Raw genomic sequence first — 57,671 nt, 5'->3', positions numbered from 1 at the left:
TCGCGTACGTCATCCCGACCCTCCTTCGACTCACGAAGGGCGACGACTTCCAACGCGGACCGTGGCACCTGGGCCGCTGGTCCCGGCCGATCGGGATCGTGTCGGTGATCTGGGTGGCCGTGATCACGATCCTCTTCATGCTCCCGCAGGTCTCCCCGGTCACCTGGGAGTCCTTCAACTACGCGCCGGTGGCGGTCTTGGTGGTGCTCGGCTTCGCGGCGGCGTGGTGGACGGCGTCGGCCCGGCACTGGTTCCTCAACCCGGAACACGCGCGCACGAAGGCACGGGAGGCGGCGCGGGCGGGGGCGCCCGAACCGGTAGATCCGTAACACTCCGGACCCGCCCGGCGGCCTTCCCCGCACCCTTCCCTTCATCCGGCACGGCCGTGTCCCCGATACCCGATCGGAGACATGGCCACGTCCCGCTATGCTCGGGGAGGCAACATCGCGAGGACCCTTAGCTCAATTGGCAGAGCAGTGGACTTTTAATCCATTGGTTGTGGGTTCGAGTCCCACAGGGTCTACGGGTTGTAGGCGGGGGGTAGCCCCTCTGACCTGCTGTGAAGCGCCCGGGTCGGCTTCGGCTGGCTCGGGCGCTGCTGGTTTTTTTGGCGCCGCCCTGGTTACGGCCTCGCGGACAGCCTCGGCGGCCTGGGCCGAGTTCGGATACGGCAGCACAGCCACCGGTACACCTTGTTGACGCTTTGCAGGTGGCCGGGGCGACCGCGACCGCGATCGCGTCCGCGAGGCGGGTCGGGCGCGGTTGGTCCGGTGTTCGCCAGGTCGAGCGGTCGGCGGCCACCCCGGCCGCGCAGACGACCATCTGGAGGAACGGCATGTCAGTCGGTACGTCCATCAGGCTCCCTCCATAGAGGGTGTACGTCCAGGCTCGGAGGGGCGCGCGAGGCTTCCCCGGATCACTCTGTCGCTGGCGAGTAGAGCTGCCGCCAGTTCTTCTTGCAGCTGGTCCGAGATAGTCCCTGCCCCAAGGGCGCAGGTACTGACCAGTGCTCGGCAGTCCTGCGATTGCCGGTCTGTGGCAATCGCGGCGAATAGAGGGTGCGCCAGGTTCTCGCGGGCCGCGTAACCGTCTTTGGCACTCGTCGTCCTGTGGTGGAGGTCGTCGACGATGCTGTGAGCGACGGGTGCCTCCGCGGAACCGATCACGTCGAGGACGGTAAGTCCGAGCCGAGTGTCGAAGACGGTCATCCCGGGTTCACTCTGCCGCTCAGAGTAGGTCGTCACCAGGTCCGCCAGGTGGACCTCGACCGCTTGTCCGACGTCTCGGTGGCACAAGACAGACAGGCAGGTTGTGACGGCTTGCTCCCATGGATCGCCGGGCATTGTGGCGGCGAGGAGAGCAGCGGCTCGTTCCGTGTCACCCCCAACGAGGGCGGCCAGTACGGCGACTTGGCGCCCGTCGAGCATCCGCTTGCCCACGCCACGGTGAGCTTCGACGTGTCTCAGGGCCTCGGCCCAACGTCCCTCTGCGGTGAGGGTCCGTGTGCCGTCGGCGAGGAGCACACGCCACAGCCATGCCCGGACTTCCTGGCGGTTCTCGTCAGTCGCAGTGAGGTCCGCCGGTACCGCGACGCCCCCGAATCGAGCCGCTGCGCCCGCCTCGACGGCTGCGTACAGGTCGAGCAGTCGTTGACGTCCGTCGTTGCCGTGGCCGGCGCGGATCTGGAGGCGGGCGAGGTTGACGACCGGTTCCAGCCCTCGAATCGCACTCATGCCGGGCAGCGGGCAGGCGTCGAGGTAGGCGGCGGCGTGCTGGTGGCACATCTCGCGGGCGAGGTCGGGGAGGCCGAGGTCGGAGGCGATGAGCGCGGCCTGGTTGTAGACGGCCGAGGCGAGGCCTTGGTCGGTCTTCTTCACCGCGGTGTCGGCCAGGTCGACGAGGGCGCGTACGCGCTGAGGCAGAGGCAGGCAAGCGGGCCGGAATCGGGCGACGAGTGGGAAGCGCTGGGCTATGGGTCCGTGCGGGTCCAAGGACTCTCTCCCCGGGGCGTGAGTGAGATCTGGTGAGGAGACGGTGGCCGCCAGTCGTACGCCGGCGGCCACCTTCCGCTACGTGCCGGGCATCACTGCCAGTCGACGACGATGCGGTTCAGCGGGGTGTCGAGAACGAAGAGGCCGGGGCGCTGCTCGATGGCGGGGGTGTCGAGGGGGTGGATCTCGAACGTGGCCTCACGGCGGCGGTATTCGTGGTCCCACGTGCGGATGGCGTCGGCGACCTTCGAGGCCAGCTCGTCGCTGCCGGGACCGTGGCCGATGACCCCGAATTCCCAGAGCTTGCCGCCCTCGGGGGTCTTCTCCTTCGACGGGCGTCGTGCCAGGTAGGTGACGGCGCCCTTGTCGACGACGGCGGTGGAGGAGGGGTAGGGGTCTTCCGTGAGCAGGGCGCCCTTGGCGCTCTGGGGGAACACCATCCGGATCAGGCCGGAGGGGAGGGAACAGGTGACGAAGAGTTCCATCCACTCCGGTGACTCCATGGCCTGGACTGTCATGCCGGTCCATTCCTCGGTGCGCGGCTGGTCGAGGACACCGGCAAGGGCGTCGGCGTTGATGTTCAGCCCGGCTGGAGCCTGGAGTCGTACAGCCCCGTCCGTGCTGAGGGGGATGGTTCGGCGGTCATCGTCGGCGATGCCCCGCCTGAGTGGCATGAAGGTGTTCATCTTGCTGCCGAGAGAGACCCATCGGCCGTCGCGCTGCTCGTAGGCGATGGAGCGGGAGACCGTGCCCTTGAGGCGCTGGGGGACGAGGAGCCGTCCGCCGGGGGCGAGTTGCTGCAGCCAGGCGTGCGGTACGCCGTGGGCGCCGACGGTGGCGATGATCCGGTCGTACGGTGCTCCCTCGGCGTAGCCGAGTGCTCCGTCGCGGGTTACGGCCTCGGCATTGGTGATCCCGGTCGCGGTGAGGTGTGCGCGGGCGCCGTCCACGAGGTCGTCGTCGACGTCGAGGGTGGTCACATGTCCGCTCTCGCCGACCAGGTGGGCGAGCAGTCCGGCGTTGTAGCCGGTGCCGGCGCCGAGTTCGAGGACGCGCTCGCCGGGTCTGACGTCGAGCTGGTCGAGCATGAGGGCGACGACGCCCGGCTGGGAGGCGCAGGAGATCGACGTGCCGTCGATGGCGTACTTGATGTGCACCGGTGCGTTGGCGTAGGCGTCTTCGAGTGACGCGTCGGGCACGAACACGTGGCGGGGTACGGTCCGCAACGCGGTCTCGACGGCGGGCGTGCGCGCGTAGCCTTCCGCGCGGAGCTGGTCGACCAGGGCGTTGCGGAGGCGTTCGGCGTCCGCCGCGGGGGTGGTGATCGTGTCGGTGTTCACCGCGCTGACGCTATCGACGCCGGCGTTTGCCGCGCCGGGCGACGCGGTGTTGTCACTCGTTCCCATGACTACCTCTCGCGCGATGTTGGACAGTGCGCTCTGGTCGGTCCGAGGGAGACCGGCGCGGTTGGCGTGGAAGATCACGTGGTGGGCGACGACGGCTCGCAGGCCGCGGGTGAGTCCGGCTTTCGCGGCGAGGGAGGCGAGTGCGGCCCCCGCCCTCTCGAAGGCGGAGACCCAGTCGTCGTGCCCGGCGAGCGGGCCGCCGGGGCAGCACAGTCCGTGAGCTTCGGCGGTCATCAACTTCCGCATCGCGGGGACCAGTTCGGCGTCCCGCCCGAGGGGCGGAGGCGTAGCAGCCGGTCGGAGAGCGGAGACCTTCGCCCACACGTCACCCTGCTCGAACCAGTCCAGACCGGCCGCCCGCATCATCGCGCTCGCCAGCAGCACGGTGGTTTCCCGGCGCCCCAGGTGCTTCGGGCCGGGCTGGTAGGTGAGCAGATGGCGGCTGTCCTGGTGGAACAGGTCGTGGGCGATGTCCATGGCCTCGGGTCCGCCGAAGGCGTGGGTCTCGGGCTCGTAGACACACGGCAGCCACGACACGACCGTACCGTCGCCGACGAGGTCACTCAGCAGCGCTTCGACGATGGGTGAGGGCTCATCGGCGACGTAACGCAGCGGCCAGTGCTGCTTGTTCATGAACCACCAGCCGGTGAGATGGCCGTCCGTTTCAGCCGCAAGCAGTACGGGGGTGAGGCGCTCGGCGATGGCCTGCTGGGCGCTCTCGCGGTCGGCGAAGGTGATGGTGTGTTGCTGCCAGCGGTCGGGGTGGTCCGGGGGCATGAGGAGGTCCTTCGGTCGATGCGGGTCAGGCGATGAGCAGGCAGGCGTCCCAGGCGGATCGGGGTGGTGCGGCGGTGCCGGGCGCGAGGACGGCCAGGGCGATACCGGCGGCTCCGTCGAGGAAACCGGGTCCTCGCTCCTCGTCCTGTATGAGCGTCGCGGCGGCGTACGCGGGGTCGGTCCCCGGCGGATGAACTACGGTCAGGAGCGCGGGAATTGCGGCGCGGAGCCGTCCGACGGTCGAGGGGTGGGCGTCGTCGGCCGTGCGGGCGGCGATGTGGGCGAGGCCGGCGAAACCGTGACACAGACCGTTGTCCGTCGTGGCCCTCAGCTGGTCGGGATTGGTGAGGGCGGCCACGAGCGCGTTCTCCGCGTCGACCTGGCGGCTGGCGTCGCCGAGGGCGAGCGCGGCAAGTTGCTGGGCGCGGGCGAGACCGGCGGTGCCGTAGCACCATGACGGCCGTAGGGGTGCGGATGGGCCAAGTCGGCCTGTGGTCAGCTCACTTCGGGTGATCCAGTATGGCCACGCCGGTCCTCGGCCGGTGTCCTCTCGCCAGTGGTCCAGCCAGATCAGGATCCGTCTCAGTGCCTCGGTGTGGCCGTTGACGAGGGTGCCGTGCCGGGCGGCGAGTGCCAGCAGCGCGAGCACACCGCCGATGCCGTGTGCCATGCCGTTGTTGGCGTGCCCGCCGGGGAAACGGTCGTCCGGGCGGCCTGAGGGTCCCGTGCCCGTCCACCAGCCCGGCACCAACTCGCCCTCGCGCGTGATCGGTTGGGTGAGGCGTACGCAGTAGTCGAGTACGGCGCGGAGCGTAGTGGCGACGGGATTGCGGCGCAGGAGGTAGGCGCCGTAGCCGGTCAGGCCACGGATGGTGTCGAACTCTGCGATCGCCGGGAGGAGTTCGGAGTCGATGCGGCGGTGTGCGGCGTCGAGGCGAAGGTTCACGGCGGTGGTCATCTGGTGGTCGAGGGTGTCGAGGGCACGCTGGTAGGCGCCGGGTAGGTGATCGGCGGCGCAGGCCAGGGCGTGGGCGAAGGCGGGTGCCCCGTAGAAGGGGTGGCTGTCGGGGCCGCTGGTGAACGGTTCGCGGGAGGCGGCGGCGAGCCAGTCGTGGGCGCGCTGCCACGGTCCCAGTCCGGTTGAGGCCCGCTCGATGTGGAGGAGGGCGATGCCGGGAAGGCCGTAGGCAAGGTGCTGCCGATGGGCGGCCACCGGCCTAAGGCGTGCCGTGTGGGGGTCGGCGAGCTGGTGGGCGACGGCTGTTGCCAGGTCGAGCACGGTGTGGGTGGTCACGCTGTCCTCCCGGTGGCGCGTGCTGTCCAGGCCAGGGCGGCGGCGCGGGCGAGATAGAGGCAGACCGCTTCCTCGGGGAAGTTCACCGCGATGTGCCGTACGAAGTGGACGTGCAACAGGGAGGTCAGGACGTCGTCGACGTCGATGCCTTTGGTGTCCGGGCCGGGCAGGTGTGGCCGGTAGGCGGCGAGCGCTGCATCGCGGTCGGCCCACGCCGACACGATGGCTGCTCCTCCGGGGGTTGCACGCAAGGTCGCCCAGTCGTCGCGAGGGTCGGCGAGACGCACGGCATCGGTGAACTGCGGGCGCGGTACAGGCGCGGGGGCTCTGGGCGGGATGCGGTAGATCAACCAGCGCATCCCGACTTGAGTGCTGCCGAGGAACGCGGAAGCGATGGCAATGAAGTGTGCGGCCACCAGCGTGCGCTCGTGTGGACGTCGTGGCTGGGAGAGCTGGGCCAGGACTGCGCGCGAGTCCGCCCGGAACACATCTTCAGCCGCGTCCCATGCGGCACCGGAGCCCCAACGGCCCATCTCACGGTAGGAGGTTGGGTAACGCAGGTCGGCCAGCAGACCGGCGCCGCGCAGCTCGTCGGCCCATACGCTCACCGTCCGGGCCGTCTCGGCGAACGCCTCCAGAGCGGGGAGCGCGATACGCAGGCGTAAGTGCTGTTCGGGATCCCGAAAGCGGATGAACCACCACGGCGGGCCACCGAGTCGTTCGAGGAGGTCGGGCAAGTGGCGTGAGAGCAGGGTGTCTTGGCGGCGGGGATCTCCATACAGGGCGGCTAGGACCACCGATGAGGCGGCTGGTGTCTGGATCTGGGCCGGTGAGAGGGCGCGGGCTTGGGTGGGAGTGGGCAAGGGCGGCCATGTCGGCGGCCGGGTCGCCTTGACAGGCACCACGACCTCATGGGTACGGCCATCGCACCAGCCAAATGCATCGGATTCCGGGGCCTCGACGAGCACGGCCAGGTCCGTACGGTCGAGATGCTGACGGAGCAGCGTCCGGTGGCCGGCCTGGTCGAGATCGAGGAACAGCCGCCGGTCGTCCTCAACGAGGAAGACCCGCCGAGAGAGACGTCGTTGGGCCTGCCAGTCGGTGAGCGCGGCGTCCCACTCGGCCCGAGGGCGTGTACGGCTGGGCAGTTCGGGCGCTTCCAGCCGCCAGCGGGCCGGGGCCAGCACCGTGCGCCCGTACCGCAGACGCGGCAGGAACGGCATCGCCGCTGCGGCTCCCCAGTCGAACATGGTGACCTGCGCGCACTGGGCGCGGGACAACTCGGTGAGGAATCGCGCCAGGGGCGGAGTGTGCGTGCGCAGGTTCAGCGCGTGCATCCCGACGGCCTCGATGCGCTGGCCGTGTTCGGGGGCGGCCAGGTACATATGGCGGCCGTCGCAGCCCACCGCCAGGTCCTCGGGGCTGAGGACATCGTCGCCAGGAGCACGGTGTTCTTGGAGGCTGATCACGGTGGGCAGGATCTGCGGGGCGCGGGTGACGTGGGCGCTCTCGGGGAGCAGTGGTGGGAAAGAGAGCTGTGCGGGCACGGTATTGCCCTCCGCGGCCGGGAGATCGGCAAGCTCTGCGGCCAGCGCCTGACGATCGCCGGGGGCCAGCACGCCGAGGAACCGGCCCGTAGAGACGCCGACGCCGCGGGACACGCTCGCGACCTCCAGCCGGAACCGCCCGCGCTGCAACTCCCGCAGGCAGGGCGCATGCACCCGCACGCCGATCTCCAAGTGCGGCGGCAGTCGGGGCTCTTCGGGTCCCACGTCCAGGGCCGCGATCAGCTCGTCGGTGAGGAGTACCTCGTCGCGACCGTCGAGCGCGGCGGTCTGCGCGAGCCGTAGGAGAGTGTCATCCCGGGCGGAGACGCGAGGTCGGCGCGCACCCGCCGGAGTGCCTGGGTAGCCGTCGGGATATCCGGTGCCGCTGTCCGCCACGGCCTCTGAGAGAGGCACCATCGTGCCGATGCCGTAACGCTCGTAGAACCGCTGGTGGTATTCGCTCCACGCTGCGGTCCCGTACGGGCGAGTACCCACCCGGGCCAGAACGAGGGCGGCGCGCTCGATCTCTCGGGCTACGGCATCCGGCAGAACGATCTGTGCGTCCAGCCGCAGGTCGAACGCAACAGGGTGCTGACACAGCCCAGGTACGAGTTCCCGCATCCGCGCGGCGGCGCTGTCCCGGCCGCTCCGGGTGGCGCACTCCTCCAGACCCTCGCGAACAGCGCGCAGCTCGCGCACTGTCTCCGCGACTGGGCCGAGGGTTTCGGCGTCGATCGCGTCGAGCTGGTCGAGTAGATACCTGAGTACGTCGGGTTCGGTGCTCGGCGCGTGCAGACTCGTGATCAGCACGCGTCGCTGGATCAACTCCCCTAGTAGAGCATGTGACTTCATGTGCCCGGCCTCCGGGAACTCCGTCCTGAGCTTGTCTAAGAGGGTGCCGAAGCGGATCGGCGCCCGCGTCGCGGCAAGGACCGTGCGCACAGGGTCGGTCAGGGCCACGGACACCTCGACCGCGCGGGGCCGGTCGCCCTGGACATCGGGCTGGAACGGCACGATGAGCCGGTCTCCTCGGCACGTCACGGTGTTGTTGACGACGACGGGCAGCTGTTCGAGCAGGTCCGGGCATGACTCCAACTGCTCGATCACGGCTGCCAGCCACTCCGCCCCGGCGCGGCCGATGGCCACGTGCTCCCTGCCCCAAGCTGCACTTGCCTGCGGACCGAACTGCGCGGTAGCCACGCCGGCGAACAAGCCGAAAGGCGTTGCCCGGTGCTCGGAGCGCAGCAGATAGCGGGCCACGGACAGCGCCGTACGCCGCACGTCGCGCGCAGACGCCTTCTCGGCGGTGCACACGCCCCGTACCTGCGCGGCCAGGACTGGGCTGGCGTGTTGCAGGGCTTCGACGACGACGTCGTCCCACCAGACGGCGCGCAGCCACGCGGTACAGGTTGCTGATCCGTTGGACGAACGATCGTCGAAGTCAGGCAACGGCGGGAACGGCAGTGTCGACCGGGCAACAGCTCGTACGAGAGCGGTCGTTCCGGTTCGGAACGCTGAGGTCGGAGCAGCCACCACTACCTCCTTGGGTGAGGGACGGACGAGCGGTGCCGTCACGCCGTAGAGCGCGACGGCACCGGACCGGAGAGGCCCGAAGCCTCGGGTCAGGCGACGTTGGTCGTGCAGGCGCCGCAGGTGGAACCGCAGTTGTCGTCGGTCAGGTTGACCAGGCCCGCCAGGTCTGCGATCTCAACGAGGGAAACGTCGAGGTCGAACCCGTCCGTTACTGCCGGGGTCTGATGGCTCACCAGGGTGATGCTCGGTACTACGGTGCTGCGCTTCATGCCAACTCCCTTGCATGGTTGTGGTGTTGTGGTGGCGCCCGTCTCCGGCTGTACGGCACAGCACCGCACCGCCCGAAGCGGGAATCTGGTCAGACGGCCGTCGGCCGCCGCTCCATGAAGTAAGCGAGCGCCTGCGCCTTGAGGTGGTTGAGGCACGGCCACGGGAGCCTTCTCCTTTCTCAGGTGTTCGGGACGGTCGAGTTGGCCGTGCGGCAGTTCGGTGCGCAGACCCAGAGACGGAACAGCAGGCCCAGATGGTGTACGTCGCCCAGGATCCGGCCGCTCGCTCCCAGGTACCGGGCACAGTGGGCGCACTCCATCGCCATCTGCTGGTGGGGGCGGAGTTGGGCGACGTCCGGAAGGGGCAGGGGCATCGCGACCGGCGCGCTCACTCGTCGCCCTCGATGAGGAGTTCGGCCCAGACCTCTTTGCCCCACGGGCGCTTGCCCGAGCCGTGCAGGTCGTAGCCCCAGCGGTCGGCGACGGTGTCGATGAGGAGCAGGCCACGCCCTGACTCGTCGTCGTCATCGGGCGGACCAAGAACCGGCAGGCGCGAAGGTGCCCGGTCCACTACCCCGACCCGTATCCGTTCCGCGCTTGGCCGCCCGACCATCACGCGGATCGAGTGGCACGACGTATGCCTGACGGCGTTCGCGATCAGTTCCGAGATGATCAGCGCGGCGCGGTCGGCGAGGTTGTCGAGGTGCCATACGCCCAGGGCGTCACGCACGAGCTTGCGGCCGATCTCGGCCGTGGACGGCTCGCACGGGAAGGTCTGGCTGTAGGCGGGGTGGCTAGTGGAGGCGGCCTGAACTGGCGTACTGAGACTCGTCATTGAGGTTGAGCCTTCGTGTTGTCTCGGCGCCCGGACGCCCCTCGGGGAACTTCAGGGTCGAACCGGGCCGTCAACAGCCGCCCGTCACAAGTGGGGAGGTGATGGGCGACCAGCACCCAGACAACTCCCTTTCACAGCAAGCTGGTTAGGGCGATCAGGCGCTCATCCGAGGGGCCGACCTAGGGCGATTTGACGATCCATTTACCTGGCGGGTCTGGGGATGTGAGAGCTACCGTGCGGACATGGACACCACGCGCAACACCGTCCTGGAGGCGTGGATGGCCGAACACGGCTACAGCTCCAACAGCCTTGCAGACACGGTGAACAGGGCCTTAGAGCGACTGACCGGGAGACCCGGCGGCCTCGACGGATCATCAGTCCGGGCCTGGAAAGCGGGCCGGGTCAAGTGGCCAAAGTCGGCTACCCGCAAGGCACTTGAGGACGTCAGCGGCCTGCCTGTCATCGCCTTAGGGTTCGTGCCATGGGGCCGGGCTCGGCCCACCCCAGCCCCACCGCAGCAGGAGGACCCCGACATGAAGCGCCGTACCCTCGTCGGCGGCATCGCGGCGGCTGCCGTCGCAGCAGCCGCACCCGGCACCGCCTCCCCCCGCCGCATCGGCATGAGCGACGTCGACCGCCTCCAGAAGCGCTTCGCCGAACTCGTCGCCAGCGACCACCGCCACGGCGGCCAACTCGGTATCGAGCACCGGGCCGCCGCACTCGCCGACGAAGCGCTGAACCTCCAGAACGCCGGCAGTGCTACCCAGCGCGTACGCAGCAACCTCTACGCCTCCGCAGCCGCCTTCCGCTCCTCGGCGATGTGGGCCGCCATCGACGGCCGCCGCTACGACGAGGCCAAGGCGCACATGCGCGAGGCCCAGACCCTCGCCGAGATGTCCGGAGACCAGGCGATCAAGTTCCGCATCTGGAGCCACGCGGGAACCATGTACCGGCACATGGGCCGCCCCGCCGACGCATTCGCCGCCAACGACGTCGCCCGCAACCTCTACCTCACCCGCCGCGACCCCCTGTTTGCCTCCCTTGGCCTGGCCCGCCAGGGCGCCATCCACGGCGCGGCACAGGACCCCACCGGCACCCGCCGTGCCTTCGACCAAGCGCAGGACGCCATGCTGCGCGCCGACCCCGCCGACTACCGCCCGGTGTGGATGCTCGCCTTCTACGACCAAGCTGAACTGGACCACTTGGCCCTGTCTGCCTACCTTGCGCTCGGCGACTACCCGACCGCCGAGTTCCACGCCCACCGCTGCCTGTCGGCCCTCCGACCCCACATGGCCCGGTCCCGCGCCATCACCACGACCCGACTCGCACACGCCCAACTCGCCCAGGGCGCCCCAGAAGCCGCGACCGCCACCGCGATGAAGGTCCCTGCCGATGCCGCCACCCAGCACGCCAGAGTGACGCGCATGCTGCAGGAGTTCGGTGCAGCGCTGCGCGCCACCGCGCCGGGCAGTACCACCGTGCAGACGTGGACCGAGCATGCCGCGACCTGGAGGATGGCTGCATGAGCACGGCGCCCGCCATCGAACTGCGCACGTTCACCACCCTCGACGCCGTCCGCGGCGACCTCCTCGACGTGTACGCCGAGGTACGCGCCCCGCTCCTGTACCTGCCGAACTACGCGGTCACCGCATTCGGAGAGCGCCTGGACCGACACGGCACCGAGCCGGGGTTCACGGCCGTCCTCGCGTACGCGGACGGACATCCGGTCGGCTACGCCTACGGCAACACCATCGAACACGGCGACCGGTACTGGCAGCGCACCAGTCCCGCGCCTGCGGAGAAATACACCGAGCGTCCAGCCGTGGCCCTGAAGGAGATCGGCGTCCGGCCGGCCTGGCGGAAGACCGGCACCGCCCGACTTATCCATGACGCCTTCCTCACCACACGTGAGGAGCCGTTCGTCACGCTCATGGTCAACTCGGCGGCTGGGGACGGAAAAGTCCACGCGCTGTACGCGTCGTGGGGGTACGAGGACATCGGACAGAGCCAACCGTCTCCGGCCTCGCCGCTCCTCACGGTGATGATCCGCGCGAGCCGCTGATCGGCACGTGCCAGCGTCTTTTGTCGTGTGCTGTGACGTGGAAACTCGGCGGCACAAAGGTCCGGTTCGTGGTCTTGGCGCATCCGCGCCGCCGTACAGACCTGTTGCACGAGACAGCTCCCGACGCTGTACGGGATCTTGACGAGGCGCGCACCCTCGGCAACTGGAGCCTTCATGACGGATTGGCCTTCTCCCATGAGGAGGTCAGCGATGTCGCATCCGTCATCGAGAAAGCGGTCTTTCTCGTTTACGTACAGCCCGAACAACGTGTAGTCGTTCGACGCTCCTTCGAAGCCACCGCTGAGCCGCTGCACTGAGGCTGACCGCGACTCGTAACCTTTGCTGCGAGCGACGATAGGGACACCAGCCGTGGCTCAGCGGACAACCGACGACCAGCCCAAAACCCTACCGCCCGCCCTCGGATCCATGACCCTGCTGGTCGCCGCCGTCATCGTCCACGACAAGGCCACCAACCGCGTCGTCCGAGAACGCCAAGTTCGCCGAGGTGAGCCGCGCAAGCACGCCCAGGTCTGCTGGGTCGACACCGACGCCATCCCCGAAGAGTTCGTGGACACAACTGCCAACGCCCTCCGTCAATATCTTGGTGACGGCCCACAGGTGTCACTTGACGGTTGGAAGCAGTCGTAATCCCTCCGGGGATGGAGCTACTGCTGGTGGGCGTAATGACAAGGACCTCCAGCCAATGTGCAACTTGGCTGCGAGCACGGCCCGTTGCTCTTCCAGCGCGCTCATGCCGGACCATGCAGCGCACCCGTATGGCACCAGTCCGACCCGATCATGTCCCAGTCGGCCGGGGCTGTTGCGCGGGAGCGCGCGGAGATCAGGCTCTAGGCGGGATCGCGTGGTTGGCGTGCGTCTTGACCGTCGGTGGGCTCAGAGTGAGGCGCTCGGCGATCTCGGTGTTGGACATGCCGGTGTCGATCAGGGCGACGATTTCGCGTTCGTGTTCGGTCAGGTCCTCCAGGAGTCGGGGATCCGTGGCCGGTCCAGGCAACTCCGTCGGCAGCCCGCGTGAGTCATGCATGAGCGGACGACGTCAAGTTTCCATAATGATTGTCATTAGAGATAACCGGCTCTCTAGTAGTGACAATCATTTCCATCTACGGTCCGAGGTGAGGAACCCGTGAGGAACCCGCTCCCCCAGCCCGTCAAGGAGACCGAGTCGTGCGCACCACCGGCATCCCGATATCCCCCTCCGTATCCCGCTCCGTATCCCGCGCTGTACCCCGCTCCACCCGCCTGATCGCCGTCGGCCTGGCCACCGGAGCCGTCCTGGCCGTCACCAGCGGCTGCTCCACCGCCTCCACCGGCTCCTCCGATACCGCCGGTGCCGCCAACGCCGGGTCTACGACGGCCGGTAAGACCATCAAAGTCGTCGCGGCGGAGAACTTCTGGGGCAGCATCGCCTCCCAACTCGGCGGCAGCCACGCGCAGGTCAAGAGCATCATCGACAATCCGAACGCCGACCCGCACGACTACGAGCCGACCGCCGCGGACGGCCGACTCGTGGCCGGGGCCCAGTACACGATCGTCAACGGCATCGGCTACGACGCCTGGGCGGACAAGCTGCTGTCCGCCAACCCCGAGAGCGGCCGTACCGATCTGAAGGTCGGTGACCTGGTCGGCATCAAGCCGGGCGGCAACCCGCACCGCTGGTACTCGCCGGACAACGTCCACCAGGTGATCGAGAAGATCACCGCCGACTACAAGAAGCTCGACCCGGCCGACGCCGCCTACTTCGACGCGCGGAAGACGGCCTTCGAGACCAAGACCTTTGCCCCCTATGACAAGTTGATCGCCGACATCAAGGCCAAGTACGCCAACACTCCCATCGGCGCCTCGGAGTCCATCGTGACCCCGCTCGCCGAGGGGCTCGGTCTGAAGATGCTGACGCCCGAGTCGTTCCTGGACGCCATCAGTGAGGGCACCGACCCGACGGCCAAGGACAAGCAGACGATCGACCGGCAGATCAGCGAGAAGCTGATCAAGGTGTACGTCTACAACAGCCAGAACGCCACCCCCGATGTGCAGGCCCAGGTCAAGGCCGCCAAGGCGAAGGGCATCCCGGTCGCGACCGTGACCGAGACCCTCACCCCGGCCGGGGCGTCCTTCCAGGCGTGGCAGGTACGGCAGTTGGAGGGCATCGAGAAGGCCCTGGGGCAGGCGACGGGGCGGTGAGTACGGTGAATCCGGCCGCCTCCCGGCCGGGCGGCGACACAGCCCACCGGCACCGCGTTCCCGGGCAACCGGCCGTCGCCGAACTGCCCTCCTCCGTCGTGTCGTTGCGCGGCGCCGCCGTTCGCGTCGGCGGCCGGACCCTGTGGTCCGGGGTCGAACTGGAGGTCGGCGCCGGGGAGTTCGTGGCCGTCCTCGGTCCCAACGGAGTCGGCAAGTCGACCCTGGTCAAGATGCTGCTCGGCATCCTGCCTCCGGCCGCGGGTGAGGTCCGCGTCCTGGGCGAGGCGCCCGGCCGGGCGGGGCACCGGGTCGGCTATCTGCCGCAGCGGCGCAGTTTCGACGCGAGCCTGCGCATCCGCGGGACCGACATCGTGCGGCTGGGCCTCGACGGCGACCGCTGGGGCGTACCGCTGCCGTTGCCCGGCCGGTTCAGTGCCCGGCGGCGGGCGGCCCGGGACCGTGTCGCCGAGGTCGTCGAACTGGTCGGGGCGAGCGCGTACGCGCACCGGCCGATCGGCGAGTGCTCCGGCGGCGAGCAGCAACGGCTGCTGATCGCCCAGGCACTCGTCCGCGATCCCGAACTGCTGCTGCTGGACGAGCCGTTGGACAGTCTCGACCTGTCCCATCAGGGCGCGGTCGCCGCGTTGATCGGGCGGATCTGCCGGGAGGCGGGCGTCGGTGTCGTCATGGTCGCGCACGACGTCAACCCGATCCTGCCGTGGCTGGACCGGGTGGTGTACATCGCCGAGGGCGGTGCGGTCGCCGGACGGCCGCAGGACGTGATCACCACGGGGACGCTGTCGCGGCTGTACGGCGTGCCGGTGGAGGTGCTGCGTACCAGCGACGGGCGGCTGGTGGTCGTCGGCCAGCCCGAGGCGCCTGCCCGCCACACCGACCGGCACAGTGAGGCGGGCCGCCGTGAACTGGGCTGACACGGGCGCCGGTTGGTCGTGGAATCCGCTGACCGACCTTCAGCAGATCTGGGCGTTCCCGTTCATGGTCAACGCCTTCCGGGCCGGTACGGTCGTGGCCGTACTGGCCGCCGTGATGGGCTGGTTCATGGTGCTGCGCCGGCAGAGCTTCGCCGGACACACGCTGGCCGTGGTCAGTTTTCCCGGCGCGGCCTGCGCGACCCTGCTGGGCATCGGCGCGGGCTTCGGCTACTTCGCGTTCTGCGTCGGGGGCGCGCTGGTGATCGCCGCCATCCCGCGCGCCGGAGCGGGCGGAGGAGAGGGCGGGGGAGGACAGGAGTCGGCGCTCACCGGTACCGTCCAGGCGTTTCTGCTGGCCTGCGGATTCCTCTTCGTCGCCCTCTACAAAGGGTTCCTCGGCGGGGTCAACTCCCTTCTGTTCGGCAGCTTTCTGGGCATCACGACCGTCCAGGTGACCGTGCTGGCGGTCGTGGCCGCGCTCGCGCTCGGTGTGCTGGCGGTCATCGGGCGGCCGTTGCTGTTCGTCTCCGTCGACGCGGATGTCGCCGCCGGACGCGGGGTGCCGGTACGGGCCCTGTCCGTGGTCTTTCTCGTCCTGCTCGGAGCGGCGACCGCCGAGGCGAGTCAGATCACCGGCACGCTGCTGGTGTTCGCCCTGCTGGTGATGCCCGCCGCGACCGCCCAACAGCTCACGGCCCGGCCCGCGTTGAGCCTGACACTCTCGGTGGTGATCGCGCTCGCGGTGACCTGGACCGGGCTGATCGCCGCCTACTACTCGCCGTACCCGATCGGTTTCTACGTGACGACCTTCGCCTTCGCGGTCTACGTCCTGGCCCGCACGGGCCGCACCCTCACCGCGACCCTCGGCAGGTACCGGACGGTGGCAGCGGGTGCCGTCGCATGAGCGCCTTCACCCACCCGTACTTCACGCACGCCCTGCTGGCCGGTACGGCGATCGCGCTGGCGGCCGGTCTCGTGGGGTACTTCCTGGTGCTGCGCGCCCAGGTGTTCACCGGCGACGCGCTCAGCCACGTCGCGTTCACCGGGGCGCTCGCGGCCCTCGCGCTCGGCTACGACCTGCGGTTGGGGCTGTTCGCGGCGACCGTGGTGTTCGCCGTGGTGCTCGGCGCGCTGGGCCGCCGCAGCCGCGCCGACGACATCGTCATCGGCAGCCTCTTCTCCTGGATCCTGGGCCTGGGGGTCTTCTTCCTCACCCTCTACACCACGTCCCGCAACACCGGGAACGGCACCGCCGGCGTCACCGTCCTCTTCGGCTCGATCTTCGGACTCTCCACCGGGCAGGCGCAGTTGGCGGCCGTCGTCGCGGGTGTCATCTGCCTCGCCGTGCTCGCGGTCGCCCGCCCGCTGCTCTTCGCCTCCGTCGACGAGGCGGTGGCCACGGCCCGCCGGGTGCCGGTACGGCTGCTCGGCCTCGCCTTCCTGGTCCTGGTCGGCGCCTGCGCGGCCGAGGCCACCCAGGCGGTCGGCTCGCTGCTGCTGCTCGGCCTGCTCGCCGCCCCCGCGGGCGCGGCCCAACGGCTCACCGACCGGCCGTACCACGCCCTCGCCCTGTCCGCGGGACTAGCGGTGGCGGAGATGTGGGCGGGCCTCGCCCTCAGCTACTACGTCCCCCAACTGCCGCCCAGCTTCGCCATCATGGCCGTCGCAACCGCCGTCTACGCGGTCGCGCTCGTCGCCGTACGCCGGCCCCGCACCCGCATCCGCGCCCGCATCGGTATCGCGGAGGCGTGATGAGCGCACCGGCCGACGACCTGGATCTCATCGGCCGCCGCACCGCCCAACGCACCCGCGTCGTAAGGGCGTTGATCGACCACGGCGGTTTCGTCGGCGCCCGCGCGCTGCACGGGATCCTGGAGTCCCACGGTGCGCGGGTGGGCCTCAACACCGTCTACCGCACCCTGGCCGCGCTGGTGGGCGCGGGCCGCGCCGACGTCGTACGCGACCGGGGCGGTGAACGGCTCTTCCGGCACCGGCCGTTCGCCGAGCACCAGCACTATCTGCTGTGCCGCGGCTGCGGGTTGAGCACCCCGGTCGACTCCGAGGCGGTCGAGAGCTGGGCCGAGCGGGTGGCCGAGACCTCCGGTTTCGCGGAGGTCGAGCACACCGTCGAACTCACCGGGCTCTGTCCGCGATGCCGCTCAAGCTCACATTAGTAATGACATCCATTTTCATGTAGCGTTGCCGGCGACCCGTTCCCCGCGACCCGCGACCCACCGACCAGGAGGATCCCCATGGCCGTTCCCAAACGGAAGATGTCCCGCAGCAACACCCGCCACCGCCGCGCCCAGTGGAAGGCGGCCACGCCCGCGCTCGTGCCGATCACCATCGACGGCGTCCCGTACCTGGTACCCCAACGGCTGGCCAAGGCCTACGAACGCGGCCTGCTGCGCCCCGAGGGCTGACCGTCGTAGGGGCGCTCTTGGCCGCTCAGGTCGATACGTCGCAGAAGGTGGAGGACTTCCACGCAGCGGCGCAACCAGATCCTGGACAGCCTGTAGGGCCGCGGTCGCCTCGTACGGACCGTCAGGCGGCGTGGATCGTCCGGCCGCGGTGGAGGCGGCCGGGGATGCCGGTGAACTCCAGGTCCAGGCCGAGGCCGTCGCGTTCGGCGTGGAGGTGCAGGTGGGGTTCGGTGGTGTTGCCGGAGTTCCCCACCTCGCCGAGGAGTTGGCCCGCGCGGACGGTGTCGCCCCGGCTCACGGTCACCGAACCGGGGCGCAGATGCCCGAGTTTGACGATCTCGCGGCCGGTGTCGACGAACACGTGGTTGCCGTACGGGGGTTGGTAGCCGATCTCGCCCGGCTGCTGGTCCCGGACGGTGTCGGCGGCGGAGATCACGCGGCCGTCGCAGGGGGAGCGGACCGGGCGGCCGTACGCGGCGTAGGCGGCGAGATCGTGGCCCCGCCGGGTGCGGGTGCCGAGCGGGCCGAGGGCGACCAGGTCGAGCGCGCCGCGCTGCTCGGGCACCGGCGCGTGGTGGTTGAGCAGGCGCCCGCCGCCCTGGACGACGTACCAGGTGCCCTCCAGCGGGAACCGCAGCGGTCGCGACAGCGGCGCCCGCCAGCGGTGGCGGCGCGCGGCGGCGATCAGCCACAGCGATCCCGCGAGGAGCGCGAGGCCGCAGACGAGGCCCAGTGCGCCGTGGCCGTTCGGCAGGCCGGGGAGCCGCCACGCGGACGCGAGGGCCGCCACGGCACCGGCCTCGACGGTACGGCGCAGCGGGCGGGGCTGCCGTGCCGGTGCGCCGCGGCCTTCGACGATCACGTAGAAGGCCGCGAGGATCGCCAGGTCACCGAGCCAGGCGGTGCGGTCGGCGGCCGTCCAGACGGTCAGGATGTTCCAGAGGGTGACCACGATCAGGTACGTCGCCCAGGTCACGGGGGTGAGCGGGCGCGGGCGACGCCGTGGTGGTGTGTAGCGGGCGTCCTCGATGCGCAGCGCGGTGAGTTCCCCGTCCTGTGCCGCCTGGGCCCAGGCGCGTACCCGGCCCCGGCTGCCGGACACGATCAGTCCGTCGGGGCTGTCCGTCACCGCGTCGAGTTCCCCGACGCGGGCGAGCGTGCCGCGGACGATCCGCCGAAGCGCGTCCGCGCCGACCGCCTCCGTCACCCTCGGCGCGAGCCGCGCCCAGTCGTCCGGATCCGCCGTGAGGAAGAGCCGTAGAGCGCGGGCCTCCACCGACTGCGGCGGCTCGGACGGCGGCTCGGACATGGTCGGGGGCTCCCTTGCGAAGAGGAGGAAGAGGAGGGGGATCACATCATCACCGCCCGGTCGGGCGTCCGGCGAGCCCCAACGCCCGCCGGGCGCCGCTCTGTTGTCGTCCCCGGGTCAGTTCGCTGCGGGCTTCGTCGCGCGGACGATCGCCGAGTGCATGCCGTCCGCGACGGGGTGGGTCGGGGTGATGTCCACGTCGGTGAAGCCCGCCGCTTCGAGGCCGGTGCGGTACTCGGCGAAGGACAGGGCGCCCGCGACGCAGCCGACGTAGTCACCGCGTTCCGCGCGCTGTGCGGGGGTGAGGGTGTCGTCGGCGACGACGTCCGAGATCCCGATACGGCCGCCGGGGCGCAGGACGCGGAAGGTCTCGGCGAAGACGGCGGGCTTGTCGACGGAGAGGTTGATCACGCAGTTGGAGATGACCACGTCGATCGTGTTCGCGGGCAGGGGGACGGCCTCGATGGTGCCCTTGAGGAACTCCACGTTGGTCGCGCCGGTCCGCTCCGCGTTGCCGATGGCGAGGGCGAGCATCTCCTCCGTCATGTCCAGCCCGTACGCCCTGCCGGTCGGGCCGACGCGGCGGGCGGAGAGCAGGACGTCGATGCCGCCGCCGGAACCGAGGTCCAACACGCGTTCGCCTTCGCGGAGTTCGGCCACGGCGGTGGGGTTGCCGCAGCCGAGGGAGGCGGCGACCGCTTCGGCGGGGAGGGTGTCGCGGTCGGCGGTGGAGTAGAGGGCGGAGCCGAAGTTGTCGTCGATCTCGACGGGGGCGGGGCCGCAGCAGGCCGTGCCGCCCTCGGTGACCTTGAGGGCGGAGGCTGCGTAGCGCTTGCGGACGGTTTCGCGCAGGTCGGTGGAGTGTTCGTCGCTCATCGGGTCGCTCCCAGGCTAGGTGGACCAGCTTGCATTGACGTTTGTTGATACAAGCTTGCGCCCTGTATCGAAAGACGTCAACATAGAGGTATGTCGAAACAAGAGTGCCCGGGTCTGGCCGTCGCGCCGCTGGACGACGAGCGCGCCGCGGAACTGGCGAGGGTTTTCAAGGCACTTGGCGATCCCGTACGCCTGCGGCTGCTGTCGATGATCGCCTCGCGGGAGGGCGGCGAGGTCTGCGTGTGCGAGATGACACCGGCCTTCGACCTGTCGCAGCCGACGATCTCCCACCACCTCAAGCTCCTGCGCCAGGCCGGCCTCATCGACTGCGAACGCCGTGGGACGTGGGTGTACTACTGGGCGCTGCCCGGCGTCCTGGACCGGCTCGCGACGTTTCTGACGACGGCGCGGACTCCGGAAGTCACGCAGGCATGACCGCGTCCCTCGGCCGCCGGGTCGCCGCCGAGGCGATCGGGACCGGTCTGCTGGTGACGGTGGTCGTGGGCTCCGGCATCCAGGCGACGCGGCTGTCGCACGACGTCGGCGTACAACTGCTGGCCAACTCACTCGCCACCGTCCTCGGCCTGGGCGTGCTCATCACGCTGCTCGGGCCGGTATCCGGCGCGCACTTCAACCCCGTTGTCACCCTGGCCAGTTGGTTCGTCGGCCGTCGCGACGGCACCGGGCCGGGGCCGCGGGAGGTCGCCGCGTACGTCATGGCTCAGGCCGGCGGGGCGATCGCGGGCGCGGTGCTGGCGGACGCCATGTTCGCCGAGCCGTTGGTGCGGTTCTCCGGCCACGACCGGTACGCCGGTCATCTGTGGCTGGGGGAGATCGTCGCCACGGCCGGGCTGATCCTCCTCGTCCTCGGACTGGAACGGGTCGGCCGCGCCGCCCTCGCCCCGGCGGCCGTGGCCGCGTACATCGGGGCCGCCTACTGGTTCACCTCCTCGACCTCCTTCGCGAACCCCGCCGTCACGGTCGGCCGCGCCTTCACCGACACGTTCGCGGGGATCGCGCCGGGTTCGGTCGCACCGTTCGTCGGGGCGCAACTGCTGGGCGCCGTGGTCGGGTTGGCCGCGGTGGCCGTCGTATGCGAGCGTCCTGTCCATACGACGGACGCGGTCGTCCCACACAGCGAACCCGAACCCGAACCCGAACCCGAACTCGCCTCCTCCTGACCGCAAGGACACTGCCATGACCACGAGTTCCGCCGCCCCCCGTCCATCAGTCCTGTTCGTCTGTGTCCACAACGCGGGCCGTTCCCAGATGGGCGCCGCCTTTCTCACCCATCTCGCCGGTGACCGGGTCGAGGTCCGGTCGGCGGGCTCGGCCCCCGCCGACACGGTCAACCCGGCGGTGGTCGAGGCCATGGCGGAGGTGGGGATCGATGTCTCCGCCGAGACGCCGAAGGTGCTCACCGTCGAGGCCGTGCGGTCCTCGGACGTCGTGATCACGATGGGCTGCGGGGACGCCTGCCCCGTCTTCCCGGGCAAGCGGTACCTGGACTGGCAGCTCGACGATCCGGCGGGCCGGGGCGTGGACGCCGTACGGCCCGTCCGCGAGGAGATCGAACGCCGGGTACGCGGTCTGCTGGCCGAACTCGGAGTCGCCGTATGACACTTCTCGTCGCCGCCGTCATCGTCCACGACCGGGCCGAGGGCCGGGTCGTCCTCATCCAGCGGGGCGAGCAGGCCACGTTCGGCCGAGGCATGTGGGACCTCCCCGTCGGCAAGAACGAACCCGGCGAGCCCGTCACCGGGACCGCCGTGCGCGAGCTGTACGAGGAGACCGGGATCGTCGTGGCGCCGGAGTCCCTGAAGGTCGTGCACCTCATCCATGCCGCCAGCGGAGTGGACGCACCGCACGGCTTCCTCACCGTCGTCTTCGTCGCCGACAAGTGGACCGGCGCCCCCGAGAACCGCGAACCCCGCAAGCACGCCCAGGTCCGCTGGGTCCAAGTCGACGCCGTACCCGAGGAGTTCGTACGGGGAAACGGGCACGCCCTACGGCAGTACCTGGACGGGGTCGAAGCGCAGGTGTCGCCGTACGGGTGGGAGTAGGCGGCGGCTCGCGTTACCTCTCAGGTGTGAACCGGGCCGTCTCCAGGGTGGCTGAAACAGGTCTTTGGATCCATTCACGGAATCCCGAAGCGCAATGTCCAGGGGCATCAAGCTCTGCGAATCCGGGACATCTTCCGCATGTCCGGCGGACTTTTTCAGTCACAAGTGGATATTCACCCAACATATACAGTTTGTTGCCTAGTTGAGGACGAACACGGCACGAACACCGGGAGGTCCGAGTGAAGAAGATCCTGCTGACCACAGGACTCGTCGTACTACTCACGGCGGCGACGGCCGCGCCGACCATGGCCATCTCCGACACCGCATCGACGCCGTTGCCCGGCACGGGTGCCAAGGTCGAGGTCACCGCCTGGCAGTGCAGTGCCTACGCCGACAAGTGCTCCTTCAAGACGTCCACCAAGACGAAGAAGGGCAACGCGAGGTACAAGGTCAGCAAGATCAGCAACACGGCGACGGTGAAGGCGAACGGGTGGCAGGCCACCCTCGCGCTGAGCCCCAGCGGTACGCAGGTCAGTGAGAGTACCCGTCAGGTCAGCTGGACCAACCAGAACAGCTGGATCGCCGATGTCAGTGGCATCGCCGACCCCGGCGGCTCGCTCAACACGAGTATCACCACTTGCTCCGACGGCGGCGCCTTCAAGTCCGGCGTCAAGGCGTTCGCTTCGGCCTGTGCGAACGACTGAGCGGCATGGAGCACAGCCTCCTGCGAAGGCGAACCGGGCGGAGTGGCCAGGTGTTCGTCACCGCGGCCGTGGCGGTCGCCGGGGCGGCCCTGGGCGTCTCGCTGTTCGGTAGCGGGTCGGTGGACCGGCCCGACCGACCCGGTACCGATCTGGCCGTGCAACTCGACGCGCTGCGCGGCGCCAACGATCTCGTACGGGCCGGTCGTGCCGAGGTCGGGCGTGATCCCGCGCTGTACCCGACCGCGTACGGACGCCTGGAAGCCGCGCTTCCCACCGGAGGCCGGGCCGGCGGCGTACCCGTCCCCGCGATTCGTCCGGCCGCCCTGGCGCGTCTCGTCCGCACCGACCTCCTCGACACCCCCGCCTGGCGGGCGTACTACGTGTGTCTGTCACTGTCGGCCTCCCAGGATTCCCGAGCCTCCGGAGCGTCCCGGGCCGCCGACGCCGTTGCAGTCCTGGAACGGGCGGGGCTCCGTGCGCAGGCCGAAAAGGAGGCGCTCGACTATCTGCGGGCGCCGGCCGCCGGGGACGATGCCGTGACATCGCTCGCCACGCGTGCCGCCTTCCTGCGGACGATGGCCTGCCTGGGCCGTGCCGACCAGGCGTCCCCCGGGGCACTGTCTCGTCTCGCTGCCGACACCGCTCGCGCCGACCAGCCTGTGCCGACGCTGTACGCCGTCGAGGCGCTGCGGGCCGTCGGGGTGCGGGCCCGCGCCGACAGGGTCCTCCAGCACGCCGACGCCGGTCGAACGACGGCCGACTGCGCCGGGCTCGAACCCATCCAGCGAGCGGCGTCGGCGCTTCTCGGGGCGCGGCTGACGCGGCAGACGCGGACCTGTCTGCAGTTCGCCCTGCACGATCCCGACCCACAGACACGGTGGCTGGTCCGGCGGGCGCTCGCCCTCGGCACCCCCGACACGTCCTCGCCGCTTCCCGCGCCACCGGTGACCGTCCGGCCCGACGGTCTCGTGGCCAAGTCCCCGACCCAACTCGGCACGCTCACCGCCACGTACAACGCCGCACGGGCCCTGACCGCCAGCGGCAGGCAGCAGCAGGTACCGGTCTGGCTGAAGAGACGGCTGAAGCAGTTGGGTTCGGACACCGGCCTCGATCCGTCCGACAGGCTCCCGCTCGCCATGACGTGCCACCGGCTGTCCCTGGATTGCGGACCGCAGGCCGAAAAGGGTGCCGAGGAGGCGGCCGCACGCACGGTACCGGTCCGCATGACCACACGGAACCAGCACAGTTGGTACGGCGCGACGGCCGCGCGTGCGGAGTTCGGTCTGGGCTGTCCGCGCACCTCCGTGGAGCCGCCCGCGCGGAAGGGCACCGCGCTCGCCGCCCCTGTGTTGCACGCTGTGGTGGTGCTCGCCGACGCCGGGTGCGCGACTCAGGCGCAACGGCTCACGGAGGGCAGCGACCTCGTCCGACAGGCCCGACAGGCCCTCCGCGACGGGGAGTTGACGGTCGCCTCCGACGCGGTTCAGGCGGCCCTCGGCACCGACCAGAACATCCCGCAGGCTTTCTGGGACGAGCTTCCGGCGTCGCTGAAGTCCTACCGCGATGCCGAATTCCCCGACCTGTACGCCGACTCGCCGGGCGGGACCGCTTCGGCCGACGCCACGAGAGCCGCGTACTACCTCCTTGCCTGAACCCGTACCCGCCCCCGTTTCCCCACCTCAGAAGGGCAGCTGCCGTATGAACACCGCCTCCCCACCGGTCGTCCAGGGTGAAGGTCTGGCCTTCACATACGCGGCAGGTGGTGGTCTGAGCCGGGCGGATCTCACGCTGCGGGCCGGGACGGTGGCGGCCGTCGAGGGGCCGTCCGGGTCGGGGAAGAGCACGCTGCTCGCCCTCCTCGGGCTCATTCTTTCGCCGAGTGCCGGCTCTCTGCACATCGCCGGTACGGACACCGGGGCGCTGTCGCCGGCCGGCCTGGACGCGTTGCGGTTGCGTTCGATCGGGATCGTGCTTCAGGACCTTGGGCTGCTCTCGTTCCTCAACGCCTGGGAGAACGTCGCCGCCGCTTTCGGGCCGCGGCTGTCCCGGCACCGTACGGCGGCCCGTGCCCTGCTGGGGGAGTTGGGCATGGAGCATCTCGCGGAGTCGCCCGTCACCGAACTCTCCGGTGGACAGCGGCAGCGCATCGCCGTGGCCCGGGCCGCCGTGAAGGAACCCGCGCTCGTCCTCGCCGACGAGCCGACCTCGGGGCTGGACCCGAAGAACGCCAACTCCGTGATGAGTTCCCTGCGTTCGTGTGCCGACCGGGGTGCGGCCGTGCTGCTCGTGACGCACGACTCCGCCGTCGCCGATGCTTGCGATCAGCGGTATGTGCTCGACGAGGGTGTGCTGTCGGGCGTGCGTGAGGAGACACGCGGATGAGTCGTTGGAGTCTCTACACCTGGAGCCGTGACCGGCGTTCGCTGCGTCGGGCCCTGCCTACCCTCGCTGTTCTTGCCGCGCTGCTGACCGCGTCCGCCGGGGTCGCGGCCGGTGCGGCGCGTGCCGTGGAGCGGGACGTGCTCAGCTCCGGTGGGCTCACGCAGATCGAGCTCTCCTCGTTCGAGGGCGATGCGTCGGTACGGGCGCTCACCACCTCGGCCCTGCGGGAAGCCGCGCGTGTACCAGGTGTGCGGCAGGTCGCCGCCGACTACTCCGCCGTTCTGTACGCGGAGGGGAGCGGGACGTATGACCTGACCACCCACACTCTGGCTCCGGGGGACGAACTGCCGGTCCTCAGAGGGGAGTTGCCCGCGCGACTCGGTCCGGACGAGGTCGTGCTGCCCGCTGCCGCGCAGGGGACCGACTTCACCCCGCTCCTCGGACGGTCCGTCGTCTTCGGGTACACCCGGGCGACCGGCGCCGCGTCCGGTACGAGCGCTGTGCTGAGGCTGAGGATCGTCGGCCTGTACGACCCGAGTTGGCAGGCCGACGGGCCCGGCGTCGCCTATCTCTCGCAGGACACGGCCGCGTTGCTCGCCGCGGCGCGCGCCGGACAGTCGTCGGGAGCATTCCAGGCACGGGAGGGGGCCCAGTCCGCCGTCGTGGTCGTCGAGCATCAGCGGCAGGTGGCCGCGGTCACCAAGTCCCTTCAGGACAAGGGGTTTTCGGCCGCCGCGGTGTCCGACCGGGTGCGTGACCTGCCCGGGTTGTTCGGTGCGGCGGATCTCGCGATGCGTGTCGGTGTGCTGGTTCTTGCGCTCGGCGCCCTCGCGCTCGGTGCCGTTCGGGCCGCGGACAGCGCGCGGGCCCGGATCGGTCAGTTCGCGATCCTGCGGATCCTCGGGTCCGGGCGGCCCGAACTCCGCCGGATCCTGCTGGGCGAGGCCGTGCTGTCGGGTGGGGTGGCGGGGGTGGTGGGCTCGGTCGTCGGTGCGGTCGCGTCCGCGGCGCTGGCCGGTCCGTTGAGTGACCTGCTCGGGTTGCCCATCTCCGTCACCGACGCTCTGCCGGGGCCGGGTTGGGCCGTCGCTGCGCTGCTCCTGCCCGCCGTCGGGCTGGCCGTCGGGACCCTCTTCGGTAGCCGCGAGGCCCTCCGTCGGGACCCTTACCTCACGGCACGGGCGCACAGCTGAACGCTTTCTACAGCGCCGACTTCACCGCCCGGAGCACCGCGTCCGCCATCCCCCGCTCCCCCCGAGCGTTCGGATGCACCGGTGCTGCCGGATTCTCCGTTACGAGTGGTTCGATCCAGCGGGTGTTCTTCGATGTGCAGGCGTTGTGGTCGGTGGAGGGGGTGTACGTGTCGACGTAGGAGACTCCCGCCTTCGAAGCCTGTTGCCGCAGCGTGGTGTTGAGTTGTTGTTCCTTCTCGCGGAGGAAGGTCACGTCGCCCGGTGCGAGGGACATTTCGCGGCCGCAGTCGGCGCTGTCGGTGGGGAGGAGCGCCGGGTAGGAGACGACGTAGACGCGGGCTTCGGGGGCGCGGCGTTTTACCTCGGTCAGGATGCGGGTGAGGCGGTCGCCCGCCGTTGTGATCTTCTTCGTTACGGCGTCGGAGCCGGCCTCGCGGGCGCAGGGCGCGTCCTCCGTGAAGTACTTGCCGCTGCCGGTGAGTTGGTAGAGGGCGCCCATCGCGACGCATCGTTTGATCATCGAGCTGAAGCCGATGTCGTTGCCGCCGATGCCGACTGTCACCAGGCGGGTGTCCGACGAAAGTGCCCTGAGCTGGGGCGGGTTGGTGCCGTTGTCGGTGTGCTGGGCCGACGTGAGGTCGGACGTCGTGGCGCCGCTGCAACTCACATCGCGGAACTTGCTGCCTTTCAGGCCGAGTTCGGCGGCCACGAGGGCCGGGTAGTTGCCGGCCGAGCGGTCGCAGCCGGCGGGGGTGCCGGTGGGGTCGGTGATGCCGGGGCCCGCGGTGTAGGAGTCGCCGAGGGCCACGTACGGGCCCTTCGACGTGGTCGAGTAGGTGACGCCGGTGTGGTTGTCGTCGCCGTCGCGGGTGACCAGGACCACCGTGAGCAGCGTGCCGCAGGCGAGGAGCCCGGCCACCCCGGCCTGCACTGAGGTTTTCATCGAAGTGGCCTTTCTTGCCGTCTCTGAATGGTGAGTTGTGGACGTCCGCGGGCCCGGCGACGGGCGGGGGGAGTGCCTCGTCGCCGGGCCCGGGACTTGCGCCGGGTCCCCGTCCCCACGGGATCCGGGCGCCGCGGGGCCGCCTCCGCTCTCGGCGGCCCCGGTCTGCGGGGTCCCTACGGGACCGGTGTGAGGTGGACGGTCGGGGTGTCGGTCGAGTGGTCGGCCGCCGGTGCCGGGACCTTGCGGCTCAGGGCCTCGCCCTCGACGTCCATGCGGGGGAGGATCCGGTTGAGCCAACTCGGCAGGTACCAGGCCTTGTTGCCGAGCAGGGACAGGACCGCCGGCACGATGGCCATCCGGACCACGAACGCGTCGAACAGGACCGCGATGGCCAGCCCGAAGCCGATCATCTTGATCATCGAGGCGCCCGCACCGATGAAGCCCGAGAACACCGCCATCATGATCAGCGCGGCGGCCACGACCACCCGGGCGCTGTGCCGGAATCCGGAGACGATCGCCTGGCCGGGGCCGTCCCCGTGGACGTACGCCTCGCGCATCCGGGAGACGAGGAACACCTCGTAGTCCATGGCGAGTCCGAAGACGATGCCCACCAGGAAGATCGGCATCAGGCTCATGATCGGGCCGGTCTGGTCCACGCCCAGCCAGGACGCGAGGTGCCCTTCCTGGAAGACCGCGACGACCGCGCCGAGTGCCGCGAGGACCGAGAGGAGGAAGCCGAGGGCCGCCTTGAGCGGCACGAGCAGCGAGCGGAAGACCAGGAGCAGCAGGACGATCGCCAGGCCCACCACCAGCGCCAGGTACGGGATCAGCGCGTCCTGGACCTTCTGCGCCACGTCGATGTTGAGTGCGGTCGTTCCGGTGACCTCGAAGCTCGCGCCGGAGGCCTGGGACTCGATCCCCGACCGTTCGTCGCGGATCGTCTGGACGAGCTGCTTGGTCTTCTCGTCGGTGGGGCTGGTGGCGGGGGTCGCGGAGAACACCGCTGTGTCGCCTGCCGAGTTGAAGCGGGCCGGGGAGACGGAGACCACTCCGTCCGTGGCCGCTATCTCCTTCGAGATCGTCGCTACGGCGGTCTTCGCGTCGCCCGCCTTCTTCGCGTCCACGACGATGGTCAGCGGGCCGTTGAAGCCGGGGCCGAAGCCTTCGGCGAGGTCGTCGTAGGCGCGGCGTTCGGTGGTGGTGGTGGACTTGGCCTCGTCGCCGGGCATGCCGAGCTGGAGGTTGAGGGCGGGCAGGGCCATCGCGCCGAGTCCTACGACGCCGAGCAGCAGGACGGGGATCGGGCGGCGTACGACGATCCGGGCCCAGCGGCTGCCGCCGTTGTTCTCCGTGCTCCTCTTCCCGCGCCGGGTGCCCTTGCGGACTCCTCGCGACAGGACCTTGTTCGGCCAGAAGCCGAGGAGCGCCGGGACGAGGGTGAGGGAGATCAGGACCGACAGGAGGACCGCGCCGGCCGCCGCCAGGCCCATCTTCGTCAGCATCGGGATGCCGACCACCGACAAACCGGCTAGAGCGATGACAACGGTCAGGCCGGCGAACACAACTGCCGAACCTGCCGTCCCGGCCGCGAGTCCGGCCGCTTCGCGAGGCGCGTGACCCTTCGCGCGTTCCTCGCGGTAGCGGGAGACGACGAACAGGGCGTAGTCGATACCGCAGGCGAGGCCGAGCATCGTGGCGAGGGTGCCGGTGGTCTCGGAGAGGCCGAAGGCGCTGCCCAGGGCGAGGATCGCGGACATGCTGATGCCGACACCGAGGATCGCGGTGAGGAGCGGAAGCCCCGCGGCGGCCAGCGAGCCGAAGGTGATGAGCAGGACGATCGCGGCTATCGCGATGCCGATGGCCTCGGCGCTGCCGCCCGCGGCGGGCTGGGTGGCGAGCGCGTCGCCGCCGACCTCGACGGTCAGGCCCGCGTCCCGGGCCGTGTCGATGGCCCGCTCCAGGTGGGTCTTGGCGGCGCCGGTGAGGTCGTCGGCCTTCACCTTGAAGGTGACGGTGGAGTACGCCGTGGAAGCGTCCTTGCTCACCGCCTTCGCGGTGAACGGGTCGACGGCGGAGGCGACTTGGGAACCGTCGGCCGCCTCGGTGACCAGCTTCTCGATCGCCGCCTTGTTCTCGGTGGCGGTGACCTTCTCGCCGTTCGGGGCGACGAAGACGATCCGCGCGCTCGCGCCGTCCGCGGCCGTCCCCGGGAAGCGCTGCTCCAGCAGGTCGAACGCCTTCTGCGACTCGATGCCCGGCATGGTGAAGCCGTCGTCGGGAGCGGTGGGGGCCTTGGTGGCGGCGAATCCGACGGCGCCGAGGACCGCCACCCACAGGAAGGTGACGAACCAGCGCCACCGGAAGGCCGTACGGCCCAAGTGATAAAGGAGAGTTGCCATGGCTGGGGAAGGCCTCCACGTCGGCGGTCGGTCGAGATCCGGATCGAGTGCGTGATCGTGGTCTCAACTCTTCCGCCGACGGCCTGCCGCCACGAGGGAGTGCCCTCCCGAATGGATGGTGTAGCCCGCTACACCATCCGCGTGCGGCTCAGCCCAGGTTCAGCCCGCGTTCAGCCCGGTCAGCCGGCCCAGCGGCAGCGTGTGGTGGGTCTGGAGGACCTTCGCGCGTAGATACCGGACGTTGTGGGGCGTGGTGAACACACCGGTCGGCACCCGGTCGTGCACGTCGATGCCGAGGCCGCGCAACTGGTCCGCCTTGTCGGGGTTGTTGGAGAGCAGGTCCAGGGAGGTGATGCCGAGGGCCTGGAGCATCTGGGCGGCGGCCGTGTAGTCGCGGGCGTCCTCGGGGAGGCCGAGCGCGGTGTTGGCGGCGTAGGTGTCGAGGCCCTGGTCCTGGAGGGCGTACGCGTCGAGCTTGTTGTAGAGGCCGATGCCCCGGCCCTCCTGGCGCAGATAGAGGAGGACTCCGCCGCGGTCGGCTATGCGCTCGACGGCCTCGCGCAGCTGGGGGCCGCAGTCGCAGCGGGCGGAGCCGAAGACGTCTCCGGTCAGGCACTCGGAGTGCAGCCGGACCAGCGGGGTGGTGCCGGGTGCCGGATCACCGAGGACGACGGCGAGATGTTCCTGGCCGTCGGTCAGGCCGTGGAAGGTGACGAGTTCGGTGTCGACGCTGTAGCCGTCGTGGAAGCGCAGCGGTACCCGGACGCGGGCACGCGGGGTGGCGGCGGGGAAGTCGGGCATGCGGGTCTCCGAGTCCGAAGGGTGACGTAGTGGATGGGCTATATGTTTCAAAACTGAAGCACATCCACGATCACGGACCCTACCTCATGCTTGAAATTTGAAGCAACAGATTTGTGTGACGGCTCACGAAGATGGCTCGCGAAGACGGCTCACGAACACGGTGGCGTGGAGCGGCGGCGCCACGGAACGTCCTCCGGCGTCTCCAGCGCCCGCGCGATGCCCGTACTGATCTCCTCCAGCTGCCCCACCTGCTCCGGAGTGAGGTGGTCGAAGATCGCGGCCCGGACGGTCTCGACATGCCCCGGCGCCGTACGCACCAGCACGGCCATCCCCTCGTCGGTCAGCACCGCCGTACTGCCCCGCTTGTCCGACGGACACCCCTCCCGCCGCACCAGCCCGTCCTTCTCCAGCCGGGTCACGGCGTACGTCAGCCGGCTCCGGGTGATCTTCGACTTCTCGGCGAGGTCGGTCATCCGCAGCCGGTGGTCCGGTACGTCGGAGAGGTTGGCGAGGATGGAGTAGTACAGGTGGGGCATGCCGGCCTCCTGCTGGAGCTGCCGGTCGATCGCGTCCTCCAGGAGGTGCGTCGCGGCGATGTAGGCGCGCCAGGCGCGCTGCTCCTCGGCGGTGAGCCAGCGAGTCGTCATGCCCCCAGTGTAGGTTTGTTTCAAACTTGAACCAAGCCCCGCCGGTCTCCAGGAGAGAGCGCGTCGATGTCTCTGCCCCACGTCCTGCTGTCCGCCGCCGTCTCCCTCGACGGCTACCTCGACGACACCGGCCCCGACCGGCTGCTCCTCTCCAGCCCCGCCGACTTCGACCGCGTCGACGAGGTACGGGCCTCCGTGGACGCGATCCTCATCGGCGCCGGCACCATCCGCGCGGACAACCCGCGCCTGCTCGTGAACTCCCCCGAGCGCCGCGCCGCCCGCATCGCCGCGGGCAAGCCGGAGTACCCCCTCAAGGTCACGGTCAGCGGCTCCGGCGAACTGGACCCGGCCGCCAACTTCTGGCACACGGGCGGCGACAAACTCGTCGCCACGACGGACAAGGGAGCGGAGCGGGTACGCCAACTCGGCCTGGCCGCCGACGTGTTCGCCCTCGGCGCCGAACTCGACTGGCGTCGGCTGCTCGAACACCTCCACTCCGTAAGGGGAGTTGACCGCCTGATGGTCGAGGGCGGCGGCACGATCCACACCCAGCTCCTCCAGCAGGGCCTGGCCGACGAGCTCCAACTCGTCCTGTCCCCCCTCTTCGTGGGCACCCCGGACGCCCCCCGCCTCTTCGGCCCGGGCACGTACCAGTCGGGCCGCCTGCGCCTGCTGGAGACCCGCCCCATCGAGGACGTCGTCCTCATGCGCTACGAACCCACCGCCCCCGGCACCGGCGACCTCCCCTCCGCCGCCGACCACCACTGGCTCGCCCTCGCCTGCGACCTGGCCGCGGACTGCCCGCCCTCGGAGACGGCGTTCAGCGTCGGCGCGGTGGTCGTGGCCGAGGACGGCACGGAACTGGCCCGCGGCCACTCCCGCGAGGCCGGCGACCCGGTGGTCCACGCGGAGGAGGCGGCCCTCGCCAAGCTGGACCCGGCGGACCCGCGCCTCGCGACCGCCACCGTCTACACGAGCCTCGAACCCTGCACCCACCGCGCCTCCCGCCCCAAGCCCTGCGCCCGCCTGATCCTCGACGCGGGCGTACGACGCGTGGTCACGGCCTGGCGCGAGCCGGACACGTTCGTGACGGCGGCCGACGGGAGCGGGGCGCTGGCCGCGCAGGGGGTCTCCGTGGTCGTACTCCCGGAGTACGAGGAGCGGGCGAAGGCGCCGAACCGGCATCTGCGGGGCTGAGGGGGGGGAGACACCTACTCCAAAAAAGTGTGTCACTTTCGCCCAGAAGTGACACACTTTTTTGGGACACCCCCTACCCCCCGGGCCCCGACCGGCCCATCAGATCCTGCGCCTCACCGCCCACCGAGTCACGCTCACAGGGAACCGGTGCGGACAACGCGGAGGTAGGACACATGAGGGCAGTGGCGGTGCTGGGCGCGTCCGTGGCCGTGGGGCTTCTCGCCTCGTGCGGGGCGGCGGACACCGGTACGCGGACCATGGCACGGGCGCTGCCCGCCGGAGCGGCGTTCACGCACCCCGGAGTGCTGGTCAGCAAGGCGCAGCTGGACGCCGTACGGAAGAACGTGGCGGCCGGGAAGCAGCCCTGGCTGAAGGCGTACTTCGGGATGCGGGACAGCAAGTACGGGTCGTACAAGTACACGGCGAAGCCGTACGCCGACGTCGACTGCCCCTGGAACGGCAAGGCCGCGCACGGGTGCGTCGAGGAGCGCGAGGACGCGATCGCCGCGTACACGCAGGCGCTGCTGTTCAGCATCACGGGCAAGGAACACCACGCGCTCAAGGCGCGGGAGATCATGGACGACTGGTCGGCCAAGATGAAGGAGCACACCTCCGAGGACGCCGGGCTCCAGACCGCGTGGGCCGGGTCGACCTGGGCGCGGGCGGCGGAGATCGTGCGGTACACGCCGGGGGCCGGATGGCCGGACGACCGGGTGCGGCGGTTCGCGACCATGCTGCGCACCGCGTACCAGCCCGAGGTGACGAAGGACCTGCCGGACTACAACGGCAACTGGGACCTGGCCATGACGGACGCGGCGATCGGTATCGCCGTCTTCCTCGACGACCACAAGGCCTTCGACGCGGCCGTCGCCCGCTTCCGCGACCGCGTGCCCGCCTACTTCTACCTGGAGAAGGACGGCAAGGTGCCGCTCACCCCGGCCCGCTCCACGGTCACCACCCCGCAGAAACTGACGACGTACTGGTTCAAGCAGACCACCTTCAAGGACGGCGTCGCCCAGGAGACCTGCCGCAACTTCAAGCACGTCGGGTATTCGCTGGCGGCCACCGGGCACATCGCCGAGACCGCCTGGCACCAGGGCGTCGACCTCTACAAGGACGTCAAGGACCGGCTCGCCGCCGCCCTCGACTTCCACGCCCGCTACCAGCTCGGCGAGGCCGCGCCGGCCTGGCTGTGCGGCGGCAAGGTCGACCGGAACATGGGGCCCGACCTGGAGGTTCCGCTCAACCACCTGGAGGACCGGCTGGGCATGAAGGTGCCCGCCGCGCACAAGCTCGCCGAGACGACCCGGCCGGCCGGCAGCGACGACCTCTTCGTTTCCTGGGAGACCCTCACGCACGCCGGTAACCCCGCCGACTGAAACGTGTGTGACATCGGACCCCGCGGATGGCGTATAGTTGGGAACACAACGGCGCGGGGTGGAGCAGCTCGGTAGCTCGCTGGGCTCATAACCCAGAGGTCGCAGGTTCAAATCCTGTCCCCGCTACTCAAGGCCAAGGGCCGGAATCCAGAACATGGATTCCGGCCCTTGGTGTTTTCCCGCAGTTTTCTCCACCCCGGTCGGCCCACCCCGCTCGCAGCCCTCCCCCCGCCAGGAAAAACTGGACGCGTGGAGGAGGGTACGTATGTGCGAGCCGGCGGGCGCGTCCTCACCCTCGTCCGTCGGTTGCCCGCCCTGCTGCTGATCGTCGGCGCGTGCTACGACTACTTCACCCCGCAGGCCTTCACGGCGGCCCCCTTCTTCACCGCCGCCCCGCTCGTCGCCGCCCCGCTCTACTCGCGGCGCGGCACCGTCCTCACCGGCCTGGCCTCGGTCGCCGTCGTCCTCGTCATCCACATCAGGCTCGGCATCGTCCTCCGTATCGACGCGGTCACCGAGATGGCCACCGTGGCGACGGTCGCCGGTCTCGCCGTCCTCATCAACGCCCTCGTCCGCCGCCGCAGCGAACAACTCGCCTCCGTGCGCGAGATCGCCGAGGCCGCCCAGCGCGCCGTACTGCCCGAACCGGCCGAGCGCATCGGCGGGTTCGAGATCGCCGCCCGCTACGAGGCGGCGCAGGAAGGCGCGTTCATCGGCGGCGACCTGTACGCGGTCCAGGACACCCCGCACGGCGTACGGCTGGTCGTGGGCGACGTACGCGGGAAGGGCATGGGCGCGGTCGCCGCCGTGGCGGTCGTCATCGGGGCGTTCCGGGAGGCCGCCGAGCAGGAGAGCACCCTGGAGGCGGTCGCGCAGCGGCTGGAGCGGGCGCTCGCGCGCGAGGGCACCCGGCGCGACGGGCTGGACGCGTTCGAGGGGTTCACCACAGCCGTACTCGCCGAACTCCCGCACGGCGACGGCGTCTTGAGGATCGTCGACCGGGGCCACCCGCCGCCGCTGCTCCTGCACGCGGACGGCACCGTGGACACCCTGCTCGTCAAGGAACCCGCACTGCCCCTGGGAATGGGCGAGTTGGGGTTCTGGCCCGACCGGGCCGAGGAGTTCGCGTTCCCCGGCGGCGCCACCCTGCTCCTCTACACCGACGGCCTGTCCGAGGCCCGCGACTGCCACGGCGTGTTCTACGACCCCGGGGAGCGGCTCGCCGGGCGGACCTTCCGCAGCCCCGAGGCGTTGCTCGGCCTCCTGGCCAAGGAGGTGCGCCGCTACTCCGGGGGCGGGATGACCGACGACATGGCGATGATCGCGGTACGCCATCCATGACCGGTCAACTCACCCGTTTTTCGCCGGTCATGGGCCCTTCGTCCAGCAAGGAAAGGTTAATGATCAAGCGAACAGGCTTGGAAACGGGCGCCTGTGTCTATTAACGTTCGATAACGCAGCACGGTCGTCCCAGCCGTCACAAGAGACAGCTCCGTGCGCACGCGCCGAATCCCGCGAGGGAACCGGGGAACCACCACTTGGGGTGAATCGCACGTCGACAGTCGTGGCAACACGACCGGTTTACGCGCGTAGGAGACCTTCCTGCTCCGAACCCGTCAGCTAACCCGGTAGGCGAGAAGGAAGGAAAGGAGCACGCCCACGTGGCGTCCAACCAGGCTGCCCCAGAAGCCCCGTTCGTCTACGGCGGTTTCCGCCCCGACGAGGGCCCCTGGGAGGAGTGGAACCCCAGCGCGGAGTCCGTTCTTCCCAACCGCGGCAAGCACCGTGTCGCCAAGCAGCGTGGTGGCGGGGGATTCGCCCGCAGCTCCACCGTCCTGGGCGTCGGTGTCATAGCCGCCGTCAGCGCCGGCGGGATGGCCAGCGCCAACACCGGCAAGCCGCCCGTCTCGATCTCCATGCCCGACCTGCCCTCCGTGGGCCACCTGCTGGACGACTCCCCCAGTACGCCGAAGGGTTCCGCGACCGCGCTCAGCAGCGTCGGCGTGACCACCACCGAGACCGCCAAGGGCACCTCGGACGCGGGCGAACTGCTGCGCAACCGGATCATGGAACAGGCCGAGCTCCAGCAGCTCCAGGTCGACGGCAAGTCCCAGGCCGCCGCCGAGGCCGCCGTCGCCAAGCAGGTCGACGCCGCCGCCGCGAAGGCCGAGCAGGACGCCGCGAAGAAGGCCGCCGACGCCAAGAAGGACGCCGAGGCCGCCGCCAAGAAGAAGGCGGAGACGGCGAAGCTCGCCGCGCTCGCCAAGCAGTACACGCTGCCGGTCGGCTCGTACACGATCACCGGCACCTTCGGCCAGGCCGGCTCCATGTGGTCCTCCGGCTACCACACCGGACTCGACTTCGCCGCCCCCACCGGCACGCTGATCAAGGCCATCCACAGCGGCACGGTCACCGAGGCGGGCTGGGCGGGGTCCTACGGCTACCGCACGATCCTCACCCTCGACGACGGCACCGAGCTGTGGTTCTGCCACCAGTCCTCGATCAACGTCAGCGTCGGCCAGAAGGTCGCCACCGGAGACGTCATCGGCCGCGTGGGCGCCACCGGGAACGTGACCGGGCCGCACCTGCACCTTGAGGTCCACATCAACGGCGCAGCCACCGCGAGCGACCCGGCGCCCTGGCTGCGCAGCAAGGGCCTCAATCCCTGACGCACCCTTGAACCACCTGTTGGAATATCCGGTTCCGGTCCGGCAGTTGTCGTAGAGCATGACTTCTCTTCGCAAGCTGGGCCGGTCCGATCTGGAGATCTTCCCGCTGAACCTCGGCGGCAACGTCTTCGGCTGGACCGCCGACGAGGCGACTTCCTTCGCCGTGCTGGACGCGTACGCCGCCGCGGGCGGCAACTTCGTCGACACCGCCGACTCCTACTCGGCGTTCGCCCCGGGCAACCAGGGCGGCGAGTCCGAGACCGTCATCGGCAAGTGGGTCAAGGCCCGCGGCAACCGCTCCGACGTCGTCATCGCCACCAAGGTCAGCCAGCACCCCGAGTACCCGGGCCTGTCCGCCGCCAACATCAAGGCCGCCGCCGAGGCCTCCCTGCGCCGCCTGGACACCGACCACATCGACCTCTACTACCCCCACTTCGACCAGGTCGAGGTGCCGGTCGAGGAGATCGTCGGCGCGCTCGACGAACTGGTCAAGGCGGGCAAGGTGCGGCACATCGCCGCCTCCAACATCACGCCCGAGCGCCTTCAGGCCTCCCTCGACTTCTCCGACCGCGAGGGCCTGGCCCGCTACGTCGCGATCCAGCCCCACTACAACCTCGTCTCGCGCGACACCTACGAGGGCGAACTCCGGGACGTGGCCGAGCGCAACGGCCTCGCGGCGCTCCCCTACTTCGCCCTCGCGGCCGGCTTCCTCACCGGCAAGTACCGGCCCGGTACGACCGTGGACAGCCCGCGCGCCGGACTCGCCGGCAAGTACCTCGCCTCGGAGCGCGGCCAGAAGGTCCTGACCGCCTTGGACGAGGTCGCCCAGGCCCACGACGCCTCCGTCGCGACGGTCGCCCTCGCCTGGCTCGCCGCCCAGCCCACGGTCGCCGCCCCGATCGCCTCCGCCAGAAGCCTGGACCAACTGCCCGACCTGCTCGCCGTGGCCGAACTGGCCCTCACGGACGCCGAGATCGAGCAGCTGACGCAGGCCTCCGCCTGACGGTCGTCAGGTCCGGTACGGGTTGTACGCGGACTGCGGTGCCGCCGTGTTCCCGTACACCGGCCACGGTGGCACCACCACCGGCACCGGCGGCGCGATCCGCCGCGCCGCGTACTCCAGCGCGGGCCGCGCCACCTCCCGCCCCTGCCACAGCTCGCGCAGCAACTCCCCTTCCCGTACGGCGAATTCGGCGCCGACCCGGCCCCGCGCGGCCCGGTACCGCAGGAACGCCAGGGAGGTCGCACAGGCCTCGTAACGGGCCACCGAGCGGGCGGCGGGGCGGCCGAGACAGTGGCTGGCGTACTCGCGGGCCAGCCGGCGGCCCCGCATCGAGCCGAGCACGAACGGTTCGCTCGGGGTCAGCCAGCCCGCGAGGACATACACGGGCAACTCCTCGCGCACGGCGCGCAGTTCACGCTGCCGGGTCCAGACCGCGAGCCAGGTCAGCAGGCCGAACGCGGGCACCATGAACAGGCCGTAGACCTCGAAGAAGCCGTACTGGCCGAAGGTCGAGGAGCCGTTCCAGACCGCGTGCATGCCCATCGCGAGCAGCAGTCCGGTCAGCGGCACCAGGACGCGCCGGACGTGGCGCCGGTCGGGGGAGCGGGCGGCGAGGCCGAAGCCGATGCCGGTCAGGACGGTGAACAGGGGGTGCGCGAAAGGGGACATGACGATGCGCACGAAGAAGGTCGCCGCGGTCACGGAGGTGAAGCCGCGGTCGCCGGTGAGCTGGTCGGTGCCGAAGGCGGTGCCGAGGTAGAGGATGTTCTCGGTGAACGCGAAGCCGGTGGCGGTGACCCCGGCTATCACCACCCCGTCGACGATCCCGGTGAAGTCCCGTCTGCGGAACAGGAAGACGAGCAGCACGGCCGCCGCCTTCGCCGACTCCTCCACGATCGGCGCTATCACCGTCGCGCCCAGCGTGTCCGCGCTGCTCGGGTCGGCGGTCGCCGTCGCTATCCACCTCGTCGCGAAACTGTTGGCGACGATCGCTATCAGCGCGGCGGCGCAGGCCCCCCAAGCGAAGGAGAAGAGGAGATTCCGCCAGGGCCCGGGGTCGACCCGGTCCAGCCAGCGGAACGCGGCGACCAGCAGCGGCACGGGCAGCACGGCGAGCCCCAGACCCACCAAGAACCCTTCCGTACCGGTCTGTTGGCGGACGAGGGCGAGGATGACGAGCCCGGAGAGCGCGAGCAGGGTGATCAGCGCGCCGTAACGGACCCCCGTCCGGTGCCACCAGCGCCCGCGCGGCACGTGCCCGGGCACACCACCGGCCGGGTGGCCGGGGTGCGGTGGGTACGGCGAGTACGTGGCCACGGCATCGACCCTAACGAGGTAAGGGCACGGCCCGCGAGGGAGCCTGGCTTCAGCGCTGGTCGTCGTGGGGTACGCGACGGAACAGCAGATCGTTCACGACATGACCCTTGTCCAGTCCCTGCCCCTCGAAACGGGTCAGCGGCCGGAAGCCGGGACGCGGCGCGAAATAGCCGTCGGGTTGGCTGTTCTCGAAGTCCGGGTGCGCGCCCAGCACTTCGAGCATCTGTTCAGCGTACGGTTCCCAGTCCGTCGCGCAGTGCACGGTCGCGCCGGGCTTGAGCCGGGTCGCGGCCAGCGTCAGGAACTCCTCCTGGATCAGCCGCCGTTTGTGGTGCCGCTTCTTCGGCCAGGGGTCCGGGAAGTAGACGCGCAGCCCGTCGAGCGAGTCCGGCGCGAGCATCTCACGCAGCAGGATGATCGCGTCCCCGTTGGCGACCCGGATGTTGGAGAGCCCGTGGTGGTCGGCGAGGCCCAGCAGATTGCCCTGCCCCGGGGTGTGCACATCGGCGGCGAGGATGTTCGTCGCCGGGTCCGCGGCGGCCATCTGCGCGGTCGCCTCACCCATCCCGAAGCCGATCTCCAGCACGACGGGGTTGTCGTTCCCGAACAGCTCGGACAGGTCGAGGTTCCGCTGACCGTCGATGTCCAGGCCCCACTTGGGCCACAGCCGTTCCAGGGCGTCGGCCTGCGCCGTCGTCACGCGACTCCGGCGCGGCTGGAAACTCCGGATACGGCGCTCGAAGTGGGAGCCCGCGGGGTCGGGCTTGGGGCCGTCGGGGAAACGGGGTTCGCCTTTGGCTCGAGTGTTGGGGGAGTCAGTCACAATGCGGTGATTTTACGGCCTTGGCGTCTGGGCGGCTTGCGTGTGCGGGTGGGCTGTGGCTGGTCGCGCCCGCGCGGCGGAGCCGCAAATGTCACAGCCCCGCGCCCCTTAGGGGGTTGTCGTTCCCGGGGTTTGCAGCGGGAGGCGATTGTCCTGCCCCAGTACCGCCAGCGCCCGCCTTGCCACCTCCCTCCCGATGGGCAGGGACGCCGTCGCCGCCGGGCTCGGGGCGTTGAGGACGTGCACCGCGCGCGGGCCCTCCTTGATCAGGAAGTCGTCCACGAGGGTGCCGTCCCGGAGGACGGCCTGGGCGCGTACTCCGGCTGACGAGGGCGTGAGGTCCTCGGGTGTCACGGCAGGCAGCAGCCGCTGCACGGCACTGGTGAACGCCCCCTTGGACACCGACCGCCGAAGTTCCCCCACTCCATACCTCCAGTGCTGCCGAGCCATCCGCCAGACCCCGGGCCAGGCCGCCGTGGTCGCGATCTCGCGGGGGCGTACGACACCCCAGCCGTAGCCCTCGCGGGCCAGCGCGGGCACCGCGTTCGGCCCGACGTGCACGCTGCCGTCGATGCCGCGCGTGAGGTGCACACCGAGGAACGGGAACGCCGGGTCCGGCACCGGATACACCAGGCCGCGCACCAGCTCGGGCCGCGTCAGCGTGTAGTACTCGCCGCGGAACGGCACGATCCGCATCCCGGGGTCGTCACCGGTCAGCCGGGCCACCTCGTCGCACTGAAGCCCGGCGCAGTTCACCAGCACGCGCGCGCGGACGATGTCTCCGCCCCCGGCACCGTCGGTCGTCCGGACGGCGACCCCGCGCTCCGGCCGCCGGTCGATGTGGGCGACCCGCGCGCCGTAGCGGATCTCCGCGCCGGAGGCCTCGGCCAGGTGCCGGGCGACCGCGACGTAGTCACAGATCCCGGTCGTCGCGACCTCTATGGCGGCGAGGCCGCGCACCTCCGGCTCGTACTCGCCGATCTGGGACCCGCCGAGCTCGCGCACCGGAATGCCGTTCTCCCGGCCGCGCTGCACGAGCGCGTGCAGGCGGGGCAGCTCGGCGCGCTCCGTGGCGACGATCAGCTTGCCGGTGACGGCGTGCGGAATGCCGTACTCCGCACAGAACTTGACCATCTCGGCGGCACCGCCCACCGCGTACCGCGCCTTGAGCGAGCCGGGCCGGTAGTAGATCCCGCTGTGGATCACCCCGCTGTTCCGCCCGGTCTGATGCCGGGCGGGCCCCGCCTCCTTCTCCAGCACGGTCACCCGTGTCCCAGGAGCGGCCCGCCCGATCGCATACGCGACCGACAGCCCGACGATCCCACCCCCGACCACGAGCACATCACAGTCGTACCCGACCACCGCGCACCACCTCCCGGCTTCGATAGTGCACTGCACCACTGACAGTGCCTTCAAACCCGGGGAAGGGCAGCCCACCTAGGGGCGCGGGGAACTGCGCGCTCAGCCCCAACGCACCCGCACTCGCAAGACCACACAAGCCAGGCAAATCCCTAGGCGGGCGCCATCAACAACGGCCGAGCCCTCTCCCGCAGCTCGACAACCCGAGGCTCATCCCCATACGGCTCCAGCCGATGCAGAAGATCCTTCACGTACTCCGTCGTCCGAGCCGAAGAGATCCGACCGGCGACCTCCACCGCCCGCACCCCCTGCTCACAAGCCGCGTCAAGATTCCCCGACTCCAACTCGGCGACCGCGGAAACAACAAGCCGGAGACCATGCGAGCGCACGAACTCCTCCGTCGGCTTCGACAACGCCTGCTCCGTGAACCGCCGTACCTGCCGAGGCGCCTTCAGATCCCGGTAGCACTCGGCCGCGTCGGCGGCGAACCGGTCGTAGCCGTAGAACCCGAGCCAGGACGGATCGTTGTCGCCCTCCCGGGACCGCTCAAGCCACCCCTCGGCGGACTTCAGCGCCGCCCCGGCCGCCTGCGCGTCCCCCGCCTTCGCGTGGGACCGCGCCTCGACGAGCCGGAAGAAGCTCATGGTGCGGGCGGTCGCGAGCCCCCGGTTGCGCTCAAGGGCCGCCTGCGCGAGGTCGACGCCCTCGTCGCCGAAGCCCCGGTAGGTCGCCTGGAGCGACATCGACGCCAGGACATAACCCCCCAGCGGCACGTCCGCCGCCGCGCGGGCGAGCCGCAGCGCCTGGATGTAGTACCGCTGCGCGGCTTCCTGCTGCCCGGTGTCGAAGGCCATCCACCCGGCGAGCCGGGTGAGTTCCGCGCTCGCGCCGAACAGCGCTCTGCCGACCTCGTCGGTGTACGAGCCGAGCAGCAGCGGTGCCGCCTCGACGCGCAGGCATTCCGGCACCATCGACGAACGCCAGTCGCCGCCCCCGTACTTGGAGTCCCAGCGCCTGGCGTCCTCCGCGGCCTCCCGCAGTTTCTGCACATCGCTGTGGCCGACTTTGAGCGGTGCGCTGGTGCCCTCCGCGGAGTTCGCCTCGCGCGCCACCGAACTGTCGGCCGGGGTTATCAGCCAGCGTGAGGCGGGCGTTGCGTATGCGCTGACTGCGAACGACCCGGCGAGCGACTGCCAGATGCCGCCGGAGCCGGCCCGGCGGCCGGCGAGGTCGAGTCGGTACAACTCCGTTGCGGAACGCACGGCTTGACCGACGTCCCGGGGGAATGCGAGGCCCACTTCCGGCGCGGGATCCGCGTCCGCCAGGCCGATCTCGTGGAGCGGCACCGGGCGGCCGAGCTTCTGGCCGATGGCGGCCGCGATGAGGTGCGGGGCGGCGCCCTGGGGCACCATTCCCTTCGACACCCAGCGCGCCACCGACGTCTTGTCGTAGCGAAGTGTCAACCCGCGTTGAGCGCCAAGATCGTTGACGCGACGCGCGAGTCCTGCGTTGCTGATTCCCGCGAGGGCGAGAACGGTGCCGAGTTTTTCGTTCGGCCCGCGTTGCTCCCTGGACATGCGCCACCCCTCGACACAGACGGCTGCCGCGCTGGCATAACCATGCGGCATTCGTAAACCCAGCGTAGTTCGCCGCATCCCAAGCGTTAAGGGGCATTGTTCCGGATGGCGGGATTGTGGTCCGTACGCGAGTGCGGGGTTTGCACGGAGGGTTGCGACGTGCCCCCGCCGTGTGGCCGTGCGCCTGTGTGTGCGCTCTTCTCCGGCCATCGCGGGAGCGCTTCGATGGATCGTGCGTGGGTCGGCCCGCTGTACTGGATCCAGTGGGCTGGGGGACACCGCCGCCTACATCCCCGCGGGCGGCGGACCGGTCCGGGAGGCGTACTCCGCCTCCCGGACTGTGCGCGGTGCGAAGCGGTGCGCACGGCATGTACGGAGCGTGCGCGAGCCTGTGCTCGTAACACCGATTTGGCCGAAAATCGCCCCCGCCTCTCGGTGCCGAATACCGCTCCTACCACGGGAGTTGAGGGCGCGTTAGGGGTTTTGGGGGAGCGTATCGGGGGCGCATTCGCGTCGCGGACGTAGGGTCGTCCTTGTCCGGTTGTCCCTCGTCCAGGGCGTCTTCGCGCGATCTCAAGCGGCTTCTCCGGCCCTCCGGAAGGCGTCCTTCATGGCAGCATGGTGCCCAGTTCGTGCGGTGCACTGGTTGTCCACAGCCTGTGGAGGCGTCGATGCGGTGGTTGGTGGGATGGAGCAGTACCGCCGCTGGAGCCGCCGCGATCGGTTCCGCGGGGGCGACCGGACTCGACGGTGAGACGGTCCATCCGGTGGGGTCCCAACTCCTGTGGGGAGACCCGGATCCGCTGTGGGCGGTCGGCGACTGGCGGCCCGACGAGGTGCGCGTCGTGAAGGTCGACGCGGAGACCCGGATCGCGGTCCTGGGTACGTGCGGTGCCTCCGACGAGGAGCTGCGGCTGAGCCTGTTCTCCGCGCGCGGAGGGGCACTTCGGCATCTGACGGCCTGGTCGGGGAGTTACACGGCGGTCGTCAAGGTCGGCCGCCGCACCATGGTCTGCGGCGATCTCGCGGGCGCCAAGCCGGTGTTCTACACCCCCTGGGCCGGCGGTACGGCCTACTCCACGGCCGCGCTCCCGCTCGCCGACCTCATCGAGGCCAACCTCGACTTCGGGCACCTGGCGGCCCTGTTGGCCGCCCCGGACGTGCCCGCCGCGCTCCACGACTCCACTCCGTACGACGGCGTACGGCGCATTCCGCCGGGGCATGCGCTGATCCTGCGCGCCGGGGCGCGTGAGATCGCCGGGTACGAGCCGGTCGCCTCCCTCGCCGTCGCCGCCGCGCCCGTCGACCCCGACAGTGCGGTGGACGCCGTACGCGACGCACTGGTCGACGCGGTGCGTGCGCGCCTGTCCGCGCCCCGGCACGTTCCCGACATCGACCCGGGCCCGGTGCCCGGCATGGGACCCGCCGAACGGCGTGCCGCGCGCGGGATGCCCGTCCCCGGGATCGGCGCCGACCTCTCCGGGGGGCCCGCCTCCGGAACGCTGGCCCTGCTCGCCGCCGGACTGCCGGGCGCGCCCGGCACGGTCCTCGGACATGGCACCGGTGCGGGCGAACGGCTTCTCGCCGTCACCTTCAACGACCTCGCCGTCCGCGGCCGCGAGTCCGAGGTGGAGCGCGCGGGCACCCTCGCCGCCAACCCCCGCCTGCACCACGTAGTGGTCACCGGCGGCGAGGACGTCCTCCCGTACGCCGAACTCGACGGCCCCCTCACCGACGAACCCGGCCCCTCCCTGATCACCGCCGCCCGCCACCGCGCCCGGCTCGCCGCGGGCAGCGCAGACCACTTCACCGGGTACGGCGCCCGCCAGGTCCTGGACGCGCACCCCGCGCGTCTCGCGGATCTGCTGATGGACCGCAAACGGCGCCATCTGGTGCGCCCGGTGGCCGCGTTGGCGAAGGCGGACGGTTCGGTGATGGTCCCCGCGCGCGTGTACGGCGCGGCCCGGCGGCTGGCCCGTACGCCCTACGGCGCGGGTCTTGAGGTCCTCGCCGACCGCCTTCTCCAGAAGCGTTTCGACGAGCCGGGCGGTGCGGTCGGGGCCTCCCTCGCCGCGCTCACCTGGGCCAGACCGGGGCCCGCGGCGCGTTGGCTGACCGGTGAGGCCCTGGCTGAAGTATCGGTTCGCCTACAAGGGGCGCCCAGCCGCCAGGGGGTCGGACCGGGACAGCGCCCCGGCGACTTCCGCGCGCGTGCCGCCCTCGCCCGCCACGCCTCCGACCTCCGCGTCCTGGAACAGGCCGCCGAGATCCGCTCCCAGCGCCTGCACACGCCCTTCCTCGACAATCAGGTGGTCCGCGCCTGCCGTTCCCTCCCCGAGGCGCTACGCGTCCAGCCAGGGGCCCGCGCGGCCATCCTCCGTACGGTCCTGGAGGGCGCCGGAGTCGGCGACCTGCCGCCCGGCTGGGGCGCCCCCTCCCACGCGTCGGCGGCAGCCGCGTCCCGCACCGGACTCCGGGTCGCCGCGGACTCCCTGATGGCCCTCTTCGACACACCCCTGCTGGCCCAGGCCGGCCTGGTGGAGGCCCGCGTCGTCCGCAAGGCGCTCCGCGCGGCGGCCCAGGGCGAACCACTGCCACTGGACGGCCTCGCGGACCTGGTCTCCCTGGAGCTGTGGCTCGGCCGCCTGCTGGCCCGCCGGGGCACCTGCTGGACGGGAACACCGGCACGCGCGCGTGCCGTACCGGCGGGGATCAGGCCGCAGCGCGGGGCGCTGGCATCGGGCGGGGGAGCGGGAGTGGCCTGAGGGGGCCGGGGGCCGGGGGCCGCCAAGGGGAGTCGCCTGAGAGGTCCATCAGCGGGAGCGGCCAGCGGGAGCGGCCCGACTGTCCCGCCGCGACGACTTCGGGCACCGCACCCGCACAAACCGCCCCAACCGCGGGCCCCGCCCACAAACACCGTGACCTTGTCCCTCGTGCCCGGCGACAATGGCCCGGTGCGGTACGAAATCCTGGGCAGTACCCGGGCGGAGGACGAGCGGGGCGCCGTCGTGGCGCTCGGCGGTGCGCGGCTGCGCGCGCTGCTCGCCACGCTCGCCCTGCACCCGGGCCGGATCGTCCCCTTCGGCACCCTGATCGACGAGGTGTGGGCCGACGAACCTCCCCAGGACGCCCCGGCCGCCCTCCAGGCCCTCGTCGGCAGACTGCGCCGTACCGTCGGCAAGGACGCGATCGTCTCCGACCCCGGCGGCTACCGGCTCGCCGCGACCCGGGACGACGTGGACCTGTACGTGTTCGAACGGCTGGTGCGCCAGGGCACGGCAGCCCTGGAGCGCGGCGAGGCGAGTGCCGCCGCCCGCGACCTCGGCGAGGCGCTCGCCCTGTGGCGCGGGCCCGCCCTCGCCGACCTCCCCGACCGGTCCGCAGCCGCCCGCCCGGACGCGCTCCGCCAGGAGGCCACCCGCGCGCGGGTCGAGGCCGACCTGCTGCTCGGCCGCGCCGCCGACGCCGTACCGGAGTTGAAGGAACTGACCGCGGCGCACCCGTACGACGAACCGCTGCACGCCCTCCTCATCCGCGCCCTGCGCGACGCGGGCCGCGGGGCCGACGCGCTCGCCGCCTACGAGACCGCCCGGCGCGCCCTCGCCGACGGCCTCGGCACCGACCCGGGGCCGGAACTCCGGGCCCTGCACGGCGCGTTGCTCAAGTCACCGGCTCCGGCCCGGTCGGCCCACCCCGCCCGGCAGGCGGAACGCGACGGCAACCTGCGTCCACGGCTTACCTCTTTCGTGGGCCGGGAACCCGAGATCGCCGCCATCCGTTCCGAAGTGCACAGGGCCCGCCTCGTCACGCTCACCGGACCGGGCGGCTCCGGAAAGACCCGTCTCGCCGAGGAAGCCGCCGCCGGGCTCCCGCAGGCGTGGCTGGTCGAGCTGGCCCGGCTCGACCGGCCGGAGGCGGTGCCGGGCGCGGTGGTCAGTGCCCTCGGTCTGCGCGAGACCGTGCTGATGACCACCGAGCTGGCGGTCCCGCAGGACGACCCCGTCGCCCTGCTGATCGAGTACTGCGCGGCGCGCAGCCGACTCCTGATCCTTGACAACTGCGAACATGTCATCGGCGCGGCGGCCGACCTCGCCGAGACCCTCCTGACCCGCTGCCCGGGGCTCACGATCCTCGCCACCAGCCGTGAACCCCTGGGCGTCCCCGGCGAGTCGGTACGCCCGGTCGAGCCCCTCGTCCCCGACCAGGCGCACCGCCTCTTCGCGGAGCGCGCCGCGGCCGTCCGCCCCGACGCGGAGACCGTGCTCCAGGACACCGAAGCGGTCACGGAGATCTGCCGCCGCCTCGACGGCCTGCCCCTGGCCATCGAACTCGCCGCCGCCCGGCTGCGGTTGCTCACCCCCCGCCAGATCGCCGACCGCCTGGACGACCGCTTCCGCCTCCTCACCTCCGGCAGCCGCACGGTCCTGCCCCGCCAGCAGACCCTGCGGGCCGTCGTCGACTGGTCCTGGGACCTGCTCGACGAGCACGAACGGACCCTGCTGCGCGAGGTCTCCGTGTTCGCCGGCGGCTGGGACTTCGCGGCGGCGGAGAGCGTGTGCACCGGCCCCGCGGCGGACCTGATCGGCGCCCTGGTCGACAAGTCCCTGATCGTGGCCACCCCCGGGGAAGCGCACGAGGGCATGCGCTACCGCATGCTGGAGACCATCCACGAGTACGCCGTCGAGCGCGCCGCCGAGACCCCGGCCCTGCGGACGGCGGCCGAGCGCCGACACCGCTCCTGGGTACGCGCCCTCGTCGAAGAGGCCGAGCCCCTGCTCCGCTCCTGGGCCCAACTCCCTTGGATCGCCCGCCTGGAGACCGAACTCGACAACTTCCGCGCGGCCCTCGACCGAACCATCACCGCGGGCGACGAGGAAGAGTCCGGCGCACTGACCCTCGCCGTCGGCTGGTTCTGGTGGCTACGCAACTACCGCCGAGAGGGCGTCGACTGGACCGAGCGTGTCCTGGGCCTGATCCCCACGCCGGGTCAGATCCCCACGCCGGGCACGACCGTCACGGCCTCGCACCTTGGCACGGCCGCCATCGCTTCGGGCCCCGGTACGGCCGCCACGGTCCCAGCCGCCGACGCGGCCGTTGTCGCCCAGGCCCCCGGTACGGCGAGCACGGCCTCGGCCCCCGGCACGCCTGGCACCGCCCCGGCTCCCGACACGACTGCCTCTGCTTCGGCTCCCGACACGGCTGCCCCTGCCTCGGCGACTGCGTCTGGTGTGCCCGTCGCGGTCCCAACCCCCGACAGGACCATGGCCGCCCCGGGCTCCTGGACCGCCACCGCCACCGCCACCGCCACCCCCACCCCGGCCACCGCCCCCGACCCGTTCGGCGCCTACCTCGCCGCCCCGGACGCGGAGGCCGACCACCCCCTGCACACGCAGCGCATGAACATCCGGATGCTGCACCTCTTCCTCGGTGCCGAGTCCGGCGCCCTGGACCACCTGCCGAACGGGCTGCGGGACGAGCGGCTGCGGCGGTACGTCTCTTTGGTGCAGGGCTTCTTCGCCGGTGGTGGCCCGGCCGCGGCGCGGATGCCGGGGCTCGCGTGGCCGTTCACCGCGTACTTCCTGCGCGACACGATGGACATCCGGGACGTCATGGACGTGGCGGTCGCCAACGCCCGTGCGTACGGCGGGGATTGGGAGGTCGCCGTCATCCTGATGTTCCGCACGCACATGGTCGTCGACTCCCCGGGCGGCATGGCGGGCGTCGACGACGACCTGGCGGAACTGCGCATGCTCTGCCGGCGCGTCGGCGACCGCTGGGTGCGGGCCCAGGTCTCCAGCGCGGTCGGCGAGGCCGCCATGGGCCGCGGCCGGTTCGAGGAGGCCAAGGGGGCCTACGAAGAGGCACTCGCGCTCGCCTACGAGGTCGGCGCCCACACCGAGACGCCGTTCCTCATCGCCCGGCTCGCCGAACTCGCCTTCCGCGCGGGTGACCGCGAGAGCGCGATCGCGGGCCTGGACGAGGCGACCGAGGCCTCCGACCGGCACGGAGTCGCGGACGCCCACGCGTTCATCCAGCTGCTGCGCGCGCACATCGCCCTGGAGGACGGGGACGTGACCCACGCCCGCGCGCTCTGGGAACAGGCCCGTGAGGAGAGCGGACGCGGCACACCGCCGCCGCAGTTCCGCGCGGCGCTGGGCGCGGTCGAAGCCCTGGTCACGGCCGCCGAGTCCGGCCCCGAGCGCGGCTTGGTGGCGATGGCCGGCGCCCTGCGCGACGCGGTGGCGCTGCGGTGCGCCGAGGTGGTCGTCGCGGCCCTGGTCGACCACGCGGCGACCCTCCTCGCCGAACTCGATGAACTCCCGGGCGCCGTAAGGCTGTTCGCGGCGGCGGACCGGTTGCGCGACGGTCATCCGCGCCCCATGCCGGAACGCGCCCGGACCGAACGCATCCAGGAGACGGCCCGCGCCGCACTGGGCGCGGGCCGCTACGCCGCCGAGCGCGCCCGGGGCGAGTCCCTCACCGTGGACGAGGTGCTGACCGAACTGCCGTATCCGGAACGGGAGCTGGAACCGGAGCCGGGCCCTACTGGCAGGTGAACTTCGACTCCGCCCAGTCCGCGAGGGCCAGGTCGTCGAAGGAACTGCGCGGCTCGACCACCAGCCGTACGGTCTTGCGCCCGGCGAGACCCACATGGACCGGCACCGCCGGGTCACCGCCGTCGATCTCCCCGGAACTCCACAGCCGGACCCCGTCCGCGTACACCGAGAAGTAGACCTTGCCGAGCCCGAGCATCATGTCGTCGACGCCGACGTTCGCGTCGTAGGAGACGCACTGGCGGTTCAGGTCGATCGTCACGGAGGAGCGGCCGTGCACGGTGACGCCGTGGGTGTAGCGCGTGCCGCCGATCGCGACGCCGTAGCGCTGCCACACCCAACTGCTGTCGCGGAGCCGGATCTCCGGTGCGGTGCCGTCGCCGTTGACGTTGTACGACAGCTCGCTCACCTGGAAGATCGTCGGCGCGGGTGCGGGCGTCGGGGTCGGTGTCGGGGTAGGCGTTGGCGTCGGTGTGGGCGTGGGCCGGGGAGTCGGTGTCGGAGTCGGGGTGGCCTTGGGGGTCGGTGTCGGCTTGGGGCTGGGTGTGGGCGTAGGCGTCGGGCTCGGTGTGGGGGTCGGTTCGGGGGCCAACGCCGCCGGTTCCTGGGCGGGTTGCCTCTTCGGGGGCGTCGGTTTCGGCGACTCGGGCTTGACGACGGGGGAGGAGGAGGGGGTCGAATCGGCGCGGGGCGGTTCCGGCGCGGAACTGTGGTGGTTGGCCAGGGCGAACGCCACCGCCGCCGCCACACCCACCGCGACCACACCGGCCGCGATGCCCGCCTTCACCGGCGCCCCGAGCCCCTCGGAGGCCGCCGCGCCACCGGCCCCGGCCCCGCCCGACGAACTGCCGCCCGCCGCCGCGGAGGCACCGGCGGCACCCGCCCCGCCGGACGAACTCCCGCTCGCCGCAGCGGCGGCGCCCGCGGCACCGGCCGCCCCCGCTCCCGCGCCGCCCGCGATGAGCGCGACCGCCTTGGCGTACCCGGCGACGCCGAACCAGCCGATGACCGCGACCGGGACGACCGCAGGGATCCCGCTGGCGACCTCCTCGATCTGCAACGCGGCCAGCCGGCACTTCGCGCACTCCTCCAGGTGCTTGCGCAGCCCGCGCTCGGCACGCGTGCGCAGCCGACGGCGGGCGTAGGTGCCGAGCTGGTCGGCGTAGCGCGCGCACTCCTCGTCGTCGGTGAGGGTGGCGCTGACATGGGCCTGGAGATAGGCCTGCTTGAGGCCCTCGCGGGCCCGGCTGGCCAGCACGCGCGTGCCGTTGGCGTCGAGCCCGAAGAGCGTGGCGACCTCGCTCGGCGACTCGTCCTCGACCTCGGTGTGCCACAGCACGGCCTGCCACCGCTCGGGCAGCGACCGGAAGGCCTGCATGGCCATCGACTGCTCGGCCACATGCATGGCCCGTACGTCGGCGCCGAGGTCGAGGGTGTCGTCGTCCGACACGTCCGAGACCCGCGCGGACTGCGCGGCGAACACCGCGAAGTCGTCGACGAGTTGCTCGCGCTTCGCCGACTTCGTCCAGTTCGCGGCGACGCGCCGGACGGAGGTCAGCAGATAGGCGCGTACGGCGTGCTCGGGCCCGGAGCCGCCGCGCACCGCCTGGAGCATCCGGGCGAAGACCTCGGCGGTGAGGTCGTCGGCGGTGTGCGCGTCCCGGCAGCAGGTGCGGGCGTAGCGGCGCACGGCGTCCGCGTGGCGCCGGTACAGCTCCTCGTACGCCGTGTCGTCACCGGCGCGCATCCGCTCGATCAGCGAGGCGTCGGCCGTCGGCTTCTCCAGCGGCGGTGGCAGGACGCTGCCCTCGCGCTGCGGCGGGACGCTGCCCTCGCCGGGATCGACGTCCTGGGGGACGCCACTGGGCCGCCCGCCCTGGCTCGGCACCTGTGGTGAGGTCAGCCCTCCGGCCTCCGGGTCACCGTCACCCAGTGACTCGTCCCGCCCGTCAACGCTCATCGCGGAAAGCCCCCGCCGCCTGCCGAACCAGTCCCGAACACCGGGTCAGCGTAGCCATATTGGCTTTTGTTCAGGACCCCGTCGTACGAACCATCCACTCGTCCGTGGGGACTTCCCGCAACGCGGTACTAGCGTTCACCCCTCCGGGGAAGACTCAACTCTCGCCCCAGGAAGGGAAGTTGACACCGATGACCGAAATGCCCGGAACGCTCCCGGGCATCACTCGGGGCGTGGGCCGCGCAGCGCCCACGCACCACAGTCACCTATTCGAGTCACCCGCGAACGGGCGCCCCGACCCAAAGAGCCGACCCCAAAGAGCCGACCCCAAAGGGCCGACCCGGAGGGGCCGACGGCAAGGGGCCGGTTTCACAACGGCCGCGACCGCAACCCCTCCAGCAGAATGTCCAGCAACCGCGCCGACGCCGCCGCCTGCTGCGCGGCATCCGGCAGCGAGGGCGCCGCCGTGGCGATCACCAGCAGTACGTCCGACACCGACACGTCCGGCCGCAGCTGACCCGCCGCCCGCGCCCGGTCCACGAGCTGCCCGACGACCTCCAGCAGCGCCGCCGCCCCGGCGTCGTCGACCACCGAGCCCAGGGACCCGGACCCCGCCGACTCCTCCGGCACCAGCCGCAGTTCACCCGCGCCCGGCTGCGTCCGCTGCTGCGGCACCCGCGCCTCGTCCAGCAGGGAGCCCTCGGTGCCCTCGTCGGCGACGCCCACCCGCAGCACCTGCGGCGGCAGCAGCCGCCCGGCGCCCGAGGCCACCGACGTCCGCAGGAACCGTGACAGCGCCGACCACGGCTCGTCCTCCTGGCCGAGCGCCGAACGCGCCTGGTCGGTCAGCCGGGAGGTCTCCTCCTCGGCTATCCGGCGCACCAGGACGTCCTTGCTCGGGAAGCGCCGGTACACCGTGCCGACACCGACCCGCGCGCGCCGCGCCACGTCCTCCATCGGCGCGCCGTAGCCCAGCTCGCCGAAGACCTCACGTGCCGCCCGCAGCACGTGCTCCAGATTGCGCTGTGCGTCCACGCGCAACGGCGTCGTGCGCGAGGTGTCCCCGCGTCCGTTTCCCGCCGCCGCACCGACCGCGCCGCCGGATGCGACGACAGACGCGGATGTCCAATGAGAGTCCTGAATATGCATACACGTTCCCCCGGTTAATGACGTCTCCCCCCGGAGACTCCCCGCCATTGGCAGCCGGAGCATCGTGAGACAAGCCCGGTTCACGAACCACGCTTCTCGCGGGCTCGTTGAGCGCATCCCCCTTCACCCCGTCGACACACGAACATAGTTGAGAGGGGGTCAATTCAGAAGGGGCAGGTTCCGCACGGAGCGCCCCCCGATCGGAGTACGGGTCGCATACATCCCGATTGCGCCCCCGAGCACCACCTCGGTCACCCCCACTGACCTGCGCACCTGCCCCGTACTCCGGCAATTCCGGCGCCCGCGCGGGCCCTCCCTCGCCGGTCACACAATTTGTCGAGCCTGTGGACAAACTCAAGCGCCGGGTGCGTCATGGGATGGTGAAGGAACGCGCGCGCATTCTCGTTGTCGGTGGCGGCTACGTCGGGATGTACACAGCCCTGCGCCTTCAGAAGAAGTTGAAACGTGAAATCAGGCGCGGGCAGGTCGAGATCACCGTCGTCTCCCCCGACCCTTACATGACGTATCAGCCGTTTCTTCCCGAGGCCGCCGCCGGTTCGATCTCCCCCCGCCATGTCGTCGTCCCCCTGCGCCGCGTCCTCGACCGGTGCCGGGTCGTCATCGGCGAGGCCACCGCCATCGACCACGCCAAGCGCACCGCGACCCTCAGCACCCTCGCCACCGAGGAGGAGGGCACCGGCACCGAAGAGCTGTCGTACGACGAACTCGTCCTGGCGCCCGGCTCCATCTCGCGCACCCTGCCCATCCCCGGTCTCGCCGAGCACGGCATCGGCTTCAAGACCGTCGAGGAGGCCATCGGCCTGCGCAACCACGTCATCGAGCAGCTCGACATCGCCTCCTCCACCCGCGACCCCGCGATCCGCGACGCGGCCCTGACCTTCGTCTTCGTAGGGGGCGGTTACGCCGGCGTAGAGGCGCTCGGCGAGCTGGAGGACATGGCCCGCTACGCGGTGCGCTACTACCACAACGTCCAGGCCGACGACATGAAGTGGATCCTCGTGGAGGCCTCGAACCGCATCCTCCCCGAGGTCGGCGAGGAGATGGGCACCTACACCGTCACCCAGCTCCGCAGACGCAACATCCAGGTCCTCCTGGAGACCCGCCTCGCCTCCTGCGCCGACCGCGTCGCCGTACTCGACGACGGCCAGCGCTTCCCCACCCGCACCCTCGTGTGGACGGCCGGCGTCAAACCCCACCCCGTCCTCGCCGCCACCGACTTCCCCCTCACCGCGCACGGCCGCCTCAAGTGCACCCCCGAGCTGACCATCGAGGGCGCCACGCGCGCGTGGGCGGCGGGAGACGCGGCGGCCGTCCCCGACGTGACCGCCGACGCGCCCGGCACGGAGACCGCCCCCAACGCCCAGCACGCCGTCCGCCAGGCCAAGGTCCTCGGGGACAACATCGCGCACTCCCTGCGGGGCGAACCCCTTCAGACGTACGCCCACAAATACGTCGGCTCGGTCGCCTCCCTGGGACTGCACAAAGGTGTCGCGCAGGTCTATGGACGGAAGCTGAAGGGCTACCCTGCCTGGTTCATGCACCGCGTCTACCACCTCAGTAGGGTGCCCACCTTCAACCGCAAGGCCCGCGTGCTCGCCGAATGGACCCTGGCGGGACTCTTCAAACGGGAGATCGTGTCCCTGGGTTCACTCGAACACCCGCGAGCCGAGTTCGAACTCGCGGCCGGTGGGAAGCCTCCGCACGACCCGAAGGGGTCGAACTGACCGCACCGAGGAACTCCACCGGCGGCCGGGGCGTCTGACGAATATCGGCCCGGTCCGCCACACTGCCAGACTGGTCCCCGACTTCGGACGGGCCCGCGCCCGCCCGTCCCACCCAAGAGGCTCTCCCCACTGTGCTGCATCCCCCGGCGACCGATGTGCGGCCCCCGCCGCGCGGCCCCCGGATCCCCGGCAGGGTCCGGAACCGGCCGACGACACCTACACGAGGCAAGGATTCGTGAACTTCACGCGCTGGAGCGCCCGGCTCCCCGGAACGCAGCGCCGCGCCGCAGCGCGGACCGACCACCAGGTCACCCCGGACCGCCGGGGCGAGGGCTCCGTACCCGCGGCCCGCGCCGAGCAGCTCACCGACGAGCCGCCGCCCGCCCCCGTCGTCGACGACCTGCCCGTCCGCGAGGTCCTCGACCGCGTCCCGGCCCTCGTCGCCCTGGTGCACGGCCCCGACCAGCGCATCGCCTACGTCAACGACGCCTACGTCGCCGCCTTCGGTGACCGCCCCCTGGGCGCACCGGCCCGCGAGGCCCTCCCCGAGCTCGACGAACTCGGCCTGCTCCCGCTCCTCGACCAGGTCCTGCGCAGCGGCAAGCCCCGCACCCTCAAGTCCCGCAAGGCCCCCGGCGGCCGCTCGTACACGTTCACCTGCACCCCGGTCGCCAAGAGCGCCGACAGCGCCGAGGGCGGCGTCCTGATCTTCGCCACCGACGTCACCGACCACGCCGAGGCCGCCGAGCGCCTGCGCACCAGCGAGCGCCGCCAGCGCGAGACGGCGGTGACCCTCCAGCGCTCGCTCCTCCCCCAGGAGCTCGAAGAGCCCGACGACCTGCGCATCGCCGCCACCTACCAGCCCGGCGGCACCGAGGCCGCGGTCGGCGGCGACTGGTACGACGTGATCACCCTCGGCGGCGGCCGCACCGCCCTGGTCATCGGCGACGTCATGGGCCGAGGCGTCCGCGCGGCGGCCGTCATGGGCCAACTCCGCACCGCCGTCCGCGCGTACGCCCGCCTCGACCTGCCCCCGCACGAGATCCTCCAGCTCCTGGACGGCCTCGCCACGGAGATCGACGCCAACCAGATCGCCACCTGCGTGTACGCCATCTTCGACCCGAACGAGGGCCGCCTGGTGTACGCCTCCGCCGGCCACCTCCCGATCCTCGTCCGCGACGAGACGGGCACGGTCCAGCGCGCCGACGAACCCACCGGCCCCCCGCTCGGCACCGGCGGCTGGATCCACTCCTCGGGCACGATCCCGCTCAGCCCCGGCTCCACCGCGGTCCTCTACACGGACGGCCTGGTGGAACGCAGGGACGAGGACCTCGACGAGGGAATCGCCACCCTGGAGCGCGCGTTGGCCGGCGCCACCGGCACCCCCCAGGTCGTCTGCGACCGCCTGGTCCGCTCGATGGGCGTCACCGCCGACCACGACGACGACGTCGCCGTCCTGGTCGTCCAGCACCCGACCCACACCGGCCACGACGGCGACCTCTTCCGCAACGCGGCCCTGGAGCTGCTCGGCGGAGTGGAAGCGGCCCCACGCGCGCGTGCCTTCGCCTCCGGAGTCCTCACCAGCTGGCGCTTCCCCACCGAACTGCACGACCTGGGCGTCCTGGCCGCCAGCGAGCTGGTCGCCAACAGCCTCCAGCACGGCACCCCACCCATGCGCCTCAGACTCCGTCGCACCGACCGCCGCCTGATCGTCGAGGTCACGGACGGCGACGACCACCTCCCACGCCGCCGCCGCGCGGAACCGGCCGACGAGTCGGGCCGAGGCATCGCGATCGTGGCCACGATCGCCTCCAACTGGGGCTCCCGCCGCACTCCGGGTGGAGGCAAGGCGGTGTGGTGCGAGTTCGTACTCCCGAAGACAGCGGCCCCGGTATGACCTACACGTCCGCACCAACGGGCTCGACGGCCCCCCGAGCGACGACCAGACTCCCCTTCGCCCGCCACGGCTGATCCTGTACGGCGGTCAGCTGCCGCCCCAGCCGCACGGCGAGCACGCTGATCCCCAGCGAAAACACGAAGAACATCACGACGTACGGCCCCGGCAACGAGGCCCCGAGCGGCCCGCCCACCGCGGGCCCCACGGCCAGCGCGAGCTGCTTCACCAGGGCGAAGGCCGAGTTGTACTGCCCCGCCATCCCCTCCGGCGCCAGATCGGCGACCAGCGGCGCGACGGTCGGCGACAGCATCGCCTCACCGAGCCCGAACAGGGCGTACGTCGACACGAAGGCGGCCGTGGCCATCTCCTGACTCCCGTGCCCGAGCCCCGCATACCCCGCGGTGACCCACGCCAACGCCCAGATCAGCCCGACCCCGGCGATCACCCTGGACCGCCGCCGCCGCTCGACGAACTTCAGCACCGCGAACTGCGCGACCACGATCATCGCGGTATTGGCGGCCAGCGCGGTCCCAAGGGCGGACGTAGAAATCCCGGCGGCCTCCACCCCGTACGCACTGAGCCCCGACTCGAACTGCCCATAACAGGCAAAGAACATGACGAACCCGAGCACGCCCAGCTGCACCATGGCCCGATTCCCGAGCAGCTGCTTCCAGGCACCCTTGCCCGACACCCGCCCGGGAGCATCCCCGATGACCGGCGAGTGCGGCATCCGCACGGTCGCCATCACCCCGGCGAGCACCAGGAACATCACCGCTTCGATCCCGAACAGCAGCGTGAACGACGACGCACTGCTCGTGTCGACCAAATGACCCCCGATGAGCCCACCGACACCGAGCCCGAGGTTCTGCAGAAAGAACTGCATGGCAAACGCCCGCGACCGCGTCTCGGCGGTAGAACACTCCACGATCATCGTGGCAAGCGCCGGCTGCATCACGGCCTGCCCGGCCCCGAGCGCAGCGGCCGACACCAACACAGCCCCCGCACTCCCCGCCAGCCCCAGACTCATCGCTCCTACGGCGGCCAGGACCAGGGCGACGAGGAGAACCGGCCGCGGGCCACGCCGGACGATGGCCCGCCCGGCGAACGGCAGCACGATCAGCGCGGCCACGGCGAAGACGGCGAGGACGAGCCCCGCCGTCATACCGCCAAGACCCCGCACCTGCGCCACATAGACGTACAGGTACGGGACCGTGAAGCCGAGCCCGAACGCGCTGAGTGCGTTGCCCACGTGGATCCGGCGCATCGCTGCGCCCATCGCCCTGGTCACGTTCACCTCAATCAACTAGTTAGATCTGAAGACTTAGAAGCTAAAGAGTACATACTCAAGGACTTCAAGGCAAAGGGAGCCCGTGCCATACTGCGCGCATGGCCGACACCAGCGGCGTCCCGGAGCCGACGCTCGACGAACAGATCGCCGCCTACCAGCGCGAATTCCGGGACCTCGACCCCCAGGTCGAGAAGATCGTCTCGGCCCTGGGCCGCCTCAACCGCCGCATGAACGTCGCCTACGGCCGCCAGACCGCGAACCTCGGCATCAGCAGCGCCGACTGGGAGGTCCTCAAGGCCCTCGTCCTCGCCGGCGATCCCTACCGGATGGGCCCCAGCGACCTCGCCAAGCGCCTCGGCCTCACGCCGGCCGCGATGACCCACCGGATCGACCGCATGGTCGCCGAGGGGCTGGTCACCAGGGAGCGGGACGAGTCCAACCGCGTCCGCGTGATCGTGGAGCTGACCCCCGAGGGCCGCGGCAAGTGGCTGGAGGCGATGCGCATGGCGACGGTCTTCGAGGAGGACCTGCTCCAGGACCTGTCCCCGGACGAGCGCACGGTCCTCGGCGAGGTCCTCACCCGACTGCTGCGTAGGGTGGAGCACGCCCAGCCGGACGCCGGCGGGCGCCTGAGCGACCTGGACTGAGCGGCCTCCGTCTCGTCTCCGACCCGCCGCCGACTCGCCCAGGAAAAGATCTTGACAGGGGTAGTTGACACACCCCTCACCGATCCGTAAAGTTCTTCGGGTTGCCGCCGAGCCGTAACGGTTCTCCGGCAGCACCTCCGCCGCGACAGCGGCAACCCAAACCATCCGCACGATCTCCCAACGGGATTGATTTCGGCGTGCCCGAATTCAATTCGATTTGGGCTCGGCTGTGTTCGATCAGGTCGCTGGACCTCGATTGGAACTCCGCCGGGGGAATCGGCTAAGGTTTGTAACGTCGGAACGGCCCAACGGTCGGGATGGCAACCCCCTCTGACTGGGAGTCAGGCCCGAAAGGATCTGATAGAGTCGGAATCGCCGGAAAGGGAAACGCGGAAGCGGGAACCTGGAAAGCACCGAGGAAATCGGAACCGGAAACGGTCTGATAGAGTCGGAAACGCAAGACCGAAGGGAAAAGCCCGGAGGAAAGCCCGAGAGGGTGAGTACAAAGGAAGCGTCCGTTCC

At 70.8% G+C, this 57,671-nt stretch carries 50 protein-coding genes, 2 tRNA genes and 1 riboswitch (1 of these 53 running past the window's edge); of the genes, 31 read left to right on the top strand and 21 right to left on the bottom strand.

Annotated elements, in window-relative coordinates:
* Both ACWIHT_RS21255 and ACWIHT_RS21250 read left to right on the top strand, forming a co-directional pair.
* A protein-coding gene (locus tag ACWIHT_RS21255; protein WP_456169718.1) for an amino acid permease crosses the window boundary here: on the top strand, positions 1-329 show its final stretch. 1,234 nt of this gene lie to the left of the window's left edge; 329 of the gene's 1,563 nt are visible here — the last part of the coding sequence; its start codon lies off the left edge, out of view; it ends in the stop codon at positions 327-329.
* Between the two features lie 121 nt (positions 330-450).
* Positions 451-523 (top strand) — tRNA-Lys (locus tag ACWIHT_RS21250).
* Between the two features lie 331 nt (positions 524-854).
* Here the strand turns inward: ACWIHT_RS21250 and ACWIHT_RS21245 are convergent.
* The 7 genes from ACWIHT_RS21245 to ACWIHT_RS21215 all read right to left on the bottom strand — a co-directional run bounded on the left by ACWIHT_RS21245 (position 855) and on the right by ACWIHT_RS21215 (position 9,652).
* Positions 855-1,991: a hypothetical protein gene (locus ACWIHT_RS21245; RefSeq protein ID WP_456169717.1), complete on the bottom strand. Its 1,137-nt coding sequence runs from the start codon at positions 1,989-1,991 to the stop codon at positions 855-857.
* A gap of 92 nt (positions 1,992-2,083) precedes the next feature.
* The gene (gene fxlM, locus ACWIHT_RS21240; protein ID WP_456169716.1) at positions 2,084-4,174 is read right to left on the bottom strand and encodes a methyltransferase, FxLD system; all 2,091 of its coding nucleotides are present in this window, start codon (positions 4,172-4,174) and stop codon (positions 2,084-2,086) included.
* Between the two features lie 25 nt (positions 4,175-4,199).
* A complete protein-coding gene (locus ACWIHT_RS21235) occupies positions 4,200-5,468 on the bottom strand; it encodes a lanthionine synthetase C family protein (RefSeq protein ID WP_456169715.1) in 1,269 nt (422 codons plus the stop codon).
* A complete protein-coding gene (locus ACWIHT_RS21230; protein WP_456169714.1) occupies positions 5,465-8,464 on the bottom strand; it encodes a lantibiotic dehydratase in 3,000 nt (999 codons plus the stop codon). Before ACWIHT_RS21230 ends, ACWIHT_RS21235 begins: the two co-directional genes overlap by 4 nt.
* Positions 8,465-8,637: 173 nt before the next feature.
* A complete protein-coding gene (locus ACWIHT_RS21225; protein ID WP_456169713.1) occupies positions 8,638-8,817 on the bottom strand; it encodes an FxLD family lanthipeptide in 180 nt (59 codons plus the stop codon).
* A 179-nt stretch (positions 8,818-8,996) separates the two neighbouring features.
* The gene (locus ACWIHT_RS21220; RefSeq protein ID WP_456169712.1) at positions 8,997-9,209 is read right to left on the bottom strand and encodes a hypothetical protein; all 213 of its coding nucleotides are present in this window, start codon (positions 9,207-9,209) and stop codon (positions 8,997-8,999) included.
* Positions 9,206-9,652, bottom strand: coding sequence for an ATP-binding protein (locus tag ACWIHT_RS21215; RefSeq protein ID WP_456169710.1), 447 nt, complete (start codon positions 9,650-9,652; stop codon positions 9,206-9,208). The genes ACWIHT_RS21220 and ACWIHT_RS21215 overlap by 4 nt, the downstream gene beginning before the upstream one ends.
* A gap of 242 nt (positions 9,653-9,894) precedes the next feature.
* Here ACWIHT_RS21215 and ACWIHT_RS21210 point away from each other — a divergent pair, with 242 nt between their 5' ends.
* The 4 genes from ACWIHT_RS21210 to ACWIHT_RS21195 are packed head-to-tail and all read left to right on the top strand — an operon-like array spanning position 9,895 to position 12,362.
* Complete coding sequence (locus ACWIHT_RS21210; RefSeq protein ID WP_456169708.1) at positions 9,895-11,178, top strand: XRE family transcriptional regulator; 1,284 nt, start codon at positions 9,895-9,897, stop codon at positions 11,176-11,178.
* Complete coding sequence (locus ACWIHT_RS21205; protein WP_456169707.1) at positions 11,175-11,714, top strand: GNAT family N-acetyltransferase; 540 nt, start codon at positions 11,175-11,177, stop codon at positions 11,712-11,714. Before ACWIHT_RS21210 ends, ACWIHT_RS21205 begins: the two co-directional genes overlap by 4 nt.
* A gap of 32 nt (positions 11,715-11,746) precedes the next feature.
* Positions 11,747-12,031, top strand: a complete 285-nt coding sequence (locus ACWIHT_RS21200) for a hypothetical protein (RefSeq protein ID WP_456169706.1) — start codon at positions 11,747-11,749, stop codon at positions 12,029-12,031.
* A 52-nt stretch (positions 12,032-12,083) separates the two neighbouring features.
* Positions 12,084-12,362: a hypothetical protein gene (locus ACWIHT_RS21195; RefSeq protein WP_456169704.1), complete on the top strand. Its 279-nt coding sequence runs from the start codon at positions 12,084-12,086 to the stop codon at positions 12,360-12,362.
* Between the two features lie 193 nt (positions 12,363-12,555).
* Here the strand turns inward: ACWIHT_RS21195 and ACWIHT_RS21190 are convergent, their stop codons facing one another.
* Positions 12,556-12,759, bottom strand: a complete 204-nt coding sequence (locus tag ACWIHT_RS21190) for a helix-turn-helix domain-containing protein (protein WP_456169703.1) — start codon at positions 12,757-12,759, stop codon at positions 12,556-12,558.
* 140 nt (positions 12,760-12,899) lie between these two features.
* Between ACWIHT_RS21190 and ACWIHT_RS21185 the strand changes: the two genes are divergently transcribed.
* From ACWIHT_RS21185 to rpmF, 6 genes are all read left to right on the top strand, one after another.
* Positions 12,900-13,913, top strand: a complete 1,014-nt coding sequence (locus ACWIHT_RS21185) for a metal ABC transporter solute-binding protein, Zn/Mn family (RefSeq protein WP_456169701.1) — start codon at positions 12,900-12,902, stop codon at positions 13,911-13,913.
* A gap of 98 nt (positions 13,914-14,011) precedes the next feature.
* Entirely contained in the window at positions 14,012-14,845 is an 834-nt protein-coding gene (locus ACWIHT_RS21180) for a metal ABC transporter ATP-binding protein (protein ID WP_456170049.1), read from the top strand.
* Positions 14,832-15,749: a metal ABC transporter permease gene (locus tag ACWIHT_RS21175; protein WP_456169700.1), complete on the top strand. Its 918-nt coding sequence runs from the start codon at positions 14,832-14,834 to the stop codon at positions 15,747-15,749. Before ACWIHT_RS21180 ends, ACWIHT_RS21175 begins: the two co-directional genes overlap by 14 nt.
* Complete coding sequence (locus ACWIHT_RS21170; RefSeq protein ID WP_456169699.1) at positions 15,746-16,597, top strand: metal ABC transporter permease; 852 nt, start codon at positions 15,746-15,748, stop codon at positions 16,595-16,597. The genes ACWIHT_RS21175 and ACWIHT_RS21170 overlap by 4 nt, the downstream gene beginning before the upstream one ends.
* Positions 16,597-17,019, top strand: a complete 423-nt coding sequence (locus tag ACWIHT_RS21165) for a Fur family transcriptional regulator (RefSeq protein ID WP_456169698.1) — start codon at positions 16,597-16,599, stop codon at positions 17,017-17,019. Before ACWIHT_RS21170 ends, ACWIHT_RS21165 begins: the two co-directional genes overlap by 1 nt.
* A gap of 78 nt (positions 17,020-17,097) precedes the next feature.
* On the top strand, positions 17,098-17,268 hold the full coding sequence (rpmF, locus tag ACWIHT_RS21160; RefSeq protein ID WP_328930860.1) for a 50S ribosomal protein L32: 171 nt from the start codon (positions 17,098-17,100) through the stop codon (positions 17,266-17,268).
* 121 nt (positions 17,269-17,389) lie between these two features.
* Here rpmF and ACWIHT_RS21155 read toward each other — a convergent pair whose 3' ends face one another.
* Entirely contained in the window at positions 17,390-18,577 is a 1,188-nt protein-coding gene (locus ACWIHT_RS21155) for a M23 family metallopeptidase (RefSeq protein WP_456169697.1), read from the bottom strand.
* Positions 18,578-18,694: 117 nt separating this feature from the next.
* Positions 18,695-19,453, bottom strand: coding sequence for an arsenite methyltransferase (arsM, locus tag ACWIHT_RS21150; RefSeq protein ID WP_456169696.1), 759 nt, complete (start codon positions 19,451-19,453; stop codon positions 18,695-18,697).
* 90 nt (positions 19,454-19,543) lie between these two features.
* On the opposite strand from arsM, the gene ACWIHT_RS21145 reads away from it, so the two are divergent.
* From ACWIHT_RS21145 to ACWIHT_RS21110, 8 genes are all read left to right on the top strand, one after another.
* Complete coding sequence (locus tag ACWIHT_RS21145; protein WP_456169695.1) at positions 19,544-19,888, top strand: ArsR/SmtB family transcription factor; 345 nt, start codon at positions 19,544-19,546, stop codon at positions 19,886-19,888.
* On the top strand, positions 19,885-20,634 hold the full coding sequence (locus ACWIHT_RS21140) for an aquaporin (RefSeq protein ID WP_456169694.1): 750 nt from the start codon (positions 19,885-19,887) through the stop codon (positions 20,632-20,634). The genes ACWIHT_RS21145 and ACWIHT_RS21140 overlap by 4 nt, the downstream gene beginning before the upstream one ends.
* 16 nt (positions 20,635-20,650) lie before the next feature.
* Complete coding sequence (locus ACWIHT_RS21135; RefSeq protein ID WP_456169693.1) at positions 20,651-21,073, top strand: arsenate reductase ArsC; 423 nt, start codon at positions 20,651-20,653, stop codon at positions 21,071-21,073.
* The gene (locus tag ACWIHT_RS21130; protein WP_456169691.1) at positions 21,070-21,516 is read left to right on the top strand and encodes an NUDIX domain-containing protein; all 447 of its coding nucleotides are present in this window, start codon (positions 21,070-21,072) and stop codon (positions 21,514-21,516) included. Before ACWIHT_RS21135 ends, ACWIHT_RS21130 begins: the two co-directional genes overlap by 4 nt.
* Positions 21,517-21,755: 239 nt before the next feature.
* Positions 21,756-22,220, top strand: coding sequence for a hypothetical protein (locus tag ACWIHT_RS21125; RefSeq protein ID WP_431251824.1), 465 nt, complete (start codon positions 21,756-21,758; stop codon positions 22,218-22,220).
* 50 nt (positions 22,221-22,270) lie between these two features.
* Positions 22,271-23,872, top strand: a complete 1,602-nt coding sequence (locus ACWIHT_RS21120) for a hypothetical protein (protein ID WP_456169689.1) — start codon at positions 22,271-22,273, stop codon at positions 23,870-23,872.
* Between the two features lie 46 nt (positions 23,873-23,918).
* Positions 23,919-24,602 (top strand): ABC transporter ATP-binding protein, encoded by a 684-nt coding sequence (locus ACWIHT_RS21115; RefSeq protein ID WP_456169688.1) that lies wholly within the window; start codon positions 23,919-23,921, stop codon positions 24,600-24,602.
* Entirely contained in the window at positions 24,599-25,795 is a 1,197-nt protein-coding gene (locus tag ACWIHT_RS21110) for an FtsX-like permease family protein (RefSeq protein ID WP_456169687.1), read from the top strand. Before ACWIHT_RS21115 ends, ACWIHT_RS21110 begins: the two co-directional genes overlap by 4 nt.
* 7 nt (positions 25,796-25,802) lie before the next feature.
* Here the strand turns inward: ACWIHT_RS21110 and ACWIHT_RS21105 are convergent, their stop codons facing one another.
* The 4 genes from ACWIHT_RS21105 to ACWIHT_RS21090 all read right to left on the bottom strand — a co-directional run bounded on the left by ACWIHT_RS21105 (position 25,803) and on the right by ACWIHT_RS21090 (position 30,588).
* Positions 25,803-26,738, bottom strand: coding sequence for an SGNH/GDSL hydrolase family protein (locus ACWIHT_RS21105; RefSeq protein WP_456169685.1), 936 nt, complete (start codon positions 26,736-26,738; stop codon positions 25,803-25,805).
* Between the two features lie 176 nt (positions 26,739-26,914).
* Complete coding sequence (locus ACWIHT_RS21100; RefSeq protein ID WP_456169684.1) at positions 26,915-29,140, bottom strand: MMPL family transporter; 2,226 nt, start codon at positions 29,138-29,140, stop codon at positions 26,915-26,917.
* Between the two features lie 159 nt (positions 29,141-29,299).
* Positions 29,300-29,941, bottom strand: a complete 642-nt coding sequence (locus tag ACWIHT_RS21095) for a GTP cyclohydrolase II (protein ID WP_456169683.1) — start codon at positions 29,939-29,941, stop codon at positions 29,300-29,302.
* 149 nt (positions 29,942-30,090) lie between these two features.
* Positions 30,091-30,588, bottom strand: coding sequence for a MarR family winged helix-turn-helix transcriptional regulator (locus tag ACWIHT_RS21090; protein ID WP_019073879.1), 498 nt, complete (start codon positions 30,586-30,588; stop codon positions 30,091-30,093).
* A 66-nt stretch (positions 30,589-30,654) separates the two neighbouring features.
* Here ACWIHT_RS21090 and ACWIHT_RS21085 point away from each other — a divergent pair, with 66 nt between their 5' ends.
* From ACWIHT_RS21085 to ACWIHT_RS21060, 6 genes are all read left to right on the top strand, one after another.
* A complete protein-coding gene (locus ACWIHT_RS21085; protein ID WP_456169682.1) occupies positions 30,655-31,785 on the top strand; it encodes a dihydrofolate reductase family protein in 1,131 nt (376 codons plus the stop codon).
* Between the two features lie 173 nt (positions 31,786-31,958).
* The gene (locus tag ACWIHT_RS21080; protein WP_456169681.1) at positions 31,959-33,164 is read left to right on the top strand and encodes an alginate lyase family protein; all 1,206 of its coding nucleotides are present in this window, start codon (positions 31,959-31,961) and stop codon (positions 33,162-33,164) included.
* A gap of 52 nt (positions 33,165-33,216) precedes the next feature.
* Positions 33,217-33,290 (top strand) — tRNA-Met (locus tag ACWIHT_RS21075).
* 123 nt (positions 33,291-33,413) lie between these two features.
* Complete coding sequence (locus ACWIHT_RS21070; RefSeq protein ID WP_456169680.1) at positions 33,414-34,505, top strand: PP2C family protein-serine/threonine phosphatase; 1,092 nt, start codon at positions 33,414-33,416, stop codon at positions 34,503-34,505.
* A gap of 152 nt (positions 34,506-34,657) precedes the next feature.
* A riboswitch (cyclic di-AMP (ydaO/yuaA leader) is annotated at positions 34,658-34,814 on the top strand.
* Positions 34,815-34,825: 11 nt separating this feature from the next.
* Positions 34,826-35,833 carry a M23 family metallopeptidase gene (locus tag ACWIHT_RS21065; RefSeq protein WP_456169678.1) on the top strand — a complete coding sequence of 336 codons (1,008 nt, stop codon included), beginning with the start codon at positions 34,826-34,828 and terminating at the stop codon, positions 35,831-35,833.
* 58 nt (positions 35,834-35,891) lie between these two features.
* Positions 35,892-36,836: an aldo/keto reductase gene (locus ACWIHT_RS21060; RefSeq protein WP_456169677.1), complete on the top strand. Its 945-nt coding sequence runs from the start codon at positions 35,892-35,894 to the stop codon at positions 36,834-36,836.
* Between the two features lie 6 nt (positions 36,837-36,842).
* Here ACWIHT_RS21060 and ACWIHT_RS21055 read toward each other — a convergent pair whose 3' ends face one another.
* The 4 genes from ACWIHT_RS21055 to ACWIHT_RS21040 all read right to left on the bottom strand — a co-directional run bounded on the left by ACWIHT_RS21055 (position 36,843) and on the right by ACWIHT_RS21040 (position 41,912).
* Positions 36,843-38,153, bottom strand: a complete 1,311-nt coding sequence (locus tag ACWIHT_RS21055; RefSeq protein ID WP_456169676.1) for a PrsW family intramembrane metalloprotease — start codon at positions 38,151-38,153, stop codon at positions 36,843-36,845.
* A gap of 49 nt (positions 38,154-38,202) precedes the next feature.
* A complete protein-coding gene (gene trmB / locus ACWIHT_RS21050; protein WP_456169675.1) occupies positions 38,203-38,976 on the bottom strand; it encodes a tRNA (guanosine(46)-N7)-methyltransferase TrmB in 774 nt (257 codons plus the stop codon).
* A gap of 108 nt (positions 38,977-39,084) precedes the next feature.
* Entirely contained in the window at positions 39,085-40,338 is a 1,254-nt protein-coding gene (gene lhgO, locus ACWIHT_RS21045; RefSeq protein WP_456169674.1) for an L-2-hydroxyglutarate oxidase, read from the bottom strand.
* Between the two features lie 149 nt (positions 40,339-40,487).
* Entirely contained in the window at positions 40,488-41,912 is a 1,425-nt protein-coding gene (locus tag ACWIHT_RS21040) for an MFS transporter (RefSeq protein WP_456169673.1), read from the bottom strand.
* A 671-nt stretch (positions 41,913-42,583) separates the two neighbouring features.
* Between ACWIHT_RS21040 and ACWIHT_RS21035 the strand changes: the two genes are divergently transcribed.
* Together ACWIHT_RS21035 and ACWIHT_RS21030 are read left to right on the top strand one after the other, a co-directional pair.
* Positions 42,584-44,677 (top strand): asparagine synthase-related protein, encoded by a 2,094-nt coding sequence (locus ACWIHT_RS21035; RefSeq protein ID WP_456169672.1) that lies wholly within the window; start codon positions 42,584-42,586, stop codon positions 44,675-44,677.
* Between the two features lie 189 nt (positions 44,678-44,866).
* Complete coding sequence (locus tag ACWIHT_RS21030) at positions 44,867-48,469, top strand: BTAD domain-containing putative transcriptional regulator (protein ID WP_456169670.1); 3,603 nt, start codon at positions 44,867-44,869, stop codon at positions 48,467-48,469.
* Here the strand turns inward: ACWIHT_RS21030 and ACWIHT_RS21025 are convergent.
* Both ACWIHT_RS21025 and ACWIHT_RS21020 read right to left on the bottom strand, forming a co-directional pair.
* On the bottom strand, positions 48,456-50,426 hold the full coding sequence (locus tag ACWIHT_RS21025; protein ID WP_456169669.1) for a sigma-70 family RNA polymerase sigma factor: 1,971 nt from the start codon (positions 50,424-50,426) through the stop codon (positions 48,456-48,458). The two genes, ACWIHT_RS21030 and ACWIHT_RS21025, sit on opposite strands and share 14 nt — an antisense overlap.
* Positions 50,427-50,792: 366 nt before the next feature.
* Positions 50,793-51,572 carry a TetR/AcrR family transcriptional regulator gene (locus tag ACWIHT_RS21020; RefSeq protein WP_456169668.1) on the bottom strand — a complete coding sequence of 260 codons (780 nt, stop codon included), beginning with the start codon at positions 51,570-51,572 and terminating at the stop codon, positions 50,793-50,795.
* A gap of 377 nt (positions 51,573-51,949) precedes the next feature.
* Between ACWIHT_RS21020 and ACWIHT_RS21015 the strand changes: the two genes are divergently transcribed.
* Both ACWIHT_RS21015 and ACWIHT_RS21010 read left to right on the top strand, forming a co-directional pair.
* Complete coding sequence (locus tag ACWIHT_RS21015) at positions 51,950-53,317, top strand: NAD(P)/FAD-dependent oxidoreductase (protein WP_456169667.1); 1,368 nt, start codon at positions 51,950-51,952, stop codon at positions 53,315-53,317.
* A gap of 235 nt (positions 53,318-53,552) precedes the next feature.
* Positions 53,553-55,214 (top strand): ATP-binding SpoIIE family protein phosphatase, encoded by a 1,662-nt coding sequence (locus tag ACWIHT_RS21010; protein WP_456169666.1) that lies wholly within the window; start codon positions 53,553-53,555, stop codon positions 55,212-55,214.
* 1 nt (position 55,215) lies between these two features.
* Here ACWIHT_RS21010 and ACWIHT_RS21005 read toward each other — a convergent pair whose 3' ends face one another.
* Positions 55,216-56,502, bottom strand: a complete 1,287-nt coding sequence (locus ACWIHT_RS21005) for an MFS transporter (RefSeq protein ID WP_456169664.1) — start codon at positions 56,500-56,502, stop codon at positions 55,216-55,218.
* A 98-nt stretch (positions 56,503-56,600) separates the two neighbouring features.
* On the opposite strand from ACWIHT_RS21005, the gene ACWIHT_RS21000 reads away from it, so the two are divergent.
* Entirely contained in the window at positions 56,601-57,149 is a 549-nt protein-coding gene (locus ACWIHT_RS21000; RefSeq protein WP_317887720.1) for a MarR family winged helix-turn-helix transcriptional regulator, read from the top strand.
* Positions 57,150-57,671 lie beyond the last annotated feature (522 nt).

Source organism: Streptomyces sp. NPDC002276 (genome assembly GCF_053891435.1).
This window is presented reverse-complemented; position numbering and strand designations above follow the sequence as displayed.

Bases quoted from the DNA above. Each gene is read 5' to 3' on its own strand.
- ACWIHT_RS21210 (WP_456169708.1), top strand. From the start codon at position 9,895: ATGGACACCACGCGCAACACCGTCCTGGAGGCGTGGATGGCCGAACAC.
- fxlM (WP_456169716.1), bottom strand. From the start codon at position 4,174: ATGCCCCCGGACCACCCCGACCGCTGGCAGCAACACACCATCACCTTC.
- ACWIHT_RS21130 (WP_456169691.1), top strand. From the start codon at position 21,070: ATGACACTTCTCGTCGCCGCCGTCATCGTCCACGACCGGGCCGAGGGC.
- ACWIHT_RS21140 (WP_456169694.1), top strand. From the start codon at position 19,885: ATGACCGCGTCCCTCGGCCGCCGGGTCGCCGCCGAGGCGATCGGGACC.
- ACWIHT_RS21170 (WP_456169699.1), top strand. From the start codon at position 15,746: ATGAGCGCCTTCACCCACCCGTACTTCACGCACGCCCTGCTGGCCGGT.
- ACWIHT_RS21215 (WP_456169710.1), bottom strand. From the start codon at position 9,652: ATGACGAGTCTCAGTACGCCAGTTCAGGCCGCCTCCACTAGCCACCCC.
- ACWIHT_RS21100 (WP_456169684.1), bottom strand. From the start codon at position 29,140: ATGGCAACTCTCCTTTATCACTTGGGCCGTACGGCCTTCCGGTGGCGC.
- ACWIHT_RS21000 (WP_317887720.1), top strand. From the start codon at position 56,601: ATGGCCGACACCAGCGGCGTCCCGGAGCCGACGCTCGACGAACAGATC.
- ACWIHT_RS21155 (WP_456169697.1), bottom strand. From the start codon at position 18,577: ATGTCCGAGCCGCCGTCCGAGCCGCCGCAGTCGGTGGAGGCCCGCGCT.
- ACWIHT_RS21085 (WP_456169682.1), top strand. From the start codon at position 30,655: ATGTCTCTGCCCCACGTCCTGCTGTCCGCCGCCGTCTCCCTCGACGGC.
- ACWIHT_RS21060 (WP_456169677.1), top strand. From the start codon at position 35,892: ATGACTTCTCTTCGCAAGCTGGGCCGGTCCGATCTGGAGATCTTCCCG.
- ACWIHT_RS21025 (WP_456169669.1), bottom strand. From the start codon at position 50,426: ATGAGCGTTGACGGGCGGGACGAGTCACTGGGTGACGGTGACCCGGAG.
- ACWIHT_RS21110 (WP_456169687.1), top strand. From the start codon at position 24,599: ATGAGTCGTTGGAGTCTCTACACCTGGAGCCGTGACCGGCGTTCGCTG.
- ACWIHT_RS21115 (WP_456169688.1), top strand. From the start codon at position 23,919: ATGAACACCGCCTCCCCACCGGTCGTCCAGGGTGAAGGTCTGGCCTTC.
- ACWIHT_RS21205 (WP_456169707.1), top strand. From the start codon at position 11,175: ATGAGCACGGCGCCCGCCATCGAACTGCGCACGTTCACCACCCTCGAC.
- ACWIHT_RS21040 (WP_456169673.1), bottom strand. From the start codon at position 41,912: ATGTCCAGGGAGCAACGCGGGCCGAACGAAAAACTCGGCACCGTTCTC.
- ACWIHT_RS21095 (WP_456169683.1), bottom strand. From the start codon at position 29,941: ATGCCCGACTTCCCCGCCGCCACCCCGCGTGCCCGCGTCCGGGTACCG.
- ACWIHT_RS21080 (WP_456169681.1), top strand. From the start codon at position 31,959: ATGAGGGCAGTGGCGGTGCTGGGCGCGTCCGTGGCCGTGGGGCTTCTC.
- rpmF (WP_328930860.1), top strand. From the start codon at position 17,098: ATGGCCGTTCCCAAACGGAAGATGTCCCGCAGCAACACCCGCCACCGC.
- ACWIHT_RS21190 (WP_456169703.1), bottom strand. From the start codon at position 12,759: ATGCATGACTCACGCGGGCTGCCGACGGAGTTGCCTGGACCGGCCACG.
- ACWIHT_RS21135 (WP_456169693.1), top strand. From the start codon at position 20,651: ATGACCACGAGTTCCGCCGCCCCCCGTCCATCAGTCCTGTTCGTCTGT.
- ACWIHT_RS21090 (WP_019073879.1), bottom strand. From the start codon at position 30,588: ATGACGACTCGCTGGCTCACCGCCGAGGAGCAGCGCGCCTGGCGCGCC.
- ACWIHT_RS21035 (WP_456169672.1), top strand. From the start codon at position 42,584: ATGCGGTGGTTGGTGGGATGGAGCAGTACCGCCGCTGGAGCCGCCGCG.
- arsM (WP_456169696.1), bottom strand. From the start codon at position 19,453: ATGAGCGACGAACACTCCACCGACCTGCGCGAAACCGTCCGCAAGCGC.
- ACWIHT_RS21020 (WP_456169668.1), bottom strand. From the start codon at position 51,572: ATGCATATTCAGGACTCTCATTGGACATCCGCGTCTGTCGTCGCATCC.
- ACWIHT_RS21015 (WP_456169667.1), top strand. From the start codon at position 51,950: ATGGTGAAGGAACGCGCGCGCATTCTCGTTGTCGGTGGCGGCTACGTC.
- ACWIHT_RS21165 (WP_456169698.1), top strand. From the start codon at position 16,597: ATGAGCGCACCGGCCGACGACCTGGATCTCATCGGCCGCCGCACCGCC.
- ACWIHT_RS21225 (WP_456169713.1), bottom strand. From the start codon at position 8,817: ATGAAGCGCAGCACCGTAGTACCGAGCATCACCCTGGTGAGCCATCAG.
- ACWIHT_RS21145 (WP_456169695.1), top strand. From the start codon at position 19,544: ATGTCGAAACAAGAGTGCCCGGGTCTGGCCGTCGCGCCGCTGGACGAC.
- ACWIHT_RS21105 (WP_456169685.1), bottom strand. From the start codon at position 26,738: ATGAAAACCTCAGTGCAGGCCGGGGTGGCCGGGCTCCTCGCCTGCGGC.